A 57,671-nucleotide genomic window follows, 5' to 3' on the forward strand; every position below is an offset into this window, starting at 1 on the left:
AAAGAGGCGGTAGAATTGTTTATGTTGGAATGCCAACTGTAGATAGTATTTCAATGGACATGATGTCTATGGTTGATGCGGAACTAGATATGATGGGGATTTTCCGATATGTAAACACTTATGAAGATGCTATTCAAAGTCTAGGGCATCCATTAGTAGATTTGGAAAAAGTAATTACTGATAAATATCCATTATCAGAAATTAATAAAGCAATTGATATTGCAAGAAATCAAAAAGAAACAAGTATCAAAATTATGATTTATCCGAACCCAGAAGACATCTAAAGATTGATGATAGAACATTGATCGGTTCGGTCAATGTTCTATCACTCTATTTAAATAGTTTAATAATGTTAAAAAATAAGTGTTTTAAGTAAAGCTCTCCAAAAGTAAAGATCAGTTAACTAAATTTTGTATTTGGGAACTTACGGAAGAGGGAATGTAGAAATAAAATTTTGTGCAAAACTTAAATATTTAAATACAAATATTCTTGCTCAAAATATAAATTGAGGTGTCAATTGGAATGAGTATATTTAATCAATTTAGTTTGACTGACCAAGTTTCTATCGTAACGGGGGGAGCGACAGGATTAGGAGAGTCTATGGCGCTTGCTCTTGCCGAAGCAGGTTCAAATATTGTTATTGCGGATAAAGACCTCGAAAAGGCGAAAAAGACTGTTGAAAATATTAAAGAAAAATGTAATGTTCAAGCAATTGCTATAGGTACAGATGTAACAAGTGAAGTGCAGGTAAACCAAATGGTGGACCTAACAATGAATACTTTTGGTAGAATTGATGTTCTTATCAATAATGCCGGGATATCTATTCTAAAAGAAGTAATCCACTTGGAATATGAAGACTGGAGAAGAATCATTGATGTAAACCTAAACAGTATATTTCTTGTATCTAAAGCCGTTGCGAAGGTTATGATTAAACAACAAAAAGGGTCTATTATAAATATTTCATCCATGTCAGGCTTAATTGTAAACATACCTCAATTTCAAACTGCCTATAACACATCTAAGTCAGGTGTGATTATGCTTACGAAAAGCCTTGCAGTCGAATGGGTAGATCATAATATTCGGGTTAACACTATTGCGCCTGGTTATATGAAAACCGAACTTACTGAACCCTATTTTGCAGAAAATGGCGAAATGGTTCGTAAATGGATTGAACTGACTCCTATGAAAAGACCAGGCGACCCTAAAGAATTAGGTCCTGCTGCAGTCTATTTAGCATCAGATGCATCTTCGTTTGTAACTGGATCTGTTTTGAGTATTGATGGAGGTTATACGGCTATTTAGGTTTTATGACCATCAGAAAGTATTAAAAAGTAACTTCAAAAATGCGAAGGATCAAAGTAATTGGATTAAAGTTATTATAATTGGTTAAAAGGTATAATTTTTAATTCGTAGGGAGATAGAAGTATGAGTTTATATTCCACAAAAACTATGTTGAGCCATGCTAAGGACAATAAATATGCAATAGGTCATTTCAACTTAAATAACCTGGAATTTACACAAGCAATTTTAACTGCTGCCCAGAATGAAAACGCTCCCGTGATTTTAGGTGTGACTGAAAAAACAGCCAAAAACATGGGTGGTTACAAACTTATTGTGGAAATGGTAGTAAAGCTTATCGAAGAGTATAGATTAACCATACCTGTAGCATTACACCTTGATCACGGTTCTTCCTTTGAGTCATGTAAACAAGCAATTGATGCTGGCTTTAGTTCCGTAATGATAGACGGTTCTCATTTTGAAATAGAGGGAAATATTGAGATAACAAGGGAAGTTGTTAGATACGCTAAAAAACTTGGTGTATCTGTTGAAGCGGAGTTAGGAAGAATTTCAGGTCAAGAAGATGATTTGGTTGTCAACGATGTTGACTTAATATATGCGATACCAAGTGAATGCGAAATGTTTGTAAGGGAGACCGGCGTTAATTCCTTAGCTCCCTCATTAGGATCAGTCCATGGTATTTATAAGGGAGAGCCTAAACTAAATTTCGAACATATGAAGGAAATTAGCAAAAATACGGGGGTTCCTCTCGTTTTACACGGTGGATCGGGTATACCTGAAGCTGATATTAAAAAAGCTATTTCATGTGGTACATCGAAAATAAATGTAAACACTGAAAATCAAATTGCTTATACTCAAGCAATTAGGGAAACCTTAATGATGGATAAGAGTTTATATGATACACAAATCTATTTTGAAAAAGGTAAAAACGCTATTGTTGAAGTTGTTCAATCAAAGATAAGATTATTTGGTTCTTCCAATGTATTGAATGTTCAATCAAAAATTTGATTTTCATCCAGAGTAATAAATAACCTTATTCAAAATAAAAAGAAAAGGAATGAAAGTGAGGAAGTTCTAAAAGGAGGGACCAAAATGGCTAATACAAAAGTAGTACTAGAACTTATAAATATATCAAAATCCTACCCTGGTGTAAAAGCTCTCAATTCCGTTAATTTGAAATTGAAAGTAGGACAAGTCCATGCGTTAATGGGAGAAAATGGTGCGGGAAAGTCGACTCTAATGAAAGTAATTGCGGGCATTGTCCAACCGGATGAAGGGAAAATCCTTCTGAAAGGAAAAGAAGTTCGCTTTCCTTCTTCGAGGGACTCAATAAACCATGGAATTGCTATGATTCATCAAGAATTAAGCCCTTTGGCAGAAATGACAATTGCGGAAAATATTTTTCTTGGAAGAGAACCTTTAAAGGGTAGAATCATCGATTTTAAAACGATGAACAATCAAACTAAAATAATATTGAAGGATATGAAGTTAGCGTTAAATCCTAAAACTAAAATGGGTGAATTAACGGTTGCCCAAACCCAGATGGTTGAAATTGCTAAAGCTATATCTTATAACTCAGACATTATTATAATGGATGAACCTACTTCTGCAATTACAGATAGAGAAGTAAATGTTTTATTCGGAATGATTGAAGAGTTAAAGAAAAAGGGAAAATCTATTGTGTATATTTCACATAAAATGGATGAAATTTTCAGAATAGCAGACCAGATTACAGTGTTTAGAGATGGAAATTATATTGGGACATCTGAAGCTAGTAAACTTGAATACAATGAATTAATTAAAATGATGGTTGCAAGAGAACTAAATAATATTTTTCCGAAGAAGAAAAATCAAACAAAAGATGTCATTTTAGAAGTAAAAAACTTATCTAGTCTATCTGCTTTCCAAAATATAAATTTTAAATTGCGTGCCGGAGAAATACTTGGTGTCGCAGGCCTAATGGGAGCAGGAAGATCTGAGGTAATGGAAGCGATCTTCGGAATTCGAAGAATTGATTCAGGAGAAATCTTTATTAAAGGTAAAAAGGTAAATATTAAAAAGCCTATTGATGCTATTAATAATGGAATCGTTTTAATACCTGAAGACAGGAAGCTTCAAAGCTTAGTTCTTGAAAGAAATATCCTAGAAAATATGACATTACCTTCCTTAAAAAACTTTGTTAGGAATAAGTTAGCTCTTAATAAGAAAAAAGAAGTAAATGAAGTAAACAAATATATCGAAACTTTAAGAGTAAAAACGCCTAGCTATTCCCAAGTAATTGAAAATCTTAGTGGCGGAAATCAGCAAAAGGTTGTTTTAGCAAAATGGTTGATGCTCAATCCTGAAATTGTCATCTTCGATGAGCCGACAAGAGGGGTTGATATTGGTGCCAAAACTGAAATTTACCAACTTATTGCTGATCTCGCTGAAAAGGGAGTTGCCGTCATTTTAATATCGTCTGAATTACCAGAAATATTAGGTTTAAGTGATCGTGTAATTGTTTTTAAAGAAGGTATTCTTTCGGGTGAAGTAGATGGTGAAACAACAAATTCGGAAAAGATTATGAAATTAGCTACAAGAGAATTAGGTGAAAAGAAGGAGGTAGAACATCTTGAGCAATAATGTTACAGCGAATATGCAAACAGAAGATCTATCGGTTCAAATGAAAATTTCAAAGAAAAATAGAGTGAAAGATTTTTTTGCGGAATTTGGTATTATTATCGCTTTAATTGTTCTTTGTGCAGTATTAACAGTGTTAAATGATAGATTCTTAACAAGTGTAAACATTTTAAATATATTAAGACAGATTTCAATTATTGGAATCTTAGCTATTGGAATGACATTTGTTGTCATAACAGCTGGAATTGATTTATCAGTAGGGTCTGTACTTGCATTTACGGGTGTTGTTGCAGCAAGTTTCGGTACAGGTCAAAATATTCTTTTATCAATAGTTTTAGGTCTAATTGCTGGTGCTATTCTTGGCTTTATTAATGGAACTGCTGTTGCAAGATGGAAAATCGCTCCTTTTATCGTCACATTAGGAATGATGACTGCTGCAAGAGGATTGACCTATATATATTCAGATGGTAAACCTGTTTCGGGACTATCAAGTGAATTTATGGCAATTGGTCAAGGGAGTTTTATAGGAATTCCAATTCCAGTATGGATTTTATTAGGTGTGTTTTTAATTAGCCAATTTATTCTAAACCAGACTCGAATCGGTAGATATATTTATGCAGTTGGAGGAAATCAAAAAGCGGCAACTTTCTCAGGAATCAATGTTGTAAGAGTTAAGGCTTTTGTTTACACATTTAGTGGTTTGCTATGCGGATTAGCTGGAATTGTACTTACAGCTCGTGTTTCGGCAGGTCTTCCGCAAGCTGGAGCAGCTTATGAATTAGATGCAATTGCTGCTGTAGTAATCGGTGGAACGAGCCTTGCTGGTGGTAGAGGTAAATTATGGGGAACTGTAATAGGTGTACTAATCATTGGTGTCCTAAGTAATGGTCTGGACCTAATGGGTGTATCGTCTTATTATCAGCAGATTATTAAAGGAATCATCATTGTTTTAGCGGTTTTACTTGATAAAAAACGTTCTGAATAATAACATTCAGCGTTGTTTATCAATTTTATATAATAAAATTGGGGGGTTTTTAAATGTTTAAGAGTAAAAAGGTATTAAGTTTCATTATGGCACTTGGATTGTTACTTTTGGCTGGATGTGGAAATTCCGGTGAAGTGAAAACAAGTGGCGATGGCGAATCAGGATCCGATTCAGGAAAATACAAAATAGGTGTGACAGTTTACTACATGTCTGAATTTATCACACTTGCTGTTGGAGGATTGGAAGATGCTGCTGAAAAACATAATGTTGATATTAATGTTTTAGAAGCAAAAAATGATGTAGCAACGCAAATTTCACAAATGGAAAACCTTATCGCACAAGGTGTAGACGCAATTATTGTAGCGGCAGTTGATTCTGACTCACTTGATGGAACAATTAAAAAAGCTAGAGATGCTGGTATTGAAGTAGTAGGACTCAACATGATTATTAATAGTGATCACTTAAGTTCATATATAGGTCCAAACGATGTTCAAGCCGGGGAGCTTGAGACACAATATGTGGTAGATCAACTTGGTGGTAAAGGAAACGTTGTTATTTTTGAAGGACCAATTGGTATTTCTGCACAAATTCAACGTAAAGAAGGTATTTATAATGTAATAGATGCCAATGATGGTATGAATGTTCTTGAAATCCAAACAGCTAACTGGTCTCGTGAAGAGGCATTAACAATTATGGAAAACTGGATTCAAAGTCATGGAGATAAAATTGATGCAGTAGTCGCTCAAAATGATGAAATGGCACTAGGAGCTACACAAGCATTAGAAAATGCGGGTATGCGAGACGATGTTTTAGTTGTAGGTGTAGATGCCATCGAAGATGCTGTTAAAGCTATTGAAGCAGGAAGGATGGATGCTTCAGTATTCCAGGATGCAGCTCTAGAAGGTGGTCAAGCAGTAGATTTGGCAGTTGCTCTGTTAAAGGGAGAGGAAGTTGAAAAATATAACGCAATAGAAATGGAATTAGTTACAAAAGAAAATGCTGCAGAGTACCTAAAAATCTATCAATGATATTATATAAAAAGTATAGGCAACTCTGTCTATACTTTTTATTCAATAATTGATTATGAGTCAGTATAAGCAATTGCTAACAACAGCAGATAATTATAAGCGAAATGTCTATCGCTAGATAATCCTTTTTATTATTTAATAATCCTAATATTGGAATATACTAATAAAAGTTATCAATATAGCATATGAAAGTTAAAAATGTAAATTGACAATCCGGAAACAAAAGATTAAAATAGTAAATGAAAGTAAATAAAAACAAATAAAATAATTTTGTAATTTTATATATTTAAATAGGAGGGACATCAAGTGAAAAAGATCATCAACAATCCTAGTAATGTTGTACAAGAAGCAATTGAAGGTTATATGTATGCATATAATGATTCTCTAACTAAAGTTGAAAATGTAAACGGGATCATTCGTAAAGACCTTAAGGACAAGGTTGCAATTGTAACAGGTGGAGGAAGTGGACATGAACCATTATTCATTGGCTTTGTAGGAGAAGGTCTAGCAGATGGTGTCGCAATTGGAAACGTATTCGCAGCACCAACACCGAATACGGTTCAAGATGTTGCAAAAGCAGTCGATCAAGGGAAAGGCGTCTTATTTATATATGGAAACTATGCTGGTGATGTTCTGAACTTCGATATGGCAGCTGAATTATTAGATTTTGAAGATATCCAAACAAGAACAGTCTTAGTAGCAGATGATGTTGCGTCGGCACCAGAGGAGCGCAAAGATGACCGCAGAGGAATTGCCGGAGATGTATTTGTAATTAAAATTGCAGGTGCTGCTTCCGAAAAGGGCTTGTCATTAGAGGAAGTAACACGTGTAACGCAAAAAGCAGCAGATCAAACATTTTCAATTGGTGTAGCCACATCCCCAGGCATCATTCCAGGAGAAACAGAACCACCATTTGTTTTAGGTGATGATGAAATTGAACTAGGGATGGGACTTCATGGTGAACCAGGTATTAAGCGTACAAAATTGATGCCTGCGGACCCGTTAACAGATGAATTAGTAGAGAAATTATTAGAAGAGAGTAAGATCCAAGCGGGAGACGAAGTGGCTATTTATGTAAATGGTTTAGGTTCTACAACATTACTAGAATTATTGATTGTGAATCGCAGACTTGCCCAAATTTTAAAAGAAAAAGGCATTAAGAATTATGACATGGATGTTAACAGCTATTGCACAACACAAGAGATGGGTGGCTTTTCCATTACATTCCTAAAACTAGATGATGAATTAAAAGAATTATATGATGCTCCTGCACATTCACCATACTACAACAAAGCAGAGAAAGTTAAAGGGGGAGTAAGATAATGTCGACAAAAACACTAAATAGTCTTACAGCAAGCCAAGTAAAGGACATGTTTTTATATGTTGGTGAAAAGGTAGTAGAAAGTAAGCCTTTACTAACAAAAATTGATAGCGCTATCGGTGATGGTGACCATGGGATCGGCATGTCAGTTGGTTTTACTAAGGCTGATGAAAATCTAAAAGCAAATGAATTTACAACAGTAAATGAAGTTTTTAAGACCATTGGTATGTCAATGATTTCTTCCATGGGAGGAGCATCAGGTGTTATTTTCGGCACGATGTTTGTTGGCGGGATCAAAGGATTAGAGGCAAAGGAAACCTTAGATCTGTCACTATTAGCTGAGATTTTTGAAAAGGCTTTAGATGCAATCAAAGTACGTGGTAAAGCCGAACTCGGAGACAAAACAATGATTGATGCCTTGCAGCCAGCAGTTGAGGCTTTAAAAGCAGCCCAAAATGATAGCTTTGAAGAAGGTCTTCGTAAAGCAGAAAGTGCAGCTCTTGAAGGTGTGGAAGCTACAAAGGATTATATAGCGAAATTTGGCCGAGCAAAGTCATTAGGGGAACGAGCAGTTGGTCATCAGGATGCAGGTGCTACAACCGTTTCAATTATCTTTAAATCAATGAAGGAATGGGTAGAAGATCAGTGAGTAAGATTTGGATTGGCACAAATTGGAAGATGACGAAAACAATTGCTGAGGGGATTTCTTATACGAAGGAACTTAAGCAACTAGCGAATGAGCTCAATTCCAATATTGAATTGTTCATCATTCCATCCCACACGGCATTAGTTGATATCAAAAAAGAAGTCGTTGACTCAAGAATCAAACTTGGTGCACAAAATATGCATTGGGAAGATACAGGAGCCTATACAGGTGAAATTTCACCAAAAATGCTCAATGAAATTGGTCTAGATTTAATTGAATTGGGTCATTCCGAGCGAAGACAATACTTTAATGAAAATGATGCCGAAATTAACAAAAAAGTATTGGCTGCATTGAGGTATGGAATGAAACCCTTGGTTTGCATCGGTGAAAACATGGAGCAAAAGAATAACGCGATTTCCCGCGAGGTCCTTGCGGCTCAAGTAAAGGTATGTTTAAAAGGGCTTACTGAAGATCAGGCCAAACAGGTTCTCGTAGCATATGAGCCTGTTTGGGCAATCGGGGAGAATGGAATTCCAGCAGATTCTGAATATGTAGGTGAAATACATACCTTTTTGCGTGAAACATTAGTGGAAATGTTCCCAGAAAGTGGCGATGAGATTCCATTATTGTATGGGGGAAGTGTCAACCTAGAAAATTACCTGCAATATATTGATCAAAAGGATGTAAACGGCCTATTTGTAGGTAGAACCGCATGGAATATGAAGACTTTTACAGTTCTACTCCATGAGCTTGAAAAGCATTTATATCGATAATATAAAAAGGATACTCACACGAGTATCCTTTTTTGACTCCAGCCTCTGTCGAGGTTGCTAATGTGTTGAAGCTTTTCTTATTTTATATAATTTTAATGTTTTGCTTCGTTAATTCTTTTTTGAAATCTGGATCTAATTCCTTATCAGAAATAATTGTATCCAGTTGGTTGCAAGTTGCAAAGGTTGCGATGGAGCTTGAACCAATTTTTGAATGGTCTAATAATGCTACAATTTTATCTGACTTAGCGGCCATAGCCTTCTTTAATTCTACCTCATAAACATTAAAATCTGTTAGCCCTTCCTCAATCGAAAATCCTCTTGCAGACGTAAACATCGTGTCAATGTTAATCTTATTTAACACATTTGTTCCAAGTAATCCTTCAAGCGCCATTGATCCCATTCTCGCCATGCCGCCAACTAAAATGACATTAACACCAGGGTTTTCCTTCAATTCAATTGCTGCAGATATCCCATTTGTTACAACCGTAATATTTAAAGTAGATTCTCTTATTAGTCTAGCTAAAGAGAGGGCGGTAGTGCTAGCATCGAGCAAAATACAATCCTTTTGATTAATCAGATCGATTGCCTTTTGGGCAATGATATTTTTGGAATCAGGGTTTTTCTTTTCCCGCTCAGAAAAGCTTACCTTAGGAGAAGATAAATCTTCATTTAACACAGCACCGCCATGAGTTCGGGTCAACAGACCTTCTTCCTCTAACAAATTTAGATCTGTTCGTAATGTCGCCTCGGAAACGTTTACATTCCTTGCTAAGTCCTTAACGGTTACTCGCTTTTTTTCGTCTAATATATTTAATATTAATTGTCTTCTTTCAGTAGCAAATAATTTATTCATGTTTCTCCCTCATTTACCTCACAATTTGAATGAAAATAAAAATAATACAAAAGTAAATAGTAAATATCCTAAGCATTTTTATAGCTCAATTTTAATCAATATCAATATAGAAGGCAAGGGATTTGCGTATTATAAGAATAATAATTTATTTTCAACCTAAACGAAAATAAGTGAAAGTAAACATTGATAAAAGAAAGACAATGCGTTATGATAAAAATATAGATTCGATGATAATAACTTTATGAGGACAAACGAAAGGGGATTCGAAAATGAAAGTTGGTATTGGATGCGATCACATTGCTTTTGATTTAAAAGAATTAGTAAAAACCTTCGTGGAGGAGTTAGGCCATGAAATAGAGGACTATGGCTGTTATTCAAAGGATGCAATTGATTATCCCGATGTTGCATTTAAAGTTGCCGAAGGTGTAAGCAACGGTGAAGTAACACGGGGGATTTTAATATGTGGTACCGGAATTGGCATGTGTATTGCCGCTAATAAATATCCTGGCATCCGTGCTGCCCTCACCCATGATGTATATTCAGCGGAAAGGGCACAATTAAGTAATGACGCTCAAATTATTACAATCGGAGCACAAGTTCTTGGACCAGAGGCAACGAAAAAAGTTGTTTCGGCTTACTTAAATTCTCATTGGGCTGGTGGTTCTCAGCTTAAAGTCGATAAGATTGTTGAAAAAGAAAAAGAATTTTTCACAGAAATTAGTAAAGAAATCGCAATAAATTCCTGCAGTTAATTGAATAGAACTCTTTGGCGTAAAAAGCTAATTAGATTTGAAAAAGGAGTGGTCTCCAATGAATCAATTAATCTATGATTTTTTACGAGTAACAGAATCAGCGGCAATTGCTTCACTGCCCTGGGTTGGAACTGGTAACAAAAGAGAAGCTGATCAAGCAGCGACGAATTCCATGAGAGCGACGCTAAACCAAATTGAAATGGATGGTATCGTCGTCATTGGTGAAGGTGAAATTGATGAAGCACCGATGCTATATATTGGCGAAAGGGTAGGAACAGGGAAAGGGAAACAGGTTGATATAGCTGTTGATCCGATAGATGGAACAACTTCCACCTCCAAAGGTCAAAATGATGCAATTGCTGTTATTGCTGCTGCTCCAAAAGGCACGTTGCTCCACGCACCAGATATGTATATGGAAAAAATCGCAACGGGTCCAAAGGCTGCTGGAAAAATAAATATTCATGCACCTCTTGAAGAAAACCTGTATGCGGTTGCAAAGGCTTCCGGAAAAAAAGTAGATGAATTAACGGTCATTATCCAAGATCGGGAAAGACATCAGAACTGGATCGATACAGTAAGAGCACTAGGGGCAAAAACGTATATATTTGAAGATGGAGATGTGATTCCAGCGATTTCTACTTGTATTGAATCAATGCAGATTGATTTGTTTTTAGGAATTGGAGGCGCTCCTGAAGGTGTATTGGCAGCAGTTGGAATTAAAAGCTTAGGCGGAGAAATGCAGGCGAAACTTCTACCAAGAACGGATGGAGAACTTGAAAGATGTAAAAGCATGGGGATTGAAGATGTAAACAAGGCATTGACCCATGATCAGCTAGTGAAGACGAACGATTGTGCATTTGTTGCGACAGGTATTACAAGTAATATGTTGCTAAATGGAATTAAACGAGAACAAAACAAAATAATTACACATTCGATTATGATCAATGGAAATGACAAACATTTTCGATGTACGGAAACGGTGCATTTGATAAATGAGACATTATTGACGGCGCTCTAATAATCTGGAGAGGAATGGGTATAAATATGAAGTTTTTTCTTGATACAGCAAATATTGAAGAAATCAAAAGAGTAAATGCCCTTGGGTTAGTGGACGGAGTAACGACCAATCCGACAATCATTGCCAAGGAGGGCCGCGATTTTGAAGATGTGATTAAAGAGATTTGTAGCGTAGTAGAAGGTCCAGTTAGTGCGGAGGTAATTGGGTTAACGACTGAAGAAATGGTAGAAGAAGCTCGCGTTATTGCTACATGGGCTTCAAATGTTGTTGTTAAAATTCCTATGACAGAGGCCGGATTAGCTGCAGTTAATATCCTTTCAAAAGAAGGAATTAAAACCAATGTTACGTTAATTTTCACTGTTGCTCAAGGTCTAATGGCGGCTAAGGCAGGTGCTACATTTGTTAGTCCATTCGTCGGAAGACTCGACGATATTGGGATGGAAGGACTTGAACTAATAGCACGCTTAAAGCAAACGTTAGAGAATTATGGATTTGAAACTGAAATTATTACAGCTAGTGTTCGTGGCTTAAAGCATTTAGAAGAAGCCTCACAGTATGGTGCCGACATTGCAACCATTCCAGGATCTCTTTTTCCAAAACTATGGAGCCATCCATTAACTGATAAAGGAATCGAACAATTTTTGGAAGACTGGAAGAAGGTACCGGTTGTGAATAAATAACTTGGTAGATAAGTGGATCGTAAGCATGCTTGTGGTGTGATTTTGAATGGCATAAAACTACCCAAAAGCATTGCGGAAATCACTTTAAGGAGGAAATAAAATGGCAAGTACAGTTTCTATACCTGTTGACCAATTGTCCGTAAACGCCATTCGCACACTATCCATTGATATGATTGAAAAAGCTAACTCTGGTCACCCGGGTCTTCCAATGGGAGCTGCCCCAATGGCCTACGTACTTTGGACAGATTTTATGAAGCATAACCCCAAAAATTCAAACTGGTTTGATCGCGATCGTTTTATTTTGTCAGCAGGTCACGGATCAGCACTTTTATATAGTCTTTTACATCTTTCTGGATACAATGTTACGATTGATGACCTGAAAAACTTCCGACAATTTGGCTCTAAAACACCGGGTCATCCAGAGGTTCAACATACAGATGGTGTTGAAGCAACGACGGGTCCTTTAGGTCAAGGGATTGCCATGTCAGTTGGAATGGCGATGGCGGAGCGCTTTTTAGCAGCAAAATATAACAAGGAAAATCTATCATTAATCGATCATTATACGTACGCACTTGTTGGCGATGGAGATCTCATGGAAGGAATCTCTCATGAGGCTGCATCATTAGCAGGTCATTTAAAACTTGGCAAATTAGTGGTTTTATACGATTCAAATGATATTTCCTTAGATGGTGATTTAAATCGTTCCTATTCTGATAATACAGCAGAACGATTTAAAGCGTATGGCTGGCAAGTTTTACGAGTGGAGGATGGCAATGATTTAGCCGAGATTCGAAAAGCCATTCAGCAAGGGAAAGAAAATACAACCCAACCTACATTAATTGAAGTTAAAACAGTTATTGGGTACGGTTCACCAAACAAAGCAGGATCTTCTGATGCTCATGGTGCCCCATTAGGTAAGGATGAAATTCAGTTAGTGAAACAATTTTATCAATGGGATTACGAGGATTTTCTTGTTCCTGACGAAGTATATGCCGATTTTACTAAGAAAATCCTTGAACCAGGAAAAGTAGCGGAAGTTGGCTGGAATGAATTATTTGGAGCCTACAAAGAACAATTCCCTAAGGAAGCGATTGAGCTGGAAAAAGCGATCAAAGGTGATCTTCCTGATGATTGGGAGCAAAGTCTTCCAGAATTTACACCAGGAGTTGATACAGTTGCAACGCGTGATTCTTCCGGAAAAGTGTTGAATGAGATTGCTAAGGAGGTTCCCTATTTTATCGGTGGAAGCGCAGACTTAGCGGGATCGAATAAAACAACAATCTCTGGTGATGCCGATTTTACCCCATTAAATTTTGCCGGAAGAAATATTTGGTTCGGTGTTCGAGAATTCGCTATGGGAGCAGCGTTAAATGGAATGGCTCTTCATGGTGGAGTGAAAGTGTATGGAGGCACCTTCTTCGTATTTAGTGATTATTTAAAACCAGCCATTCGTTTATCGGCATTAATGAATACACCTGTCACTTATGTATTAACGCATGACTCGATTGCAGTTGGAGAGGATGGTCCAACACATGAACCGATTGAACAGCTTGCGGGGTTACGTTCAATTCCTAATCTTTCAGTCATTCGTCCTGCCGATGGCAATGAAGTACAAGCTGCGTGGCGGTTATCGGTAGAAAGTAAAGATCAACCAACAGCGCTCGTATTAACGAGACAAAGCTTACCTACATTAGAAGGAACAAAAGAAAATGCTTATGAAGGTGTGAAATCTGGTGCCTATATTATAAGTAAAGGTGAAAAAGAAGTACCCGATGCACTGCTTCTTGCAACCGGTTCTGAAGTACAGCTTGCTGTCCGTGCCCAAGCAGTATTAAAGGAAAAAGGCATTGACGTGAATGTCGTCAGCATGCCATCTTGGGATCGCTTTGAAAATCAGGATACTGAATACAAAGCTAATGTTTTACCTGAAAGTGTGGAAGCACGTGTCGCAATTGAAATGGCTTCTTCACTCGGTTGGCATAAATATGTTGGGAATAAAGGAAGCGTCTTATCGATTGATACATTTGGTGCGTCTGGAAATGGCGACACACTCATTGAAGAGTACGGATTTACAGTCGAAAATGTTGTGAAACAAGTGGAAGAATTGGTGAAGGCATAAAAATAACGGAAGTCAGCAGATGATTGCTGGCTTCTTTTAAATAAAAAGACCAATCTCGCGAAAGATTGGTCTTGGTAAATGAAATAATTAAGTGCCACATATGCCGTATTCTTTATAAAAAGTTTTAAACACCACTTCTCAAAGTGGGTGTTTGCAGAAACGTTCCTGTCGTCCTCTACATAGAAGGCCTGACATTCCAGTCTCAATGTAAAACTCCCTATACTAAAGTTAGAGTTAAAACTTAATTGTCATACGTACATCGCAGCTTGTATCTTTATAATAAGACAATCCCGTCGAAAAATCAATGGGAAAAATCACCTAACGAGAAGTTCATACACTTCGCTTAACTCATTTACGCGATCATCGTTTTGCACCTGCTTAGCGTATTCAAGTTCTTTCTTAAGAACAGTATCTAAATAAGTAATCTCATCCTCATTTAAATCCAATACGAACTTTCCCTCGCTGTCATAATTATGATTTTCAAGCTTCTTGTAAATTTGTTTGCATCGTTCGTCCTCTATATAGTTGGCTAATGATTCACGTAAATAGCTTAATGTTTGATCGATTTTGACTCACCTTCTTTATTTGTTTTTTGTATTTTTTTCATTAAAGTTCTTGATTATACGGCATGGGGCGAAGTCACGCAATTAACCCTGAAATTGACGCAATTATGGAGAAATATACGCAATTAACCCCGAAATTAGCGCAATTATGGGGAAATATAAGCAATTAACACTCAAAGTTGTGCAATCCATTCCCAAACGGGTGCAAATTCAATATATATGGAAACCTTAGCCAGATGAAAGGGCCCCTTTTTGGAAGAAATATAAAAAAATAAAGAATCATATGGTATTATTTCTAGTAGAGTTCAGCAAAGGATGTAAAAGTATAAAGAGGTGATTAAGATGAGTTTATCGACTGTTCGTTGGGGAATTATTGGCTGTGGTGATGTGACAGAAGTAAAAAGTGGCCCGGCGTTTAGCAAGATAGCCAATTCTGAGCTAGTAGCGGTTATGCGCAGAAATGGGGAGCTTGCCCGTGATTATGCAGAGCGCCATCATGTACCTAAATGGTACGATGATGCGGACAAGCTGATTCATGATCCAGAGGTAAATGCGATTTACATTGCGACACCGCCTGCTTTTCATAAAGAGTACGCAATCAAGGCGGCAGCTGCGGGAAAGCCTATTTATGTGGAAAAACCGATGGCGTTAAATTATGAAGAGTGTGTTGAAATGATAAAGGCGTGTGCTGATCGTAATGTACCACTTTATGTGGCGTATTATCGCAGGGCTTTGCCAAAGTTTTTAAAAGTGAAAGAAATTATTGAGAGTGGGATATTAGGCGATATTCGATTTGCTATGACGACGCATTATCGTTCTGCTGGCGATAAGGAAGTGGATACGCAAAGCCCCTCATGGAGGGTGCAGCCTGACCTTGCCGGTGGTGGTCTGTTTTTTGATGTAGCAAGTCACACGATTGATATTTTTGATTTTTTGCTTGGTCCGGTCAAGGAAGTGAAAGGGTTTGCTTCAAATCAGCATGGAGCATATCAAGCGGAAGATATTGTGACTGCTACATACATTTTTGAATCAGGTGTACATGGCACAGGTACATGGTGTTTTTCCGCGTCTGAGGAATATGAAATGAATGAAATTATCGGGAGTAATGGAAAAGTGACGTTTTCTACCTTTGGGGAGGAACCTGTTCGATTGATTTCATCCCAAGGCGAGGAGCAATGGTCTTTTGAAAATCCGATTCATATTCAACAACCTTTTATTGAAACGGTCGTTAGCGATTTACTCGGTACGGGGAAATGTTCATGCACTGGAAAAATAGGTGCCCGAACGAATTGGTTCATGGATGAATTGGTGAAGGAGTACTATAAAAAATAGTAAAGGCACGCCGCCTTTCCAATACAAACGTTTTTCTCTAGCGTATATCAATTTTGAAAAATCGACGATAGTATGTGCTAAAAGTCGATTGGTCGCGAATTGTTTAGAGTAATGTTTGTACTAGGTTGGGCGGTGTTTATTTTTATGTACGTTCTTCTAGTTTAGAATAGCCTTCAATTTGTTTGGAATGCGAAATATAATCAGCAAATCCTTTTTCATCCGTAAGTTTGGTCATGCCATGTTTATTTTTTATTGACGATAGGGATTTATTCAGTCTTCCCGAAATTATTACATTTATCTATGCGCTTTTACCCTCAGCTTTATTTCATGAGGAGTGGTAGATTGTTTGATTTGCCTTATTTAATTGCTGTCAGATGAGAGTGAATAATATGAACGATAAAAATATTCTAAAAAGTAGTTGACAACTAGGCGACTTGTCGACTAGTATTAGTATCAATAAAGCTGAATGCGTTTTCAACATCGATAAATGACGTTAGAAAAGGTGAATAAATGATGAAGTTTCCTGAAAAATGGCTCCGAGGGGATTCTTTAGGAGAGCGAATCACTAGTGAATTAAGGCTGGAAATTATTAGTGGGCATATTCCAAGAGATACAGTATTGACGGAAAATCAAATCTCTGCCCAATTTGGAACAAGTCGCTCCCCGGTTAGGGAGGCATTTAAAACATTGGCCACTGAAGGACTTGTTGACCTGCAAAGAATGGGGGCAGTCGTTCTTGGCTTAACAAAACAGGATATCGATGAACTATACGATGTTCGATTTTTACTTGAGAATTTTGCTTTGCAACGAATTGCGGACAACTTTGACGAAAAGAAAGCGTTGAAGTTTTATAGAATTCTAGACATGATGGAATTATTGTCTAATCATGATGATCACTTAGAATTTTCTTATTATGATTTGCTTTTCCATGAAAGCATTATTTTAGAAACAAATCATAAACGAATTTCACATTTTTGGAATAATATTCGCCATATCGTTTTATGTTTACTGATCGTTGCGACTGAAAAGCGTTTTTTAGAAGATAAAATTGAAGTGAAAAACTTAATAGAGGCACATCGTTCCATTATTCAGGCCCTTCTATCAAAGGATAAGGATATGATTCATAACTTGGTGGAGCAGCATTTCGAAGATACGAAACAAACGGTTGGGGAAGCTTATTTACCTCATATTTATAAAGTATAAAAATCCGTGCTTTGAAATAGGTTTCGGAGCACGTCATTCCATTTTTATGTTGTCGACAAGTAGACAACATCTACAATCACTGTAATAAAGGAGGGAATGCTAGTGTTATTAATGAAGGCTGGACAATATCTTGCTGAAAAAAATATTAGTATTAACGAAATACAAAAGCCGACCGTTCAATCGGGTGAAGCATTAATAAAAGTTTTATGTGCTGGTTTATGCGGGACGGATATGATGATTTATTTTGGTAAACATCCGAGAGCGAAGGCGCCGTTAGCGATGGGGCATGAATTTAGCGGAGTCATTGAGGAGATAAGTGGAGACTCTCTCTTTAAAATAGGTGATCGAGTAGTTGTTGAACCGACCATTAGCTGTGGTAATTGTTCGGCATGTATTTCCGGTCAAAATCATGTATGTGAGTCTTTGCAACTAATTGGAATTGATATGGATGGTGGATTTGCGGAATATGTAGTAGTTCCGATCGATCGATTACATAAAACACCAGATCATCTTTCAGACTCCATTGCATCTTTAGCTGAACCAGTAGCCGTAGCGGTTCATACAGTCCGAAAATCCAAGTTAAAGATTGGGCAAGATATCGCGATCTTAGGTGCTGGGCCGATCGGACTCTTAATTGGCTTAATAGCAAAATTAAATGGGGCGAATACCATTTTTATCTCAGATATTAGCCCTTATCGTTTAAAAGTTGCAAAAGAACTCGGCTTCCATGTGCTTGATGCAAATCGAATAAGTATTACGGAAGAAATATTAAATCGAACGAACGAAAGAGGGGTTGATGTAGTTTTCGAAGTAGCTGGCACGCAAACAACGGCAGAGCAAATGATCGATATTATAAAAACACAAGGAGAAATCGTGGTAGTTAGTGTATTCAAGCAGCCTCCTACATTGAATCTAGCGAAGATGCATTATCGGGAAATTTCACTCACTACAACACGTTGTTATAGCAGTGACGACTTTAAAACAGCGATTGATTTATTGGCACAAGGAAATCTACACGTATCGCCGATTATCTCCCATGAACTATCGTTAGATGAAATTAATAAAGGATTTTTACTAATGGAAAATCCAGAAACGTCACTAAAAGTGTTAATCAAACCATAAGTGAGGAGTGGTTTTGTGTTACAGGCATTTTCATTGGAAGGAAAGGTAGCTGCGGTCACTGGTGCGACGAGGGGAATTGGCCGTTCGATCGCAATTGCATTAGCCGAAGCCGGTGCAGACATTGCTTTATTACAAAGGGATCAGGAGCGGCAAAATGTAAAGCAGGAAATCGAGAAACTGGGGAGAAGATGTGAAATCATCTTGTGTGATTTGGAAAATGAAACACAGGTAAAGGAAGCGATTCCTACAGTCGTTGCGAAGTTTGGAACAATCGATATATTAGTCAATAATGCTGGGATTCAGCGACGTTCACCTGCTGTCGACTTTTCAGAGGCAGATTGGGATGAGGTGATAAATGTTAACTTGAAAACAGTCTGGCTTCTCTGTCAGCAGGCAGGAAAATTTATGGTGCCTAATAAAAAAGGAAAAATAATTAATTTAGCTTCTTTGCTTTCATATCAAGGAGGTTTTACTGTTCCGGCTTATGCGGCAGCAAAAGGGGGAGTGGCGCAATTAACAAAAGCACTTTCTAATGAATGGGCGCAGCATAACGTAAACGTAAATGCGATTGTTCCCGGCTATATTGCGACAGATATGAATGAAGCACTGATCAAAGATGAAACGAGAAATCGGCAAATACTTGAAAGGATTCCGGCAGGGAGATGGGGACAGGCAGATGACTTTAAGGGTGCAGTCGTTTACTTGGCATCGGATGCTTCAAATTATGTGAACGGACATTTACTTGCAGTAGATGGAGGGTGGCTAGGTAGATAAGAAATGCAATCTTCATAATAGGGAGGAAGAATTAATGGTGATTAAGTTCGGATGTCACGGGTATACATGGCAAATGTCTTATGAAACGCAATCGGATAATTTGCTGCATATTTTGGACGTAATTCAAAAAGGAGGGTTCAAAGGATTAGACACACAGGTCGTTATGTTGGGATCGTTCTATCATGAGCCACTGAGGTTAAAAGAAGAGTTAGAAAAACGAGGGCTAGAGCTCGCAGCCCTAACATTGTCTCTGCATTGGCGTCATCCGATTGAAACAGAAGCAGAGCGTAATGACGCCGATTATTTCATTAATTATTTGAAACACTTTCCGAATGCTTTAATGAATATCGTTCCGCTGCCTGAAGATAACCGGGATTGTTTAGAGGAACGCCAACAAAATATTTTAAAATGTGTAAATGCTATCGGTCAAAGAGCATACGATCAAGGCGTTGTCGCATCCTTTCATCCGAATTCATCACCAGGCTCAGTGTTTCAAAATGAAGAAGATTATCAAGTAATGTTTGCTGGTCTGGATACACGAGTGATTGGTTATACACCTGATGCGGGGCATATCGCTAAAGGCGGAATGGATGTGTATAAAATATTTGAGGAAAATCGGGCGCTTATTAAACACATTCATTTTAAAGATATGCTTCCTAACAAAGAATGGACAGCAATGGGAAATGGAATGATTGATTTTCCAAAAATTGTTCAGATGCTTCATGAGACAGATTATGATGGCTGGATTATGGTGGAAGAAGAATCGGCCGAGGCGGTGAAGGACCCAGATGGTGCGATGGTTGAAAATAGTAAATATGTAGAAAAACAATTAAAGTCGATTTGCCATAATTCTATTCAATTATGAGGAAAAATATTGTCCATAGGAGGGAGAAGACGATGAAAAAATATAAAGTTGTAATAACTGGGAAAACGTGGCCGAAAGCATATGAAAAATTACTTGAAGAGTGTGAAGTGAAGATTTGGGAAGGGCCGAATGTAATCCCCCGGGAACAATTACTTGAATGGGTTGCTGACGCTGAAGGTCTGCTAAGTATGGGGCATATTCAAGTGGATGAACAATTGTTAGAAGCAGCTCCAAAGCTGCGGGTAATTGCTCAATCTGGAGTAGGATATGACAATGTCGATGTAAAAGCTTGTACAAAAAAAGGCATCCCATTTAGTAACACACCAGGCGTACTTGTGGAAGCGACAGCAGATTTAACGTTTGGCCTTCTTTTAACCGCAACTCGTCGTATCCATGAAGGCTGGGAGTTAGTAAAAACAAATCAATGGAAAGAAGTATATGGAATTGATTTATATGGAAAAACGCTTGGAATTGTTGGTCTCGGAGATATTGGAAGCGCTGTCTCGAGGAGGGCGAAGGCATGCGGGATGAACATTATTTACCATAACCGTTCGCGACGAGAAGGAGATGAACAATTAGGTGCTACATATGTTTCCTTTGATGAATTATTAAAGCAATCCGATTGTATTGTCTGCCTTGTGCCTCTATCTAATCAAAGTAGGGGGATGTTTGGGAAGGAAGAGTTTAAGAAAATGAAATCAACGGCCTACTTCATAAATGCATCGCGTGGACCAAATGTTGATCAAGAGGCACTTTATGAAGCACTAAAAGCAGGTGAAATTGCTTATGCAGCTTTAGATGTAACCGATCCTGAACCGCTCCCAGGAGATCATCCTTTGATAAACTTGCCCAATATTCTGATTACACCGCATATCGGAAGTGCTACCTATGAGACGCGTGAGCGCATGGCCCTATTAGCGGCTGAGAATTTGTTAGCAGGACTTTCTAGGCGAGAACTGCCAACTTGTGTCAACTCTGAGGTTAATTTTCGAAATAGTCAGGATCTAACGGGTGTAAACTAATCGATTTTATTCAAATAACAATTTAAAAGGAGAGAGTAAACATGGAAATGCTTAACATTGATATTAATGTTCCACAAGAAATTAAGGATGGGGTCGTTACATCTTTGCCTCCAATCAATGATATTCAAAATCCAGAACTTCGTGAAAAGGTGATTGAAGCATGGGCATTGGCACTAGCATTAAATGGATATGAGCGCATTGAGCAGATTCCTGGCTCTGGGATGCCTGGAGCACCAATAAAAGGGGATCAAACACGCCATATATTAGGAGTAACTTATATAGCGATGGCAATGAAAGAGGCATTGGAAAAAGTATTTAATGAACCGCTTGGTGTTGATAGTGATATGCTTTTGGCCGCTGCCCTTTGTCATGATGTAGGCAAGCCGTATGAATACAACCCTGAGAATGTTGAAAGATGGAAGAACGATCCAAGAGTAAGTGGCAGTCCAGCTTTAAGGCATCCTACTTATGGTGCATATATCGCTATGGTTGTAGGGCTTCCGGAAGAAATCGTTCATGTTTGCGGCTATCATTCTCCAGAAGGTCGTTTTGTTCGACGCAGCTTAAGTGGCACTATTGTCCATTATGCAGATGATTCCTTTTGGTTTATTTTAGAGAATGCCCTTAATTGGGATGGGCAAATACCTAGGTTGTAAAAAGCAATTAGCCTAAAATGATGTAATTTTTTTATCAAACATTTTCCGGAGGGATAAAAGATGGCCAAAAAAATCATTGTATTGATCATTTCCTCATTACTTATATTCGCACTTGCTGCATGTGGAAGTGGAGGCAAGGAAGCGAACGGAGATAACAAAGGAAATGGTTCGGATGGAAGTCAGGTAGAATTGCGAATGGCTTGGTGGGGTGGGCAAGAACGAAATGATATGATCAATGAATTGCTTGATGCATTTGAGGAAGCTCACCCAAACATAATTGTTGCACGTGAGTTTGGAAACGAAACACAGTTTGTAGAAAAAGTGATCACACAATCGGCGGGTGGGAATACACCTGATGTATTTCAGGCAAGCAGTTTCTATCTAGATGATTTTATTGAAAGAAAAATGTATAAGGAACTAGATGAGTTAGTTGCATCTGGAGATATTAATTTGGATGATTTTGAAGAGGTTGATGTTGAGGCTGGGAAGAAAAAAGGTCATCAATATTTGATCGCGTGGGGACATATTGTTACAGGTGTTTTTTATAACGCGGACTTATTTACAAAAGCAGGTGTAACATTTCCAGAAAACAACTGGTCGTGGGAAGAATATGAAAAAACAGCGTTAGAGATTCAAGAACATCTTGGTGATGACGCATGGGCAACAGAGGATGAAGGTGGCGCATATCGAGGTCTGGAGTTGTTTGCACTTCAAAGAGGAAAAAGCTTATTTACAGAAGATGGGCTTGGGATTGATAAACAAGATTTAATTGATTGGTATACTCTTTGGGATAACTTGCGTAAAGCTGGAGCGATTCCACCAGCCGCAATCCAAACAGAACAAGGTGGGAAATCTCAAGAACAGTCCTTATTGGCACAAGGAAAAGTATCGATGATTAGTACAAGCTCTAACCAATTAAAAACGTATCAAGGAAGCACTGAGAATGAACTAAATATTGTAAGCTATCCATGGATTGAAAATGCTCAAAAAGACGTACCATTAATCATTTCGGGAATTGGAATGTCTGCACATACGAAGCATCCAAAGGAAGCAGCTACTTTAATTAATTGGCTCGTTAATGATCCGGGAGCAGCGGCCATATTTAAAGGAGAGCATGGCCAACCGCCTTCGAAGAAAATGCAAGAGGTTATTAAGGATGAGCTTTCCGAATCCCAACATAAAGAATATGAATATATAGATGAAATGCTGCCAATGCTCACTTCTTACCCGGTATTACCAACAGGTAGCACATCTGTTCAGAAACTTATAATGGCCGAAAACGAAGCGATTGCTTTTGGGCAAAAATCAATTGAAAAAGCTGTTGACGATTTCTTTACTCAAGCAGAACAAATATTAAAAAGATAAAAAGAGATTAAGGGACTTGGACTTAATGTTCAAGTTCCTACTCTAATAGGAGGTTCGATCATATGCGGAAATCCGAAGCATTATATGGTAAGCAAAAAGTGATCGATGTAGGAAAAAGAGAAACGAAAATAAGGCAATCGCTTACGAGTAAATACCCATCTCTTACGGGATATTTATTTCTTGCACCATGGTTTATTGGGATTCTCGTTTTCAGTGCTGTACCAATGATCAGTTCGTTGTACTTGTCGTTTACAAATTATGGATTTATAAATAAGCCCGATTGGGTAGGGTTGAATAATTATATTAATCTTTTTAAAAATGACCATCAATTTTTGCAAACGTTAAAAGTTACCTTTTTCTATGTATTTATGTCTGTGCCACTTCAGTTAACCTTTTCACTCTTCGTCGCGCTGCTCTTAAATAAAGGCATTCGCGGTCTTGGTATTTATCGGTCGGTCTATTATATTCCGTCCCTTATTGGCGGCAGCGTTGCGATTGCGATTTTGTGGCAACAGGTTTTTGGCGATCAAGGAATCGTAAACCAATTTCTTGCCCTTTTCGGCTTCGATTTTCCGAGTTGGGTAGGTAGCCCTGAATATGCTGTTTATACGATTGTCTTTCTGAAAATTTGGCAATTTGGTGCACCTATGGTCATTTTTTTGGCGGGTCTAAAAAGTATTCCACGAGAGCTTTACGAGGCTTGTTCCATCGATGGTGCTGGAAGAGTAAGAAAGTTCTTTACTGTTACATTACCAATGTTATCTCCTATTATATTATTCAATACTGTTATGCAGATCATCGAAAGTTTTCAAGCATTTACTCCTGCTTATATTATTAGTGATGGAACGGGTGGACCAGTCAATTCTTTATTGTTCTACACTTTATATATTTATCAAACGGCATTTGGTAATTTCCAAATGGGTTATGCGTCCGCAATGGCTTGGATTTTATTAGTGATTATTGCTATTTTCACGGGTCTTAGCTTCCTTATATCAAAAAAATGGGTTCATTACGGAGAATAGAGGTGAATCGCACATGTTATCACTAAACAGTAGAAAGTTTCTATTTCATTTTTTCATCATTGCTGGAGCCATTTTAATGTTGTATCCGGTTTTTTGGATGATTAGTAGTTCGTTTAAACCGACAGAGCTTATTTTTAAAGAGGCGGGGCTTTGGCCGAAGGATTTCACACTTGCTCATTATGTGAAAGGCTGGGCTGGTGTAGCTCGAACAACATTTACAACGTTCTATTTAAATACATTTATTATGGTTGGATTAGCAATCATTGGAAATCTAATTTCATGTACATTGGTTGGATATGCGTTTGCTAGATTAGAATTTCGATTTAAGAAAACATTATTTGCATGTATGCTCTTGACGCTGATGATCCCACATCATGTCATTGTTATTCCTCAATATATTATTTTTAACGAACTGGAATGGATTGACACGTTATTACCGATCGTCGTACCTAAGTTTTTTGCAGTTGATGCATTTTTCATCTTTTTGATCGTCCAGTTTATTCGAGCTTTGCCGAGGGATTTGGATGAAGCAGCAAGAGTGGATGGGTGTGGTCCTTTTCAAACATTTTGGCGAATTATTTTACCGCTTACACAACCGGCTCTTGTAACGGTAACATTATTTACTTTTATGTGGACGTGGAATGATTTCTTTAGTCAATTATTGTATTTAAACAGTGCGAAAAATTTCACGGTTACTCTGGCTTTACGAATGTTTATTGATGCTGAAGGAGAATCTGGTCTAGGTTCACTATTTGCAATGTCTACGTTATCTATTATTCCTATTTTCCTTGTGTTTGTCTTTTTCCAAAAGTACTTAGTAGAAGGGATAGCGACTTCAGGATTGAAATAGGTTAGAGGGAGAATAGATAAAAATGGCAGTGGAGCATCCGGGCATAAATCATATAAATGCGGATGATGTGTACTAGATGCAATCCGAAGAAGTGCATATTGGTGAAGCAATATTTTTAGAGGCTGGAGAGCAGCAAGTTAATCTTCTATATGGCAGATAACAATTGAGGTGCACTTGGACAAGGGTTCATCGATTTGGATACGATTTATTATGTCCTTATACGTTGGCTACAATCAAGATGGAAAGTTTGTTACGCCAGAGACATTGGGACCGGGTGGAGATCCATATCCAGCGATGAATGCTTTGCCAGATAGGGAAAAATGATTTAGTTTCCCAAACGGCGGCTTATGTTAGGGAGTGGGAAGAAGTAATTTTAGCATAAACGCCTACACCATTTGCAATATATTAATAGGTAAGGGCTGTTCTAGAAGTCAAAGTTTATTAACTTCTAGAGCAGCCCCTTTTATGCTTAGGTTGTTGACCATTTCCTCTTGGTAGCATATTTACGTCATTATAGTAAATCGAACCTCGTCCGAATGCCCTTCATCGGCAAAAGATCCTCAATAAGGTAAATCGAACCTCGTCCGATTGCCCTTTATCGGATAAAGATCCTCAATAGGGTAAATCGACTCCCGCCCGAATGCCCTTCATCGGCAAAAGATCCTCAATAAGGTAAATCGAACCTCTCCCGATTGCCCTTTATCGGATAAAGATCCTCAATAAGGTAAATCGAACCTCGTCCGAATGCCCTTTATCGGATAAAGATCCTCAATAAGGTAAATCGAACCTCGTCCGAATGCCCTTTATCGGATAAAGATCCTCAATAGGGTAAATCGAAGTCCGTCCGAATGCCCTTCATCGGCAAAAGATCCTTAATAGGGTAAATCGACTCCCGTCCGAATGCCCTTCATCAGCAAAAGATCCTCAATAAGGTAAATCGAACCTCTCCCGAATGCCCTTTATCGGATAAAGATCCTCAATAAGGTAAATCGAACCTCGTCCGAATGCCCTTTATCGGATAAAGATCCTTAATAAGGTAAATCGAACCTCTTCCGAATGCTCTTCATCGGCAAAAAATCCCAACTAAGGTAAATCGGGTGCCGATGTTTACCACAATTCCATTTTTCTTATATAATATTCTCTTTTAGACAGTCTTACGCTAATTTATGTGCACTGAGCACTTGCATATTTCACGACAGCTTCAATTCCATCTGATCCTCAGCAATATAGAAACCTCTAGACTCAATCATATTTCTCACCCGATCATTCTCATGAATTGCTGGGTTTGAGTGATTAATATGAATGAAATAAATCTCTTTCTGTTCTGTTAAGTCTTGTAGTCTATCCATTGTTTCCGTCATATGCGGGTGGGGGATTTCCCGGAAATCTCGACCTATATGTTCAAGCTCTTTCTCGGAATAAAATGTGCCATCGAGCAAGCAAATATCCACTTGAGAGCAAATGTCGTGCAGCTCGTGATCCCACTGATCCCAACGATCAATATCTGGAACGTATAGTAGCTTCTTTTTCGGTCCTTCGATTAAAAAAGCGAAGGTCTCGGAAAATTCATTTCGATGTGGAACTTCAATAAATGTAACTCTCACCTGTGGATCAATTTGAACGGAATCTCCGTCTATCCTCTCTTGCACATCAATATTACGAAGTGCTGTTAATTGGCTCCATGGTGCTTGTTCCTCTAATAGCCGCTTCATTTTTTCACCTGCCAAAACAGGTACATCACTCGCTCCGACTGCTTCCCGACCTAAAAATAATAAGCCAGGATAATGGCCTAGATGCGCATGGGTTAAAAAGATGCTTTCCATTAATTTTGAATGCATTTCATATTTCATTTGTACTCTTGCCATCTGTTCTTTTAAATCAGGCGTTGCATCAATCAAATGCCATGCTTTCTTTTCGGGCAGAATGATAGCTAGTGAGGCGGCTAAGCGCCGAAAACGAGAATCATTCAATGCCCGTGTACAATTTTCACAAAAACAATTAGGGTGCGGCACTCCGGCATCTTGTGCGGTTCCTAACACATTGATTATTACCTCACTCATGCTGCGATATCTCCTTTATCATATTTCTTTTTTGTGATGGTCCAACCAGTGAAACCAAAAATAATGTTGATAAGTGGAACGAGAAATACAAAGAAGCTATATGGAATGAATTCACCTGGACTTACACCGAGAATCCCAACTGCAAAGACAACAGGAACACTCCAAGGAACAAGGTTAATTCCGACTGTACCGGCAGCCTCTACACTTCGCGATAAGTTCTTTGTATCGATTCCCATATCTTTATATTTTTTCGTAAAGGTTCGAGCTGGTAAAATAATCGCTAAAAATTGCGCACCGCTCGCAAAAGCAACAACGAATGTGGATAGGATCGTTGAGCTAATAAGCATCCCAGTAGAGCGCACTTTCTCCATTATTTTTCCAGTCAACACATTAAAGGCTCCAGTTTCTTCTAAAATTCCTCCGAACGCTGTGGCGATGATCAACAACGCAACGGTTCCTAGCATCGACATAAGGCCACCCTGATTAAGTAAGGAATCGACGGCTTCGATTTCGGTCGTAACTGAAAAACCATTCGTCATCACTTTCACAATTTCTGTCACAGATATTCCTTGAAAAATAACTGCAAGCAAGCCGCCAAGTAAGCTGACTCCGATTAAGGCTGGAATGGCAGGGGCGCGTTTAATCATCAAATAAATAGTAAGAAGCGGCATAAGCAATAATAGCGGATGAATAGTAAATGCGCCTTGTAAGGCATGAGTAATAATATCTATATTTTCCGTACTTACCGTGCTGTTCGTTGCTCCAAAAAGTCCGGCCACCCAATACATAAGGATAGCGATCGCAAATGCGGGGATAGTGTCCCAGAGCATATGCTTAATATGACTAAATAAATCTGTATCGGCCATCACAGGTGCGATATTCGTTGTATCGGACACTGGCGAAAGCTTATCGCCAAAATAGGCGCCTGAAATGACTGCCCCAGCAACGAGCCCTGGGGAAAAGCCAAGTCCTTCTCCAATCACCATAAAGGCAAGCCCGATTGTGGCAATCGATATAAAGGAACTTCCTAGGGTAATAGAAACAATTCCTGTTACAAGGGCAACGAGTGGAACGAACAAAGATGGTTTCATGATCGATAGTCCATAATAAATGATGGTAGGGATCACCCCACTTGCGATCCATGTACCTACGATGATGCCAATAATAAGGAGAATAAACACGGCTGGTAATGCCCTTGCAACTCCATTCACCATCATTTTTTCTACTTCATGCCAACTCCAACCGCGTGCAATGGCAACAATGGCTCCTGCCAAAACGCCGATCAGTAATGGGATATGCATGCCTGCTTTCCATATAAATATCGAAGCGGTCGCGGAACCGATTAAAGCAAGCATCGGTATGAGCGCTAGCCAGATTGAAAGTTCCTTTTTCATGAATCATCTACTCTCCTCACTTGGTGTGAAAAATTAAATAGTATTATCCCGAAAAGAGAGGGATTAATCGTTTCATATTTAACTTTTTGTCGCATTGGTGCTTTAACGCTCAAACGCATTTATGTGGAATAGTATAGCATAAATTCTAGTACTAGCACAGACGGAATTTAGAATGGTAATTTTGTAATATCGTGTATTTGAAAGTAAAAAAATTCCATAAGGAATCGCTATTTTAATAGCAGTTACTTCTTTTTTTCTATTGGATAACAACTGTCCCAATCTACTGTTTTACTCCAATCCGGAAATGGCAAACAAATAATTATTATTCAAGGATAAATTTATTCTTGTAATTATAAAAATGTTATGTTATATTAAAAACATGGAATCGGTTACACATAGAATCCATAATGTGGAATCGGTTACACAAAAACACCAAAAGAAGGTATGTCTAATGGTTACCATGAGAGATGCAGCAAACTTGGGTAAAGTGTCAGTAATAAATGTTTCAATTTATATCAACAATGTGGAATCGGTTACATAAAAAGTGTCAAAAGAGGTCTGTCTATGGTTACAATGAAAGATGTGGCAAACATGGCTAATGTATCTGTTGCAACTGTTTCAAGATATATTAATAATAGCGGATATGTTAGTGAGGATGCTCGAATAAAAGTTCAAAAAGCAATTGAGAAATTGAAATATTCACCAAATGAGGTTGCTCGTTCATTATATCAGAAGCAATCCAAATTTATTGGGTTACTTCTACCTGATATTACGAATCCCTTTTTCACCTTATTGGCTAAAGGAGCCGAAGATAGATTAAATGAATCGGATTATGCGTTAATATTATGTAATGTTCAAGATGATTTTCAAAAAGCTAAGGAGTACACAAATATATTCCAGAGAAATAATGTAGCTGGTATTATTTCTGCTATTGAGTTTCACGATGAATTAATTATAAATATCCCTTTTGTTGCAATAGATAGAATAACAGGGAAAGAGGAATATGTTGTTTATTCTGATGATTATCAAGGTGGAGTTTTAGCAGCTGAAGCAATTACTAAAAGAAATGCTAAAGAAATATTAATTTTATCTGGACCGAGTCATTTAATTAAATCCAAAGAGCGCCTTCAAGGAATGTTAAGCGTTTTAAATGAATGCAATGTCAAGTATCACCTTTACGAAGTGCCATCTTATCGTTTAAAGGATGTCGATTCTTTTTTAAATAGTATTTTTATTGAATATCCAAATATTGATTCGATCATTGCTTCTAACGACTTGCATGCATTAGCTACATTAAAGAAAGCAGCGGAATCTGGAATACGTATCCCAGAAGAAGTTCAAATTATTGGTTATGATGATATTGAGTTTTCAGAACTCTCATTCCCTGGTTTGTCTACTATCTCACAACCAATATATGAAATGGGTAAGGTAGGAGCCGATTTGTTATTAAAGTTAGTTAATAATAAAAGAATAGAAAAAAAGAAAATTAAATTACCAGTTAAGTTTATTGAAAGAGACACGCTAAGAAAGGAGGGGGGAAATGAATAAAGTTACAGTTGTCGGAAGTATTTCAACTGATTTTGTTGTAACTACTCTTTTTAGACCAAAAGTTGGTGAAACTGTTGCTGGAGAACAGTTTAATACAAGTTTTGGAGGAAAAGGTGCAAATCAGGCGGTAGCTGCTGCACGATTAGGTGCACAAGTTAACATGATTGGAGCAGTAGGTACCGATGTTTTTGGTGATAAATTAATAGAGAACTTAATAAAAAATAATATTAATGTTGGCAATGTGGAACGGGTTACAGGTATTGAATCTGGCTCTGCACATATAACAATAAGCAACAATGATAATTCCATTGTATATATTGCAGGTGCCAATGATGAGCTAAGTAGTGATGCAATAGAAAAGGCAATGGATGTGATTAGAAACTCGGATATTATTCTCGTACAGAATGAAACTTCTAAAGAAATTGTGGAAAAAGTTATTAATATAGCTTATGAATTGAAAATACCACTCATTTATAACCCAGCACCTGCAAGGGCTGTGGATCAGGAGATGCTTGAAAAAGTAACTTATATTACACCTAATGAAAGTGAATTTAAGATGTTATTTCCTGGTTTGACTTTAGAAGAAGGGGTCAAAAAATATTCAAATAAATTAATTATTACTCTTGGTTCAAGAGGAGTAGTATTTAATAATTCCAATGAAACCGTTCACGTACCTGCTTGTCAGGTTAAACCAATTGATACAACAGGTGCGGGAGATACGTTTAATGGTGCACTTGCTTACGCTTTAGCAAATAAAATGTCTCTAGAGGACAGTTTGAAATTTAGTAATCTAGCAGCTGCTCTTTCTATACAAAAATTTGGTGCGCAAGGTGGTATGCCAACATTGGAAGAGATGAAGGGAAATCATAATTATGAAGTTAAATGGAATATTGAATAGTGATATATCCAAAGTATTATCAGATTTGGGTCATACGGATTGGATTGTTATAGGGGATGCAGGCTTACCTGTGCCAGAAGATGTTAAAAAAATTGATTTATCATTAAAAATAGGTATCCCTTCTTTTGTAGAGGTTTTGCAAGAAATAGTATTGGACATGGAAGTAGAATCAGTAATTGTTGCCGAAGAAATAAAAAAGGAAAATACTGAACAACTAAAAAACATAGAAAAAATTATTGGAAATAAACCTATTCATTTTGTTTCTCATGCAGAATTTAAAATTAAAACTAGATTTGCTAAAACGATTATTAGAACCGGTGAAGCAACACCGTTTTCTAATATCATCTTACAAGCTGGTGTGATTTTTTAAAAGTAGTTGTGGAAAATATTGAATATGAAAGGAGTACGCACGTGAGAATATCGATGCTTGATATCGAAAAATCATTTGGGAACAATAAAGTATTAGATAAAGCTAGGATAGATATTGTTCCTGGTGAAGTCCATGCATTTATGGGAGAAAATGGCGCTGGAAAGTCTACATTGATGAATATTTTAACGGGTGTTCATAAAAAAGATGCTGGTAAAATTCTTATCAACGATGTTGAAACCGAATTCAGCAATCCGAAGGAAGCAGAAAAAAACGGGATATCTTTCATATATCAAGAACTTAATGTTTTGCCAGATATGACGATCGAAGAAAATTTATTTTTGAATAAAGAAATTACAAAGAAATTCGGCTTTGTTGATAAGAAAGCAATGCGAGAAAAGTCAAAAGAAGTTTTAAAATCTCTAGGTGTTAATATTGATCCAAACACGGTAATGTCGAATTTATCAGTTGGAGAACAGCAGATGGTTGAGATATGTAAAGCGCTCATGACTAACGCAAAAGTGATTATTATGGATGAGCCTACATCAGCACTAACTGATGCAGAGACAAGACGTTTGTTTGAAGTTATAAGTAATCTTCGTGCTAACAAAGTTTCGATTATATATATTTCTCATAGAATGGAAGAAATCTTTGAGATTTCAAATAGAATTACTGTTCAGAGAGATGGTCAATATATTGGAACAAAAAACACGACAGATACTACTGAAGATGAATTAGTTAAGATGATGATTGGACGAGAGTTGAAAGAAAGATACCCTTTAAGAAACAATGAAATTGGTGAAGTATTATTTGAAGTTAGTAATCTATCAGTTGAAAATGTTATTAATAATATTTCCTTTACAGTTCGAGCAGGAGAGATTTTAGGGTTTAGTGGCCTGATGGGATCTGGAAGATCAGAAATAATGTACGCTTTATTTGGTGATGTAGCGAAGTCGAGTGGAGTTATAAAAATTAATGGTAAAGAAGTAAATATTAAATCACCTAAAGATGCAATGGATCATGGTATAGGCTTTATCACAGAAGATAGAAAAAACGAAGGCTTACTGTTAAATAAAAGTATAAAAGAGAATATTACTTTGTCCAACTTTAATAGCTTATCTAGTAATGGATTTATAAAATCTGAAATGGAAAAACAGGCAGCCGAAAACTCTAATAAAATGTTTAATGTTAAAACTCAGAGTATTAATACTGAAACTGGAAATTTAAGTGGTGGGAATCAGCAAAAAGTTGTTATTGCAAAATGGGTCTTAACCGATCCTAAAGTATTAATTTTAGATGAACCAACACGAGGAGTGGATGTCGGAGCTAAAAAGGAAATCTATAATATCATTAATGATCTTTCTAAAAAAGGTATCGCAATTATTATTGTTTCATCAGATTTACCAGAAGTAATCGGGATGAGTGATAGAATTGCGGTAATGCACGAAGGTAAATTACAAGGAATATTGGATAAAGAAGACGCTACTCAGGAGAATATAATGACATTAGCAACAGGCGGTGATATTTATGGAAATGATAAAAAAGACATCAAGTAATCTGCAAAAATATGGTGTAGTAATAGCGTTTATAGTTTTAATTGTATTTTTATCTACTGCAAGTTCACAATTCTTTACTACAGATAATATGTGGACTTTATTGCGACAAGCGTCAGTTAATGGGTTAATAGCCTTTGGTATGACTTTAGTAATTTTAACAGCTGGAATTGATCTATCAGTGGGATCGACATTAGCACTTAGTGGAGCATTATTTGCTGGCATGGTAGTTAATCTACATGTTCCTATTCCAATTGCTATAGTTATAGCTTTAATTTTTGGATTAGTATTAGGGTTAGTCTCAGGCTTTTTAGTAGGTAAGGCAAAATTGCAGCCGTTCATTGCAACTTTAGTAACGCTAACTGTTTATCGTGGAATCACCTTAATTTATACCGAAGGAAGACCAATATCTAATATTACAAGTGATGAGTACGCTATGTCTGGTGTATTAGAATTCATCGGTAGAGGCAGTATTCTAGGTATTCCAGTTCCAGTTATTATTTTGTTTATTGCTTTTGTAATATTTTATATTTTGCTAAATAAGACCGTTATGGGAAGAAGAATCTATGCTGTTGGTTCAAATGAAAAGACTGCTCGATTATCGGGTATAAATACTGTCAAAGTAAAAATCTTTGTTTATGCGGTTTCAGGTGTTATGTCAGCATTAGCTGCTTTGATTTTAGTTTCAAGGTTAAATTCGGCACAACCGACATTAGGGATTGGATATGAATTAGATGCTATTGCTGCCGTGGCTATTGGTGGTACTAGTATGGAAGGAGGAAGAGGAACAATTACAGGGACACTGTTAGGTGTATTAATAATAGCAGTGTTAAGTAATGGTATGAATATATTAGGTATCTCATCGTATTTCCAAGATGTGGTGAAAGGTATTGTAATTTTAGTAGCAGTATTATCTGACAGAAAAGCATCTAAATAAGGGAGAGAAAAATTATGAAAAAATTATTTAAATTATTATTTGTAATTTCATTAATCGCATCAGTATTAGTTGGGTGTTCTACTGGATCTGAAGGAAACAAAAATGAATCTTCAGGTGGAGATAGTAAGACAACAGGAAAAATTGGATTTTCAATTTCTACATTAAATAATCCATTCTTTGTATCAATGGCTGACGGAGCAAAAGCAAAAGCTAAGGAATTAGGAATTGAATTAAAAATTGTTGATGCAGGAAACGATACAGCTAAACAAAGTACGGATATTGAAGACTTAATTACTTCAGGTGTTGATGTTTTAATCGTAAATCCAGAAGATTCAGCAGCAGTTGGCCCTGCAATTCAAAGTGCTATTGATAAAGGTATTAAGGTAATTGCGGTGGATAGAACTGTTGAGGGTGCAACAGTTGATACGTATATTGGAACAGATAATGTAAAAGCAGGAGAAGCGGTTGGCGAGGAACTTTTAACGATACTTGAAGAAGGAACTGATATCGCTATATTAGAAGGTGTTCCCGGAGCATCAAGCGCTATTGATAGACATCAAGGATTTTTAAATTCATTAAAGGGCAATGTAAATATTGTAGCATCACAAACAGCTAACTATGATAGAGCTGAAGGTATGACAGTAACAGAGAATATTCTTCAAGCAAACCCAAATATTAAAGCTATTGTTGCTGCTAATGATGAAATGGCACTAGGTGCGATTGAAGCGATCATTTCATCAAATAAAAAGCCTGGTGAAGATATCATCGTAACAGGTTTCGATGCAGGGGAAGACGCAATTAACTCAGTTAAGAAAGGTACAATGTTATTTACTGTGGAACAACAAACAGTAAAAATGGGCGAATTAGCTGTTGAAAATGCTTTAAAAATGATTAATGGCGAAGAATATGAAAGTGAAGTTCCAATTGATGTAACCCTATTGGATATCAAAGCACTTGAAAATCAATAAGAATACAATTCGAGGCGATAACAATGTTAAAGAAGATTTCTAATATCATTCCTCCAGATTTGATGAAATATATGATGGAAATGGGACATTCAGATAGACTGGTAATTTCCGATGCAAACTTTCCCGCTCAGTCAAATTCAAAAAGATACATTGAAGTTTGCGGTGTTAAGACAGATGAGTTATTAGAAGCGATCTTGGAATTTTTCCCATTAGATAATTTCATAGATTACCCCGTAATCTTAATGAAAAACCGTGAATCTGAGCCGGTTCCAGAAGTGTGGGAGAACTACCGATCAATTATTAAAGAAAATGATACAGAAGAATCATTTACTGAATTCTATTTTGAAGAGCGACTTGATTTTTATGAAGCGGCAAAAACAGCATATTGTGTTGTTCAAACTACTGATACTAGGAGATATGCTAATATCATCATCCAAAAAGGAGTTTGCTGATTTTCTCAAAGTATAAGGGAGCGTATGGAATGAAAAAACTATTTATTGAAGCACAAAATGCTTTAACTCAACAATTAGAAGAAGCATCCAAGAATGATAATTTAGTAGTAAAAAATGTAATACATGATGAAGCAACTATTAAAGAAGTTTTTGAAAAAGGCGAGGGCATTTTCAGATTACTCCCTTCATTTGTTCCGAGGAGATTCGGTAAAGCTGGACGTAGATTGAAGTTACATCCGGATGATTACTTTGCATATGGTATGAAACGCGGTTCAATTACTGAACGTTGGCTTTCTTCCACAATCGCTGCACAAAATGGTGAAGATGCCAAAGCTGATGAAGGACTAAGTTATGTAAGCGTTGATTATTCTACTGATGATAAATTTTCTTTAAAAGAAGCAATCGAAGTTCTTGGAGAGGATATAGTCGGTAAGGAATTGATGGATAAATATAATGGATGGCCAATGTATTCGAAATTCTTCGATAATATGAACCCGCTGTTCCACCATTTGCATTTATCTTTTAAGGATGCTGCGAAAGTAGGTAAATTAGGTAAACCTGAGGCATATTATTTTCCAAAGCAAATGAATAATCATACAGGTGAAGCAAATTATACCTATTTTGGATTTGATCCAGATGTTGATCTAAATGAAATAAAACAAAGATTGTCGAATTTTAAAGATGATGATACAAGGATTACTGAGCTATCTCGCGCATATCGAGTGGAGCTTGGTACAGGATGGTATACTCCCGAAGGAGTAATACATGCACCTGCATCAGTATTGACTTATGAACCACAGTGGAACTCAGATGTAAACTCTGTTTTTGAAAATATTGTCTCAGGAGAAGTATATCCACCTGAAATGTTAGACGAAGAGTTGCCTCCTGAAGAACAGGGAAATGTTGATGCAGTTCTAAATTTATTAGACTGGGAAAAGAACGTAGACCCACACTATAAAAAACGCTACTTTAGAAAACCGATTATAGAGGTAGATAACAGTAAATATTGCCAAAAATGGATTACGTATGGCAATGACTTCTTTGCTGCTAAAGAATTGACTGTTAATCCTAGTGAATCAATTACTATTAAAGACAACGCAGCTTATGGATGCATTATTATACAAGGACACGGTAAGTTTGGTGTTTATGATGCTGAATCACCAACGTTGCTTCGTTTTGGACAACAGAGTTCCGATGAATTTTACGTATCTGAAAAGGCAGCAACAGAAGGAGTAACTATTACAAATAATAGTAAAGTAGAACCTTTAGTTATATTAAAACATTTTGGTCCAAATTGTCCAAATGTCCCTTCAGTTGAACAATAAATTTTATTCTGAATAATAGAAGTATTTATAGCTAATAGGTAAGTAAAATTATCTATTAGCTATAATTAAATAGTGGGAAGTACATTGCCGGAAGTTGCGGATAAAAGTTTAGTGTAATAGTGGGGTGATAGTATGCAAGAGTTATTTATAGTAATTGATAATGGTGGAACTAATATTAAGACGGTTTTAATTGATCTTGCGGGAAATCAAATTGAAAAAGTATCATTTTCAACTCCGAGAATTGAAAATGAATTTGATTTTAGAGAAGTAGATATGAACGTGATTTGGGATAATATAGCATTATCCATTAAAGAATTAATAACGAAGGCTAATGTATTAAAGGAGCATATTGTCGGTGTAGCAACAGTGGGACATGGAAAAGGATTATATTTACTGGATAAAAACGGAGATCCCGTTAGAAACGGAATATTATCCACAGATAATAGGGCAAGTTCCTTAGTAATGCATTTAAAACAGAAAACAAATGAAATAAATATGCAACCAATATTAAGTTCACAAGCACCAGTTTTACTGCGGTGGTTAAAGGAAAATGAAAAAGATAATTATTTAAAAACAGAACATATATTATCTGCAAAAGATTATGTTCGTTATAAATTAACAGATAAAGTATATACAGATTATTCAGATGCATCTAGTAATAATCTAATGGATATTAACAAAAAAGAATATGACCAAGAGATCTTTAAATTTTTTGAAATTACTGAGTTATACAGCAAAGTGCCGGAAATTGTTAATTCAACCGATATATGTGGGCATATCACAGAAAAAGCAGCTAATGAAACAGGACTACCAGTTGGGATTCCTGTTATCGGGGGTATGTTTGATATTGATGCAAGTGCCTTATCAACAAATGTATTAAGTACCGATTATATTAGTGTAACTGCTGGGACATGGAGTATTAACGAGTATCTTGCAGTAGAACCTGTTGAAAGTAATAATAATATATTAAATTCTATTTTTGTAGATAATAATTATTATTTAATTGAAAGCTCGAGTCCTACATCAGCGGGGAATTTAGATATTATAATTGATTGTTTTGTAAATAAAGAATTTACAAAGATGCCAATCTCTCGTAGTGAAATTTATCAATTAATTGCTAAGAACTTGAAGGATACGGATTCTGAAACAACAAATACAATATTTTTGCCGTTTTTATATGGAAGTAATGATCATCCTGATGCTAAAGGATGTTTTATTGGATTAGATAGTACATTAAATTTCACCCAAATGGTTAGAGCAGTTTATGAAGGTGTTGCATTTTCCCATAGATATCATTTGGAAAAGTTATTAGAACAAAAAAGAACACCGACAAAAGGGATTCGCTTAGCAGGCGGCATAGTGAATTCCGATATATGGGTACAAATATTAGCAGATGTTTTAAAATATCCTATTGAAATTGTGGAATCCAAAGAATTAGGTGCTTTAGGTGGGGCAATAGCATTATCAGTTGGTCTTAACTATTTTGATTCTTTTTCTGAAGCGGCAGCTAGTATGACGAAAATTAAAAAGGTTTTTTATCCCAATAGTAAAGAATCCAATAAGTATGATGAAAAATATGCTAAATATAGCAAAATTATTAGTAGCTTAAATAATATTTGGTAGAGGCGACTGGAACCAAAATAATTTTGTGAAATAGAGGTGTCAAATGTGACGGTAATGGGGATTTACGAAAAGGCTCTTCCGAAAGATATTGATTGGAAGCAAAGACTACAATTTGCCAAAGATCTTGGATTTCAATTTGTAGAAATGTCAATTGATGAATCTGATGAACGTCTAGCGAGACTTGATTGGAATAAAGACCAAATCAAAGAAGTAAGAAACGCTATTGATGAAACAGGAGTATATATTTTTTCTATTTGCTTAAGTGGCCATAGAAGATTTCCTTTTGGATCAAAGGATTCGAAAAAAAGGGAAATTGCTATGGAAATGATGAGAAAGTGTGTGAACTTAGCTGTTGATTTAGGGGTCCGGAACATTCAATTGGCGGGTTACGATGTATATTATGAAGATAAGACAGATTTGAGTCGCGAGTATTTTATTGAAAACTTACGAGAAGCGGTTACAATCGCTAGTGAAAAGCAAGTCATGTTATCGATTGAAATCATGGATGATCCTTTTATTAATTCGATTACTAAATTTAAGCAAATTAAAAAACAAATTCCTTCACCATGGTTACAAGTATATCCAGACATTGGTAATTTATCTGCATGGCCAGAAAACAATGTCGGTTATGAACTAGAATTAGGTATTGATAACATTGTAGCAGTTCATATAAAGGATACGATAAAAGTATCTGATAATTTTCCGGGGAAATTCAAAGATGTGCCTTGGGGAGAAGGAGATGTAGACTTTTTAGGAACTCTCAAAACACTCAAACGATTAAACTATAATGGAACATTTTTAATAGAAATGTGGAGCGAAAAAGAAGACGATCCTGTGAAAGCTATTCAGAGTGCACAAGAATATTTATACCCAATACTAGAGGAGGCAGGTTATGAGCCTAAAAGAACAAATCATTGATGAAATGAAAGAGCGTGTATTTAAGGCCAATCTTCAATTGCCTAAATGGGGTTTAGTTAAATTAACTTGGGGAAATGTTAGTGAAATTAATAGAGATCATGAAATTATTGTCATTAAACCTAGTGGAGTAGATTACTCAACAATGAAGAAAGAAGATATGGTTGTCACTGATTTAGATGGAAACATTATTGGTGAAAATAGCTTAAGACCATCTTCAGATCTTGCGACACATGTTGAGTTATATAAAAACTTCAAGGGAATTGTTTCTGTGGTGCATACACATAGTGCAAATGCTGTTTCTTGGGCTCAATCTGGAAGAGATTTACCTGTATATGGAACTACCCATGCAGATGCATTTTATGGGACGGTGCCTAATACTCGGCAATTAACCCAAAAAGAGGTTGAAGAAGCTTATGAATTAAATACTGGTAAGGTAATAGTTGAAACATTTAATGAGAGATCAATTGATGCAATGGCTGTACCAGGTGTACTAGTTAATGGACATGGCCCATTCACATGGGGTTCATCAGTAACAAAAGCAATCGAACATAGTCTTATTCTTGATGAAGTGTGTTCAATGGCGCAAGCAACAGAAAATATAATGATTAATAGTAATGAACTTCCACAATATATATTAGACAAGCATTACTATAGAAAGCATGGTGCAAATGCTTATTATGGTCAATCGAAGTCATTTTCAAAATAAGTAATATAATCTACCATACAAATTTCTATTTTTCAAAGGAAAATTCATTTGAAAATTTTTATAATAGGTATAAGTATGGTGTCATTTTATGGATTTTTGGAGCATATATTGAGCACTTGATTCGTCAAGTGGCTCTTTTTTTATTTTTTTTCTAACTAGTATAATTGCACAATTGATAGTATTTTATTAACCATGTCTTGAAAAATTCAGGATTTTTTAAAGTGTCTGTTTTATTTTTCGTAAGGGCTTTTAATATGATAAAATAAAGGGAAATATATATTTCTTAGGAGTGAAGAAATGAATCTCTATCGAAGCGACCGTATTTCTGTTAAGGATTATTTCGAAATAAGGGAGAAGAGCGAAGAACTACTTGAGTATATCGATGGATTTGTTTATATGTCACCTTCACTCTCGATTATGCATCAAAGAATTTCGGGAAATCTATATATCAAGTTCAGGACCTTTCTTGAAGGGAAACAATGTGAGGTATTCCATGCCCCAGTTGATATTGAATTAAAAAGTGAAATAATGGATGGGACAAAAATTGTGATTCCCGACCTGAGTATCATATGTGATAAAAGCGGGTTAACTGATTCAAAATATATCGGAGTTCCCGGACTCATCGTAGAAATCCTAAGCCCATCTAATCAAACCCATGATTTAATCACAAAATTAAATCTATATATGGCTTATGGTGTTCAAGAATATTGGATTGTGAATCCAATGTTGAGTTCGGTATCGATCTATTCTTTAAATGAGGAAAAGTTGTATATACAACACGATCTGAGAACGGAAGAAGGAAACGTCACATCGCAGTTTTTGAAAGGCTTTCAAGTTGACTTAAAAGAAATTTTTCAAGGTAATCATTAATAAACAGATATGGTGCGAGCGCTCCACAAAAGGATTGCTCGAATTTCTATTTGGGACTACCCAGCGGGCGTTAAATTTCACTGATTTCTTCGGCACACGAGCAAGAAGTAGTATTGCAGATGATTTTTAAAGAAGGGGCTGTCCTAGAAGTAAGAATAGCCCCTTTTTATGCACAGGTAGTTATCCAATTCCTCCTAATAGCCTATTTACGTCATTTTAGTCATTCGAACTGCATCCGAACTGCATCCGATTGCCCTTCTCCCATAGAAAGTCTTCAATACGGGCATTCGAGACACGTTCGAATTCCCCTTTTCGTCAATAAGCCCACGATACGGGCATTCGAGACACGTTCGAATTCCCCTTTTCGTCAATAAGCCCACGATACGGGCATTCGAGACACGTTCGAATTCCCCTTTTCGTCAATAAGCCCACGATACGGGCATTCGAGACACGTTCGAATTCCCCTTTTCGTCAATAAATCCACGATACGGGCATTCGAGACACGTTCGAATTCCCCTTATCAGCAATAAATCATCAATAGGGGCAATCGAGCGCACGATGTTTACCAAAAGACCAATTAGTATTACCTTTTAGACAGCCCCTATTAAAGTGTTTTTATCGTCTCGCCTTCCACAAACACTGGTTGATAATAGGTTTCGTTTGGAAGATCTTTCTTTCCTTGTAATTTTTTAATGATCCAATCCGCAGCGTCACGCCCCATTTGTTCTTGTGGGTGTGTTAATGTCGTTAGTTTTGGATTAACATTTTGGACAATATAAGAGTTATCTTGGCCAATAATGGATAATTCCTCTGGAACAGAAATATTGAGTTGGCTGCAAACATTTGCTACTTCCAACCCTACCTCATCGTTATAGCAAACAATTGCTGTCAATGTATCCCTATTTTCCTTTAAAAACCCCTTTAAGTTTGTGTACAAATCTAGCTTTGTCTCTGTATCAAACGTAAGCACATGCTCTGGTTGAAATGGTAGTTTTGCTTCTCCAAGCGCTTTTATATACCCCTTCATTCGATACTTACCTTGTAAATCATCCATTTTTGCAATGAGTCCAATTTGTGTATGTCCTTTCGATATAAATTCTTTTGTTGCAAGATAACTGGACTGGACATCATCGAGGCAAAAGAAAGGAACATCTAATTCTTCATAATGAGCATTGATCATGATGAAAGGAACATCCTGTTCCTTGAACGATAGGTAGTATGCAATATTTGGATTGAATAGATTACTTTTCGTTGGTTCTACAATCAAACCATCTACGCCAAATGACAACATCATTTCCAGTGCCTTTTTTTCTTGTTGGACATCATTATTTGTACTAGCTAATAGTAGCGAAAAGTTATCCTCATTCAATCTTCCCTCAATTCCTCGAATGATGGAAGGGAAAATATAATCAGAAATATACGTGGTGATTACACCGATTGTCTTATTGGTGGATTGTCCGCTTGATTTTGATTGATATTGGTCACTGACATACGTACCGGAACCTTTTTCGCTTTTTAGGAAACCTTCGTTTGATAGTTCCAAAATAGCCTTTCGAACTGTGTGACGGCTAAATTTATACATTTTCTGTAAGGCGTATTCAGTAGGGATTTTTTCACCTATGCTGTATTCTCCAGAGAGAATTTTACTTTTTATATCATCAATGATGACCTGATATTTTGGTTTCATACAAATCACTTCTCTCAACGTTGTTCAATAATAAGTTGTACGCACATAATGTTTATATGGTGATATTTTACCATGATTTAGAGGTGATTAAAAGATTTTGCATTATAAACGAACAACTCACAAAAAAATGAATGCCTTTTTGTTGTAAACCTTGGCATTACTAAATTGGAGGAAATCGAGAGATTTATAAAGTTTTATACGCATAGGTTTTTTATCATTGACAAATTGTACGTACAAAAATATACTAAAGGTGTAGATAATCGATAAAGGAGTTAGCTCTTTCGATTATAGATATTAAAAATCGTTATTGGAAGGGTGGGTAATTAGGGAATGAACGATGAAAATATTAAACAAGCGATTACCAACGGCGAAACTTCGCTTGGGATTGAATTAGGATCGACACGAATCAAGGCTGTGTTAATTAATAATCGTTTTGAAACAATCGCATCTGGAAGTTACGAATGGGAAAATCGTTTAGAAAATGGTTTTTGGACGTATAACTTAGTAGATATTATCACTGGACTACAAACGGCTTATAGTGAACTGAAACAAGAGGTCGAGAGGATGTATGGAATCACCATTCGAACGATTGGTTCCATTGGTATTTCAGCAATGATGCACGGGTATATGGCTTTTGACAACACTGGTGAGCTACTTGTTCCGTTTCGGACATGGCGAAACTCAACAACCGGTGTTGCAGCAAAGAAATTAACGAATGAATTTCAATTTAATATTCCTGAGCGATGGAGCATTGCCCACCTTTATCAAGCGATATTAAATGAAGAAAAGCATTTGCCGCGCATTGATTATATGACAACTTTAAGTGGGTACATACACTGGTTACTGACTGGTAAAAAAGCAATTGGTATTGGGGATGCATCAGGCATGTTCCCAATCGATGAATCAAAGCAAGATTACAATGAATCAATGATTAAGCAGTTTGATGATTTAACAGCAGACAAAGCTTTTTCTTGGAAGTTAAAAGATATTCTTCCGAAAGTCTGCATATCGGGTGAACAAGCAGGTGCATTAACCGAAATTGGGGCTAAAATTTTAGACCGATCAAAAAATTTACAATCGGGCATTCCTATTTGTCCGCCAGAAGGCGATGCTGGCACGGGAATGGTTGCTACTAACAGTGTAAGGAAACGGACTGGAAACGTCTCCGTAGGAACTTCCGTTTTTGCCATGATTGTTTTAGAGAAAGAACTTTCAAAAGTTTATCCAGAAATTGATTTAGTAACAACTCCAAATGGCAGTCCAGTTGGAATGGTTCACGCGAATAATTGTTCAAGTGACCTAAATGCTTGGTTGGGATTGTTCCGTGAATTTTATGAGGCAATGGGGCAAAAGATTAATACAAATCAATTATTTGAAGTGATGTTAAATAAATCTTTGGAAGCGGACCCAGATGGTGGTGGTTTGCTGAGTTATGGATATTTATCTGGTGAATATATTACTGGATTAGATGAAGGACGACCATTATTCGTTCGCTCACCTGAGAGTCGTTTCAATTTGGCAAACTTTATGCGAACTCATCTATATACTGCATTTGGTGCTTTGAAAATCGGTATGGATATTTTAACGAGGGAAGAAAATATTGAGATCGATCGTATTTTGGCTCACGGTGGATTATTTAAAACACCTGTTGTTGGGCAAAAAGTTGTCGCCGCAGCCATGAATACTCCGGTTTCAGTTATGTCCACAGCCGGAGAAGGCGGGGCGTGGGGAATGGCGATTCTTGCCGGCTATATGTTGAATAAAGATCAAAATGAAAGTTTAGAAGATTTTCTAGACAAAAGGGTCTTTGAAGGCGTTGATGGACAAGAAATGTATCCTGATGATTTTGATGTTAAAGGCTTTGAGAAGTTTATCGATCGTTATAAAAAAGGATTGATGATTGAAAAGGCTGCTGTGGATCATTTGAATTTAAATGAAAATCCGGAGGGATAAATGTGTTAGAACAACTAAAGGAAGAAGTGTTTCAAGCAAATTTAGAATTACCTAAACAAGGACTCGTGAAATATACATGGGGAAATGCTAGTGCCGTTGATCGTGAAAGTGGTTTATTCGTAATCAAACCAAGTGGGGTTGATTACGAAACGATGAAAGCGAGCGATATGGTCGTTGTTGATTTAGATGGCAATGTTGTTGAAGGAGGGTTAAGACCTTCATCAGATACAGCGACTCACGCAGTCCTTTATAAGCATTACCCAGAAATTGGCGGCATCGTGCATACTCACTCCACTTGGGCGACAATTTGGGCTCAGGCAGGCCTTGATCTGCCCGCAATGGGGACGACTCACGCAGACACATTTTATGGTTCCGTTCCTTGTGCCCGCTTCTTGACACAAGAGGAAATTGATCGCGGTTATGAAGCAGAAACGGGAAATGTAATTATCGAAACATTTGAAGAACGCGGGTTAGATATATTAGCAGTTCCTGGTGTTTTACTGCATGGTCATGCCCCATTTACATGGGGAAAAGATGTAAAATCTGCGGTAATGAATAGTGTCGTACTTGAAGAAGTTTCAAAAATGAATATATTTACACGAGAATTAAATCGTTATGCACAGGAATTGCCGCAAAATATTCTAGATAAACATTATTTACGAAAACACGGAAAAAATGCTTATTATGGTCAAAAATAATCACAACTCTAGCAAACTATCTTACTGTTAAATAAAGAAAAGAGGGCTAATATGTTAACAACAGAAAAAAAGGAATTTTGGTTTGTCGTCGGATCACAGCATTTATATGGGGAAGAAGCACTAGCGGAAGTTAAAGCACACGCGCAAACGATGACAGATGCATTAAATGAAAGCGGAGTTTTGCCTTATCCACTTGTATTGCAAGATTTAGCAGTTAGTGCAGATAAAATTACAAGCATCATGAAAGAAGTTAACTATCGTGATGAAGTCGCAGGTGTTATCACTTGGATGCATACGTTCTCACCCGCAAAAATGTGGATTCGCGGAACAAAATTATTGCAAAAACCATTACTGCATTTAGCAACACAATTCAATGAGAGTATTCCTTGGTCAACAATTGATATGGATTTTATGAATCTAAACCAAGCTGCACACGGTGATCGCGAATATGGGTTTATCAATGCTCGTTTGAATAAACAAAATAAAGTTGTAGTCGGTTACTGGGAGCGTCCTGGAGTGCAACAAAAGATTGCACAATGGATGGACGTAGCGGTTGCTTATAACGAAAGCTTCAACATCAAGGTCGCTCGATTTGGGGACAACATGCGTAATGTTGGCGTGACCGAAGGCGATAAAATTGAAGCACAAATTCAATTTGGATGGACAGTTGATTACTTTGGAATTGGCGATCTTGTCCAATATGTGAATGAAGTGACAGAACAAGAAGTTGAAGATTTAATAGCAGAATATGCAGATCTTTATGAATTTGATTATGGTACTTACAGCAAGGAAGATTGGGAAGCTAGTGTAAAAGTACAAGCAAGTTATGAAATCGCTATTAAACGTTTCCTTGATGCTGGCGGCTACAATGCCTTCACAACGAACTTCGAAGATTTATATGGAATGAAACAGCTTCCTGGTCTTGCAGTCCAACGCTTGATGGCACAAGGGTACGGTTTTGCAGGTGAGGGAGATTGGAAAACGGCGGCACTCGATCGTTTACTTAAGGTGATGAGCCATAACCAATCAACTGGTTTTATGGAAGATTACACATATGAATTAGCTGAAGGACAAGAGGCCATACTTCAATCCCATATGCTTGAAGTGGATCCTACCTTGGCAAGCAACAAACCGAAAATAATCGTATCTCCATTAGGTATTGGTGACCGTGAGGATCCGGCACGTTTAGTATTTGACGGAAAAGCGGGAGATGGTATCGTTGTTTCAATGGCTGACTTTGGGACAAATTACAAACTATTAATCAACGAGGTTTCTGCATTTGAGCCAACTGCTCCAGCTCCAAAGCTTCCCGTCGCCCGTGTTCTTTGGGAAGTAAAGCCAAACTTTCAGGATGGGGTTAAAGCTTGGATTGAGAATGGCGGCGGTCACCATACCGTTGTTTCATTGAATTTAACAACAGACCAAATTATTACTTATGCAAAACTTGTTGGTTTGGAATACGTAGTAATTAAGTAATCTCTTTTTCCTCCAAGGAGACTCTGTTTCCTAGGAGGAGATTCCAAAAAAATAGAATCATGATCCTTTTATACATAAAATAAGCGTGATCATCGTTTTTGAACGAAGATAAATGTTTTTTTATGGAAAATAAAGCCATAGAATTCATCCGATTTGGTACAAATAATCTGCATATTGAAATCGTTTTAATTTTTGCTGGAAATATAAAACATCAAGGTGGGAACTTTAATGAGAAATGAAAAGAAAATCCCAAGTGGATTCATTTATTTTTTTGGAGCGTTTGGAGGCATTCTCTTCGGTTATGATATCGGCGTTATGACGGGTGCTTTGCCTTTTTTACAAGTTGATTGGAATCTTCAGGATAACCCTACTGCGATTGGCTGGATAACTTCTTCGTTGATGTTAGGAGCTATTTTTGGAGGGGCCTTAGCTGGACAACTTTCTGACCGTTTAGGACGTCGCAAAATGATTTTAATATCCGCTATCATTTTTGCAGTTGGGTCTGTTATGGCAGGAGTATCCCCTCATAATGGAATCCTATTTATGATTGTTTCACGGGTTTTATTAGGATTGGCTGTTGGTGCTGCTTCTGCGCTGGTCCCAGCGTATATGTCAGAAATGGCGCCTGCCCGTTTACGCGGACGTCTGTCAGGAATTAACCAAACGATGATTGTTTCTGGAATGTTGCTTTCGTACATTGTTGCTTATTTATTAAAAGACTTGCCGGGAACAATTGCATGGCGGTTGATGCTTAGTTTAGCTGCCCTACCAGCTTTTATCCTATTTATTGGTGTGTTAAAGTTACCTGAATCACCACGCTTTTTAATTAAGAACAATAAAATCGATGAGGCTCGTAGAGTTTTGGGCTATCTTCGCCCTAATAAAGAACAAATTGATGCTGAAATCAAACAAATTCAAGATGCTGCCAAAGATGAGGCAAAGGCAAATCAAAAAGCCTCATGGGGTACACTCTTAAGTGGTAAATATCGTTATTTAGTCATTGCGGGTGTGGGTGTTGCTGCTTTTCAACAATTCCAAGGTGCAAATGCCATTTTTTATTACATTCCTTTAATTGTGCAAAAAGCAACAGGAAATGAAGCTAGCTCAGTATTGATGTGGCCAATTATTCAAGGGGTTATTCTCGTACTAGGTTCATTATTATTCTTAATGATTGCTGATAAATTTAATCGCCGTACATTATTAACCGTAGGCGGAACGATTATGGGGCTATCCTTTATTTTGCCGGCAATATTGAATTTACTAATTCCTAATGCAAGTCCGATGATGATCGTTGTTTTTTTAAGTATTTATGTAGCCCTTTATTCATTTACGTGGGCTCCTTTAACTTGGGTTATCGTTGGAGAAATTTTCCCGCTTATCATTCGCGGGCGTGCTTCAGGATTAGCTTCATCATTTAACTGGATTGGTTCTTTCTTGGTTGGATTGCTATTTCCAATTATGACTGCCACGATGGCTCAAGAAGCTGTTTTCGCCATCTTCGGTGCCATCTGCTTACTAGGTGTATTATTTATTAGGACATGCGTGCCTGAAACTCGAGGCCGTACTTTAGAGGAAATTGAAAAGATTGGAGAAAGTAGACAAACTAAGGAAAAATGTGCGTAAATCGACCTATGAAGTTTTGAATTGAAATATTAATTGGTACGGACATATCTAAGATTGAGCAAATAAAAACAAACATGATTTTGTACTCCCCCCTAATGAAAATGGGGGGATTTTTTTGTTATCTGATCCCTTCTTAATATCGTAATTATATAGAAGAGATTGAATCAAGCAAAACTGGTTTTTCTATTTTCTGAGCGTTAATCAAAGAGATAGGAACGTAAGCAAAGCCATCCATGATTCTTCTAGCCGTTCTTCCGATTGCGGCCCGCGATACATTCCAATTTTCATCACTTTTCGTTACTGTTGCTTCCGTATAGATGACCCCAGAAGGATGGCCAATTCTAATTCCGCGGATAGAGGATACTGCAAGTTGATTTGGTATTGTCCCACTAATTTGAGCAGCGGTTGCTAGAGCGATCGCCCCGCTTACCGCAAAAGCTCGATGTAAATTTCCCATTGAAATATAGCGAGAAGTAATATCAATGCTTTCTGCGAGGATTTTTTTGTTATTTATATTTACATAATCTTGCGGTTTTGCAACCAATGCAATTTTTGGCAGGGCATGACTTGTTGGCGTTACAGCTTCGTAATTTGTTATAATCCCCGATAAAATACCTGCTTTCACCCGAATTGCTTCTAATGTATTTAATAAAAGTTCATTATTATTTATCTCATCCGGCAATTCGATTCCTTGCACTCCAACATCTTCCGCGCGTACAAAAACAAGAGGATTAACGGAGTCTATGATTGACACTTCGAAATGCTGGCCATCAGGTAAATGAATGATATCGATTGGTCTCGATGTCGGTAATGTTTTTCCTGTATATGTGCCGCCTGAATCCAAAAAGTTTAACATGATTTTAGGTGAAAAACCAGGTACCCCATCAATTTTAAAATCACCGTCATATTGGATTTGTCCATTCTTTACCGGGATTTCCACAATGATCATTTTCCTTGTATTTGTATTATAAACTTGAACATTTGTGACTGGATCAAAGGGTGATAAATATCCTTCTTCAAGTGCATAGAGACCAACGGCCGTAGCCATATTCCCGCATGTTGCTTGATAGTCGACCATATTGCGATCAATGCTTACTTGTCCAAAGGTGTAATCAATATGGGCGCCAGGTCGGGAAGGAGGGCTCACTAATCCTAACTTACTTGTTAGCGATGTTCCGCCGCCAAGCCCATCAATTTGGCTTGAATCTGGACTACCGTATATACGTAAAATGATTTGATCACGAAGTTTTGGATCGATAGGTAGATCAATTGAACGTAAAATTAATCCTTTACTTGTTCCTCCGCGCATAATCGTTGTGGGAATTCGGCATTGCTGTAAATATCGATTCAACACACTCACCCTCCTACTTATTCTGTTAATAGTGTGAAGTTAGTGTAAATGAGCAAAAGGAATAAATAAAATAGATCAATTTTATGCCCTTCGATAAATAAAATTTATGAATATGGTGTGATCCCAGTCTTTAAAAGGATTTATTGATCGTGGGGATCTGATAAATCCGATTATTCAAATTATTTATGGCCATTATAAATTTTTTTGATTTTAAAAAGCCTTTTTCATATGTTAACTTAATGATACTTCAATCATTGAGAACGCATACACACTTAATATAAGTTGAATTTAAGATTATTATCTAAATGTTTTTTAAACAGATGCATACCTAGTTGATTGGAATGAAAGGCGTATTTTAAGGAACGCAATCAATGGTGTTACTTTCTGCCTGTATACGTTATTTAATTTAACTTATATAGAATGAAGAGTAGAAAGGTCTTATGTGACTTCCTAATTAATGGATAATAAGATATAGTATCTATTAATCTATTTTTGCTAATCTGAAAATTTTAAAAGCGATTTGCACAAGATCTTCTAAAATACGACAGAAAGAAGGGAAGAAGATGAGATTTATCCAATTTGCTAATGTATCAAAACAATTTGAAAGAAATGATGAGACATTTTGGGCTACGCGCAATATTAATTTGGAAGTTGAAAAAGGAGAATTTCTAACTGTTATCGGTCCAAGTGGTTGTGGAAAATCAACCCTTTTGAATATGTGTGCCGGCATTATGGAGGCAACGGAGGGAACCATTATTTACGATGGGAAACAAGTAGAAAAAGTCAATACGAAAGTCGGTTATATGACACAAAAAGATAATTTGCTCCCATGGCGCTCAGTGACGAAAAATGTAGAGTTAGGTCTAGAAATACAAGGGGTTAGCCGTAAAGAGCGAGAAAAAACAGTCAGGCGCTATATTGAAATGGTCGGTTTAGATGGATTTGAAAACCATTATCCACAGGAGCTCTCAGGTGGAATGAGGAAGCGGGTTAGTTTGGCGCAATTATTAGCATATAATCCAGAGACATTATTACTTGATGAACCCTTCGGTGCTCTAGATGCCCAGCTACGGTTAATTATGCAAGATAAATTATTAGACATTTGGAAGGAAACAAAGAAGACAATTATTTTTGTTACTCACGATTTAGATGAGGCTGTAACATTAGGGGATCGTGTAGCTGTTTTTAGTAAACGACCAGGTACAATTAAGTTGATGGAGAAAATTAATATACCTAGACCAAGAGATGTGTATAACTTGCGACTAACGAACGAATTTATGAAGGCTCATGCAACACTTTGGAATGCCTTGAAAGATGAATTTGAATTGGAGGTAAGCAAATGAGCACAGAAAATGTTTCAACACAAACAGTCGTTTTTGAAGGAAAAAGGAAGGCTATTAGCAATAAAAAGAAAAGGTTACGCGCTGAATTTTATAAATTAACGATGATCCGCTTATGTATATTAGTTTCTACATTACTCATTTGGGAATTTGTATCAGGAAGATTCGTTGATAAGTTTTGGATAAGCTCTCCAACCGATATAATGAAAGCGCTTTATGGGTGGGCGGTAAGTGGAGAATTGCTTTTCCATCTTTCAATCACCGTCCAAGAAACGATTTTTGGATTCATCCTAGGTGCATTGCTTGGAGGAATTGTTGGCTTTGTATTAGGTAGATGGACATATGGTGCAAAAATATTTGAACCGTTTATTATGTCTTTGTATAGCTTGCCAAAGATTGCGTTAGCTCCATTATTTATTCTTTGGTTCGGTATTGGGATTGAAATGAAAATACTATTAGCAGCGATCACTGTATTTTTCTTAGTTTTTATTAATACATTCGCTGGTGTAAGAAATGTGGAAAAGGAGTTATTAGAAAATATTCGTATTATGGGTGCGTCAGAAAGACAAATTACCTTCAAAGTGGTCCTGCCGTCTGCTTTAACTTGGATTTTAATTGGTCTTAGAACATCAGTACCATATGCCCTTATAGGAGCGGTAGTTGGGGAAATCACCGCCTCTAACCGAGGAGTCGGGTACTTGATTCAGTTCTCTGCCGGTCAATATGATACGGGAGGTACATTTGCCGCTTTAATTGTTCTTATGCTTTTTGCTATCTGCTTAAATTTTACGATTACCTCCATTATCGAGAAGCGTTTTCTCCGTTGGAAAACACAAAATTCTAACTAATTAGCTGAATGAGGAGAGATGAAATGAGAAAATTACCAGTACTTATGATGTTGATATTAGCGAGTCTACTTTTATTATCTGCTTGTAATTCTAAAAATTCTTCATCTGCCAATGCGGAGGGAAAACAAAAAGTAACGATTACTCAATCGACTTCAAGCTTATTATTTACACCTATTTACATTGCACAAGGGAAAGGTTTTTTCGAGGAGGAAGGCCTTGATGTAGAAGTGTCGATCGCTGGTGGTTCCACAAATGTTCTTTCGGCCGTCGTCGGTGGTGGAGCTGAGATTGGTGCAACAGGCTTATCCGTCGTAATGGATGTAAATAAAAAAGGACAAGAGGTTCAGGCTTTTGCTTCGTTAATTAATCAATATGCATCGAATGTCGTTATACATAAGGATATTGCCAATAAGCTAGGAATTACTGAAAACTCACCGATTGAAGATAAAATTAATGCATTAAAAGGGCTAAGCATTGGGGTAACGGCGCCTGGTGGCGGAAGCGATCGATTAGTTCGCTATTTACTAAAAAGTCAAAATCTCAATCCAGATAAAGATGCGACGATTGTTCCCCTCGGAAAATCAGAAGCGGTTTTGCCTGCGTTCATGAACAACCAAATTCAAGCATTTGCCTTTTCTTCACCGACATCTGAACAGGCAGCTGCTACGGATAATGGGATGCTATTAATTAACTTATCTAAAGGTGAGGTTAATGATTTGGATGGTTTTGCACATAGTACACTATTAGCGAAGAAAGATTATATTGATAAAAATCCTGAAATCATCCAAAAGGTGACAAATGCGATTGCCAAAGCAGAGAAATATATTATGGAAAACAAAGAAGAGGCGAAAGAAGAATTAAGGAAATCATTTGATAAGCTTGAGCCAGAAATATTTGAGGCCTCGTTTGAAAATAATTTCGACGCATTTGCCAAAACACCGATCATTACAAAAAGCGGTTTTGATATGAATGTCGAGTTTGAGGGAATTGATGTTTCATATGAAAAGGTTGTAAACAATCAATTTGCGGAAGAAGCAAGTAAATAATCATTTAGATAGCCTTCCCCTTATAGGGGTGGGCTATACGAATGTCAAAATGGAAGAAGGGTAACGTGGGTGCAAAGTAAAAAACTCACTCAAATTATATTTTTTTTACTAAGCGGGTTATCAGGATACCTCTTTTCTTTAACGGGAATCTCAATAGGATGGATGGTTGGTTCTTTATTTGCGGCAGGAATATTATCGGTTTGGAGGCCAAGTTGGCTCATAAAAGATGTAAATGCAGCTATCATTCCGAAACAGTGGATGTTTTTCGGGCAATGGATTTTAGGCGTTGAATTAGGTCAGAAAATTAATACGAATGTTTTAAATATCTTTATGGAAAATTGGCTTTTTGTATGCATTATTTTACTTGTCTCTGTACTATTTTCTTTGTTGTCTGGCATGATCTTATGGCGATTCAGCCAAACCGATATGCTTACAAGCTTAATAGGAACAGCACCAGGAGGTATTTCTTATTTGCCAGTTTTTGCGGAAGAAGTCGGAGCAAATATTGCAACGGTCAGTATTATTCAAATTGTCCGTGTTTTACTCGTTATTGGCACGATGCCTTTTTTAGTATTCTATTGGACTTCCAATCATTATATCGGTGCGATGAATGAGCAGACAGCGATTGTTTCTTTCGCACTCCCAGAAGCTAGCTTGATCATATGGACTGTAATCATCGTACTAGTAGCCGCGGGTGGCTCTTTTTTAGCGAGATTTTTAAAATTGCCAACTCCGTGGTTATTAGGGAGTATGGTAATCATCGCTTTATTGCAAACGGTTAGCTTTGGGCCTGCTGGAGGTGAAATATGGTGGCCATCCTCAATCCTTATATTATCGCAAATAATGATCGGAACGAGTATCGGGTCTCGACTGAATAAACAATTATTCGTCGGGCTAAAGCGAATATTGTTAGTCAGCTCGCTTAGTTCGATCGTTTTAATCATTGTGATGGTCCTATGTGCTACGCTCGTTTCAAAATTAACGGAGATTAGTTGGATTACGGCGATTTTAGCATTTGCTCCAGGAGGAATTGCGGAAATGGCTGTTACCGCTGTGACCCTGAATGCGGATTCTACCTTTGTTGTCGCGGTTCAAGTTTTGCGAATTGCCGTTGTTATTATGCTGCTGCCACCTCTATTCCAATTAGTAGAACGTAAGCTATCGAAAAGCAAGCAAACAATTGTTTAAAAGGAGGGGGCTGTCCAGAAAGTAGGTGAAAACTGACTTTCTGCGATAGCGCCTTTTTTTATGTATGGAGATATAAAGAATGATTACATCAATGAAAAATTCGAACGATGTCACCGATCTGTTACTTTACGTTCCGGCGCACGCATTCCGCGGACATGGCTTGAGCCTCCTCAGTCGCTGTGCGCCTTGCGGGTCTCAAGGCTCATGTCATTCCCGCAGGAGTCAGCGCCTGCACTGCAAGCAACAACTAGCAAGCGGCTAGAATGCTGGAACATTAATCAATGAAAATAGAGGAGACGACCAAATCGTTCATTTTACGCAACAGATGATCTCTTGGAACAACTAAATCATCATATAGGGACTGAAAATCATTGATTGTAGTTTTTGAATCATCGTATCTACCGATTTTAAATGCATACGGTAATCATCCCTTTTTTAATCCTGTCTCCATTAGCATGAATAGATCCTGAATTAGGAGGACTTATTGGACAGCCCCTTCTAATCGGTGTTCACAATAATATGTGAAAATGGTTCTTCTTATACAAGTATCCCTTTGTTTTGCAATGTCCTTTCCTCCATAAATTCTACGAATGCCTTTACAATTGATAATTCTAACGAGGATTCACGGAAAATAAGCCATGTCTTTCTCGTAAAATCTTCATCTGAAGAAATTTCATATGTATGTACATCATGCAAACCTTTTAAAGAAATGCTCGGTAAGATGGCGTAGCCAAGCCCGTTGATGACCATTTCCCTGCACGTTTCCAACCGATCTAGCTCCATTGTTATATTTGGAGGTGAATCATATCTTTTTTCCCACCAACGATCAATTAATGTTTTAAGCGAACGATCTGTCTTATAATTAATTCTTCGTAAGGAAGGCAACTCGTCTAAATTAATTTTATTTTTGGACACGATACATACCTTCTCCTCGTCAAGTAAATACTTTTTTCCTTGCCAATTGTAATTCCCGCGTATAATCCCCACATGTGCATCTTCCTTTTGCAGCATTTGGTTAATTTCAAAGCTCCATCCTGTTTTCAAAACAATTTCAATATCGGGGTATTTTTCCAAAAAGCTGCTTAAAATTTCAGGAAGCTCATAACGAGCAAATACACTAGCAACACCTAATCTCAATGTCCCTCTCATCTGATTGTCCAAGTTTTCGAGATGTTCTTTTGTTTTCCTTAGTTCCGCTTGCATCTTTGCCGCGTATTGAACAAGATATTCTCCTTCAGCGGTAAATTCAACCCCTTTTTTTCCTCTAAGAAGAATATTTACACCAAATTCTTCCTCCAATTGTTTAATGCGATATGTTAATGCTGGTTGAGAAATATAAAGTTGCTCAGATGCTTTTGTAATATTATGTTCTTTATAAATCGTTTGTAAGATAATCCAATCTTTCTCATCCATCTCAACACCCCACTCTGAAAATTGATTCTATTCTGTTTAATTAGTATATCATTTAGAGAGAGCGCATTCATCACTAACTATAAAATTTCTTTATGCTTGCATATAAAATATTGATATTTTATTTATTGATCCACACGTCTTAAAATAGATTTATAACGAGCCGATGAAAAGAGGGGGAGTATAAATGACAACACCAATAACCGATCATTATGATGTAATAGTAGTTGGAGCAGGAAACGCAGCGCTTTGCGCAGCCATTTCAGCGACAGAGCAAGGAGCCAATGTTCTCGTACTTGAAAAAGCCCCACGACATAAGCGCGGCGGAAATTCATTTTTCACCGACGGAGCGATTCGCTTTGCTTATAAAGGGATTGATGAGATGAGAAAGGTAATTCCAACTATTACAGATGAAGAAGCTAAGAAGATCGATCTGCCTGAATATAATGAAAGCGATTACTATGATGATTTAATGAGAGTGACAAATGGAAAAAGTGATTCAAAACTAGCTAATCTACTCGTTTCTAAATCTTACGAAACAATTGCTTGGATGCAAAATCACGGCATTGAGTTTGAGCTTAATTATGAGAACCAAGCATTTGAAAAGGAGGGGAAATACATATTTTGGGGAGGTCTACCTGTAAAGACGAATAATAAAGGAGTAGGGCTTGTAAAAAAACTAAATGAACGTGCGCAGGAGCTGGGAATTAAAGTTTGGTACGAATCGCAAGCGGTCAAACTAAACACGGACCAAAACAACATTACTTCCGTTGTTGTTCAACGAGGTGAGGAAACGGTGATCGTCAATACCGATAGTGTAATCTTGGCATGTGGTGGCTTCGAGGCGAACAAAAGAATGCGCAGTAAGCAAATGGGAGCTGAATGGGAATCGGCAATCGTCCGCGGAACGGAATATAACACTGGGGATGGATTATCGATGGCATTGGCCATTGGGGCACAAAAATATGGAGAATGGTCGGGAGGGCATTCGATTGGCACCGACTACAATGCGCCAAAGGTCGGTAATTTTAACAAGCCTGGCGATATTTATAAAAAGTCCTCTTTTCCATTAGGTTTATTAGTGAATAAAGATGGAGTTCGCTTTGTTGATGAAGGGGCGGATTTCCGCAACTATACGTATGCGAAATATGGAAGAGAAGTATTGAAGCAGCCTAACAATATGGCCTACCAGTTGTTCGATGCTCAAGTGCGCCCGATGCTGCGCAAAGAATATAATCTTGAAGAAGCAACGGTATATGAGGCAAATAGTTTAGAGGAATTGGCGGAGAAGATTGACATCAATAAGGAAGAATTTTTAAAAACAATACAGGAATATAATGAAGCTGTCCAAGATGGAACGTATAATCCAACGATTAAAGACCAGAAAGAAACACGGGGAATTACTCCACCAAAGAGCAACTGGGCATTACGCATAGATCAAGCGCCATATTATGCCTATCCGGTCACATGTGGCATTACATTTACTTTCGGTGGGTTAAAGATCGGTTCATCCGGAGAAGTACTTGATCAAAATGATGCGGCAATCGCTGGACTATATGCAGCTGGAGAAATGGTTGGCGGGCTTTTCTATGAAAACTATCCGGGTGGCTCGGGATTAATGTCAGGTGCAGTATTTGGAAAACTAGCCGGATCTTCTGCCGCTAAGTATTCTTTGGAAAAAAGAGGGGCAGTAACGATATAGCTTCATTATATATGAAAAGGAAGAGGTGAAAATTTTATTTTCACCTCTTCCTTGTTCTAGCTCGATCTCATATTTTTTCTTCTATTGTAGTAATACATACCAAAAGCAATGCTTATAAAGAAGATTCCAATCAGCATATAATTAAATAAATTTGTTGCTGTATTTGGAAGTTTGTTACCATTGTGCTTATTCGCTTGTTCGTTACCCGGCTTTATTGACGGAATGTTCGGTGTTGTATCGTCCTTTGGCCCTTGAGTGTCCTCACTGTTTTTCGGGGGATCGCCGTCATTTTTGTTGCCGTCTTTATCGTCATCCCCGTTGCCATCATCTCCATTTTTTCCGTCATCGTCACCATCGTCATTGTCCTCATCATCGCTGTCCTCACTTTTATTTGACCAATGGATTGTATATTGTAATGTGGATTTTTCGTCTGTTGCTGTTACATTAATGACAGTTCGTTTATTCGCGCTATCCAATGGCAAGATTTCAACTTGAGCACCCGATTGACTTGCTTCGACCGTTAGATTATTTGTTGGGTCGTCTGAGATTCGATAATTAGTGACTCCCGGTGAAAATTGTGAGAGTGGTTGCCCATTAATTGTAATATTTTTTAATGTTGCATCCGTTTCAGGCACGGCAATTTGATAGAGCTCATTGCCAAGTGCGTAATAAATACTACCGTCAACCCCAATGGTCATATTGTTCATAAAATCATCGACGATTATTTTATGTGCTAATGTGTCAGGATCAATCGCAATAAGGCTTCGCGACAACGTTGTGTATAGCATTCCATCTGGTGCCCACTGGAGTCTATATGGAAACCATTTACTACTATTATATAAGCTTGGACGGATTAATTTGCT

Annotated in this window: 52 protein-coding genes and 1 other RNA gene (2 of these 53 cut by a window edge); 44 read left to right on the forward strand and 9 right to left on the reverse strand. The window is 37.2% G+C overall.

Annotation, left to right across the window (positions count from 1 at the left end; translation table 11 throughout):
- From KHA95_RS08625 to KHA95_RS08665, 9 genes are all read left to right on the forward strand, one after another.
- On the forward strand, window positions 1–284 hold the end of the coding sequence (locus KHA95_RS08625) for an NAD(P)-dependent alcohol dehydrogenase (RefSeq protein WP_213137100.1). The gene continues 775 nt to the left of window position 1, outside the view; 284 of the gene's 1,059 nt are visible here — the last part of the coding sequence; its start codon lies beyond the left edge, outside the window; the stop codon is at window positions 282–284.
- 238 nt (window positions 285–522) lie between these two features.
- Window positions 523–1,302 carry an SDR family NAD(P)-dependent oxidoreductase gene (locus tag KHA95_RS08630; RefSeq protein WP_213137101.1) on the forward strand — a complete coding sequence of 260 codons (780 nt, stop codon included), beginning with the start codon at window positions 523–525 and terminating at the stop codon, window positions 1,300–1,302.
- 123 nt (window positions 1,303–1,425) lie between these two features.
- Window positions 1,426–2,307: a class II fructose-1,6-bisphosphate aldolase gene (fba, locus tag KHA95_RS08635; protein ID WP_213137102.1), complete on the forward strand. Its 882-nt coding sequence runs from the start codon at window positions 1,426–1,428 to the stop codon at window positions 2,305–2,307.
- Between the two features lie 84 nt (window positions 2,308–2,391).
- A complete protein-coding gene (locus KHA95_RS08640) occupies window positions 2,392–3,921 on the forward strand; it encodes a sugar ABC transporter ATP-binding protein (RefSeq protein WP_213137103.1) in 1,530 nt (509 codons plus the stop codon).
- A 13-nt stretch (window positions 3,922–3,934) separates the two neighbouring features.
- Window positions 3,935–4,903 carry an ABC transporter permease subunit gene (locus KHA95_RS08645; protein ID WP_213137515.1) on the forward strand — a complete coding sequence of 323 codons (969 nt, stop codon included), beginning with the start codon at window positions 3,935–3,937 and terminating at the stop codon, window positions 4,901–4,903.
- 53 nt (window positions 4,904–4,956) lie between these two features.
- Window positions 4,957–5,931, forward strand: coding sequence for a substrate-binding domain-containing protein (locus KHA95_RS08650; RefSeq protein ID WP_213137104.1), 975 nt, complete (start codon window positions 4,957–4,959; stop codon window positions 5,929–5,931).
- A gap of 306 nt (window positions 5,932–6,237) precedes the next feature.
- Entirely contained in the window at window positions 6,238–7,254 is a 1,017-nt protein-coding gene (locus tag KHA95_RS08655; RefSeq protein WP_213137105.1) for a dihydroxyacetone kinase subunit DhaK, read from the forward strand.
- Window positions 7,254–7,901, forward strand: a complete 648-nt coding sequence (dhaL, locus tag KHA95_RS08660; RefSeq protein ID WP_213137106.1) for a dihydroxyacetone kinase subunit DhaL — start codon at window positions 7,254–7,256, stop codon at window positions 7,899–7,901. The genes KHA95_RS08655 and dhaL overlap by 1 nt, the downstream gene beginning before the upstream one ends.
- Window positions 7,898–8,671 (forward strand): triose-phosphate isomerase, encoded by a 774-nt coding sequence (locus KHA95_RS08665; RefSeq protein WP_213137107.1) that lies wholly within the window; start codon window positions 7,898–7,900, stop codon window positions 8,669–8,671. Before dhaL ends, KHA95_RS08665 begins: the two co-directional genes overlap by 4 nt.
- Before the next feature lie 82 nt (window positions 8,672–8,753).
- Here KHA95_RS08665 and KHA95_RS08670 read toward each other — a convergent pair whose 3' ends face one another.
- Entirely contained in the window at window positions 8,754–9,524 is a 771-nt protein-coding gene (locus KHA95_RS08670) for a DeoR/GlpR family DNA-binding transcription regulator (RefSeq protein WP_213137108.1), read from the reverse strand.
- Between the two features lie 269 nt (window positions 9,525–9,793).
- Between KHA95_RS08670 and rpiB the strand changes: the two genes are divergently transcribed.
- The 4 genes from rpiB to tkt all read left to right on the forward strand — a co-directional run bounded on the left by rpiB (window position 9,794) and on the right by tkt (window position 14,093).
- Window positions 9,794–10,276 carry a ribose 5-phosphate isomerase B gene (rpiB, locus tag KHA95_RS08675; protein ID WP_213137109.1) on the forward strand — a complete coding sequence of 161 codons (483 nt, stop codon included), beginning with the start codon at window positions 9,794–9,796 and terminating at the stop codon, window positions 10,274–10,276.
- 58 nt (window positions 10,277–10,334) lie between these two features.
- Entirely contained in the window at window positions 10,335–11,294 is a 960-nt protein-coding gene (gene glpX / locus KHA95_RS08680) for a class II fructose-bisphosphatase (protein WP_213137110.1), read from the forward strand.
- A gap of 26 nt (window positions 11,295–11,320) precedes the next feature.
- Window positions 11,321–11,974, forward strand: a complete 654-nt coding sequence (gene fsa / locus KHA95_RS08685) for a fructose-6-phosphate aldolase (RefSeq protein WP_213137111.1) — start codon at window positions 11,321–11,323, stop codon at window positions 11,972–11,974.
- Between the two features lie 100 nt (window positions 11,975–12,074).
- Window positions 12,075–14,093: a transketolase gene (tkt, locus tag KHA95_RS08690; RefSeq protein WP_213137112.1), complete on the forward strand. Its 2,019-nt coding sequence runs from the start codon at window positions 12,075–12,077 to the stop codon at window positions 14,091–14,093.
- 87 nt (window positions 14,094–14,180) lie between these two features.
- On the opposite strand, the gene ssrS is transcribed toward tkt, so the two are convergent.
- Both ssrS and KHA95_RS08700 read right to left on the reverse strand, forming a co-directional pair.
- Window positions 14,181–14,364: non-coding RNA, 6S RNA (gene ssrS / locus KHA95_RS08695), on the reverse strand.
- Window positions 14,365–14,407: 43 nt separating this feature from the next.
- A complete protein-coding gene (locus KHA95_RS08700) occupies window positions 14,408–14,659 on the reverse strand; it encodes a sporulation protein (protein WP_213137516.1) in 252 nt (83 codons plus the stop codon).
- A 339-nt stretch (window positions 14,660–14,998) separates the two neighbouring features.
- Between KHA95_RS08700 and KHA95_RS08705 the strand changes: the two genes are divergently transcribed.
- The 10 genes from KHA95_RS08705 (at window position 14,999) to KHA95_RS08750 (ending at window position 24,867) form a co-directional block, all read left to right on the forward strand.
- Entirely contained in the window at window positions 14,999–15,988 is a 990-nt protein-coding gene (locus tag KHA95_RS08705; RefSeq protein ID WP_213137113.1) for a Gfo/Idh/MocA family protein, read from the forward strand.
- A 513-nt stretch (window positions 15,989–16,501) separates the two neighbouring features.
- Entirely contained in the window at window positions 16,502–17,191 is a 690-nt protein-coding gene (locus tag KHA95_RS08710) for a GntR family transcriptional regulator (RefSeq protein WP_213137114.1), read from the forward strand.
- 111 nt (window positions 17,192–17,302) lie between these two features.
- Entirely contained in the window at window positions 17,303–18,313 is a 1,011-nt protein-coding gene (locus KHA95_RS08715) for a zinc-dependent alcohol dehydrogenase (RefSeq protein WP_213137517.1), read from the forward strand.
- Between the two features lie 15 nt (window positions 18,314–18,328).
- Window positions 18,329–19,087, forward strand: a complete 759-nt coding sequence (locus KHA95_RS08720) for an SDR family oxidoreductase (RefSeq protein ID WP_213137115.1) — start codon at window positions 18,329–18,331, stop codon at window positions 19,085–19,087.
- A gap of 34 nt (window positions 19,088–19,121) precedes the next feature.
- Complete coding sequence (locus KHA95_RS08725; RefSeq protein ID WP_213137116.1) at window positions 19,122–19,952, forward strand: sugar phosphate isomerase/epimerase family protein; 831 nt, start codon at window positions 19,122–19,124, stop codon at window positions 19,950–19,952.
- 32 nt (window positions 19,953–19,984) lie between these two features.
- A complete protein-coding gene (locus tag KHA95_RS08730; protein WP_213137117.1) occupies window positions 19,985–20,974 on the forward strand; it encodes a 2-hydroxyacid dehydrogenase in 990 nt (329 codons plus the stop codon).
- A 41-nt stretch (window positions 20,975–21,015) separates the two neighbouring features.
- Window positions 21,016–21,630, forward strand: a complete 615-nt coding sequence (locus tag KHA95_RS08735; protein ID WP_213137118.1) for an HD domain-containing protein — start codon at window positions 21,016–21,018, stop codon at window positions 21,628–21,630.
- A gap of 60 nt (window positions 21,631–21,690) precedes the next feature.
- On the forward strand, window positions 21,691–22,995 hold the full coding sequence (locus KHA95_RS08740) for an ABC transporter substrate-binding protein (RefSeq protein WP_213137119.1): 1,305 nt from the start codon (window positions 21,691–21,693) through the stop codon (window positions 22,993–22,995).
- A gap of 62 nt (window positions 22,996–23,057) precedes the next feature.
- Window positions 23,058–24,017, forward strand: a complete 960-nt coding sequence (locus KHA95_RS08745; protein ID WP_213137120.1) for a carbohydrate ABC transporter permease — start codon at window positions 23,058–23,060, stop codon at window positions 24,015–24,017.
- A 13-nt stretch (window positions 24,018–24,030) separates the two neighbouring features.
- Window positions 24,031–24,867, forward strand: a complete 837-nt coding sequence (locus tag KHA95_RS08750) for a carbohydrate ABC transporter permease (protein WP_213137121.1) — start codon at window positions 24,031–24,033, stop codon at window positions 24,865–24,867.
- Window positions 24,868–26,057: 1,190 nt separating this feature from the next.
- Here the strand turns inward: KHA95_RS08750 and KHA95_RS08755 are convergent.
- Window positions 26,058–26,927 carry an MBL fold metallo-hydrolase gene (locus tag KHA95_RS08755; protein WP_213137122.1) on the reverse strand — a complete coding sequence of 290 codons (870 nt, stop codon included), beginning with the start codon at window positions 26,925–26,927 and terminating at the stop codon, window positions 26,058–26,060.
- Entirely contained in the window at window positions 26,924–28,321 is a 1,398-nt protein-coding gene (gene nhaC / locus KHA95_RS08760; protein ID WP_213137123.1) for a Na+/H+ antiporter NhaC, read from the reverse strand. The genes KHA95_RS08755 and nhaC overlap by 4 nt, the downstream gene beginning before the upstream one ends.
- Before the next feature lie 564 nt (window positions 28,322–28,885).
- Here nhaC and KHA95_RS08765 point away from each other — a divergent pair.
- The 12 genes from KHA95_RS08765 to KHA95_RS08820 all read left to right on the forward strand — a co-directional run bounded on the left by KHA95_RS08765 (window position 28,886) and on the right by KHA95_RS08820 (window position 40,486).
- Window positions 28,886–29,869, forward strand: coding sequence for a LacI family DNA-binding transcriptional regulator (locus KHA95_RS08765; RefSeq protein ID WP_213137124.1), 984 nt, complete (start codon window positions 28,886–28,888; stop codon window positions 29,867–29,869).
- Window positions 29,862–30,767 carry a ribokinase gene (gene rbsK / locus KHA95_RS08770; RefSeq protein ID WP_213137125.1) on the forward strand — a complete coding sequence of 302 codons (906 nt, stop codon included), beginning with the start codon at window positions 29,862–29,864 and terminating at the stop codon, window positions 30,765–30,767. Before KHA95_RS08765 ends, rbsK begins: the two co-directional genes overlap by 8 nt.
- Window positions 30,742–31,137 carry a D-ribose pyranase gene (rbsD, locus tag KHA95_RS08775; protein ID WP_213137126.1) on the forward strand — a complete coding sequence of 132 codons (396 nt, stop codon included), beginning with the start codon at window positions 30,742–30,744 and terminating at the stop codon, window positions 31,135–31,137. Before rbsK ends, rbsD begins: the two co-directional genes overlap by 26 nt.
- A gap of 41 nt (window positions 31,138–31,178) precedes the next feature.
- A complete protein-coding gene (locus KHA95_RS08780; RefSeq protein ID WP_213137127.1) occupies window positions 31,179–32,690 on the forward strand; it encodes a sugar ABC transporter ATP-binding protein in 1,512 nt (503 codons plus the stop codon).
- A complete protein-coding gene (locus KHA95_RS08785; RefSeq protein WP_481748423.1) occupies window positions 32,662–33,624 on the forward strand; it encodes an ABC transporter permease in 963 nt (320 codons plus the stop codon). The genes KHA95_RS08780 and KHA95_RS08785 overlap by 29 nt, the downstream gene beginning before the upstream one ends.
- Before the next feature lie 14 nt (window positions 33,625–33,638).
- Window positions 33,639–34,592 carry a substrate-binding domain-containing protein gene (locus KHA95_RS08790; protein WP_213137128.1) on the forward strand — a complete coding sequence of 318 codons (954 nt, stop codon included), beginning with the start codon at window positions 33,639–33,641 and terminating at the stop codon, window positions 34,590–34,592.
- 23 nt (window positions 34,593–34,615) lie between these two features.
- On the forward strand, window positions 34,616–35,044 hold the full coding sequence (locus tag KHA95_RS08795; protein ID WP_213137129.1) for an RbsD/FucU family protein: 429 nt from the start codon (window positions 34,616–34,618) through the stop codon (window positions 35,042–35,044).
- Window positions 35,045–35,073: 29 nt separating this feature from the next.
- Window positions 35,074–36,369, forward strand: coding sequence for a cupin domain-containing protein (locus KHA95_RS08800; protein ID WP_213137130.1), 1,296 nt, complete (start codon window positions 35,074–35,076; stop codon window positions 36,367–36,369).
- Between the two features lie 132 nt (window positions 36,370–36,501).
- The gene (locus KHA95_RS08805) at window positions 36,502–37,992 is read left to right on the forward strand and encodes an FGGY-family carbohydrate kinase (RefSeq protein WP_213137131.1); all 1,491 of its coding nucleotides are present in this window, start codon (window positions 36,502–36,504) and stop codon (window positions 37,990–37,992) included.
- A 54-nt stretch (window positions 37,993–38,046) separates the two neighbouring features.
- Complete coding sequence (locus tag KHA95_RS08810; RefSeq protein WP_213137519.1) at window positions 38,047–38,910, forward strand: L-ribulose-5-phosphate 3-epimerase; 864 nt, start codon at window positions 38,047–38,049, stop codon at window positions 38,908–38,910.
- A complete protein-coding gene (gene araD, locus KHA95_RS08815; protein ID WP_213137520.1) occupies window positions 38,903–39,616 on the forward strand; it encodes an L-ribulose-5-phosphate 4-epimerase AraD in 714 nt (237 codons plus the stop codon). The genes KHA95_RS08810 and araD overlap by 8 nt, the downstream gene beginning before the upstream one ends.
- A gap of 297 nt (window positions 39,617–39,913) precedes the next feature.
- A complete protein-coding gene (locus KHA95_RS08820; RefSeq protein WP_213137132.1) occupies window positions 39,914–40,486 on the forward strand; it encodes a Uma2 family endonuclease in 573 nt (190 codons plus the stop codon).
- 604 nt (window positions 40,487–41,090) lie between these two features.
- Here the strand turns inward: KHA95_RS08820 and KHA95_RS08825 are convergent.
- Window positions 41,091–42,173, reverse strand: coding sequence for a GntR family transcriptional regulator (locus tag KHA95_RS08825; RefSeq protein WP_213137133.1), 1,083 nt, complete (start codon window positions 42,171–42,173; stop codon window positions 41,091–41,093).
- 330 nt (window positions 42,174–42,503) lie between these two features.
- Between KHA95_RS08825 and KHA95_RS08830 the strand changes: the two genes are divergently transcribed.
- From KHA95_RS08830 to KHA95_RS08845, 4 genes are all read left to right on the forward strand, one after another.
- The gene (locus KHA95_RS08830; protein ID WP_213137134.1) at window positions 42,504–44,126 is read left to right on the forward strand and encodes a xylulokinase; all 1,623 of its coding nucleotides are present in this window, start codon (window positions 42,504–42,506) and stop codon (window positions 44,124–44,126) included.
- Between the two features lie 2 nt (window positions 44,127–44,128).
- Window positions 44,129–44,824, forward strand: a complete 696-nt coding sequence (locus KHA95_RS08835) for an L-ribulose-5-phosphate 4-epimerase (RefSeq protein ID WP_213137135.1) — start codon at window positions 44,129–44,131, stop codon at window positions 44,822–44,824.
- Window positions 44,825–44,875: 51 nt separating this feature from the next.
- Window positions 44,876–46,300, forward strand: coding sequence for an L-arabinose isomerase (araA, locus tag KHA95_RS08840; protein ID WP_213137136.1), 1,425 nt, complete (start codon window positions 44,876–44,878; stop codon window positions 46,298–46,300).
- A gap of 228 nt (window positions 46,301–46,528) precedes the next feature.
- Window positions 46,529–47,923 (forward strand): sugar porter family MFS transporter, encoded by a 1,395-nt coding sequence (locus KHA95_RS08845; protein ID WP_213137137.1) that lies wholly within the window; start codon window positions 46,529–46,531, stop codon window positions 47,921–47,923.
- A 145-nt stretch (window positions 47,924–48,068) separates the two neighbouring features.
- Here the strand turns inward: KHA95_RS08845 and KHA95_RS08850 are convergent, their stop codons facing one another.
- Window positions 48,069–49,274: a 2-methylaconitate cis-trans isomerase PrpF family protein gene (locus KHA95_RS08850; RefSeq protein ID WP_213137138.1), complete on the reverse strand. Its 1,206-nt coding sequence runs from the start codon at window positions 49,272–49,274 to the stop codon at window positions 48,069–48,071.
- Between the two features lie 563 nt (window positions 49,275–49,837).
- Between KHA95_RS08850 and KHA95_RS08855 the strand changes: the two genes are divergently transcribed.
- The 4 genes from KHA95_RS08855 (at window position 49,838) to KHA95_RS08870 (ending at window position 53,696) form a co-directional block, all read left to right on the forward strand.
- The gene (locus tag KHA95_RS08855) at window positions 49,838–50,617 is read left to right on the forward strand and encodes an ABC transporter ATP-binding protein (protein WP_213137139.1); all 780 of its coding nucleotides are present in this window, start codon (window positions 49,838–49,840) and stop codon (window positions 50,615–50,617) included.
- Window positions 50,614–51,462, forward strand: a complete 849-nt coding sequence (locus KHA95_RS08860) for an ABC transporter permease (protein ID WP_213137140.1) — start codon at window positions 50,614–50,616, stop codon at window positions 51,460–51,462. Before KHA95_RS08855 ends, KHA95_RS08860 begins: the two co-directional genes overlap by 4 nt.
- Window positions 51,463–51,485: 23 nt before the next feature.
- Window positions 51,486–52,508, forward strand: coding sequence for an ABC transporter substrate-binding protein (locus tag KHA95_RS08865; protein ID WP_213137141.1), 1,023 nt, complete (start codon window positions 51,486–51,488; stop codon window positions 52,506–52,508).
- Window positions 52,509–52,577: 69 nt separating this feature from the next.
- Window positions 52,578–53,696, forward strand: coding sequence for an AbrB family transcriptional regulator (locus KHA95_RS08870; protein ID WP_213137142.1), 1,119 nt, complete (start codon window positions 52,578–52,580; stop codon window positions 53,694–53,696).
- 537 nt (window positions 53,697–54,233) lie between these two features.
- Here the strand turns inward: KHA95_RS08870 and KHA95_RS08875 are convergent.
- Window positions 54,234–55,109, reverse strand: coding sequence for a LysR family transcriptional regulator (locus KHA95_RS08875; protein ID WP_213137143.1), 876 nt, complete (start codon window positions 55,107–55,109; stop codon window positions 54,234–54,236).
- A 184-nt stretch (window positions 55,110–55,293) separates the two neighbouring features.
- On the opposite strand from KHA95_RS08875, the gene tcuA reads away from it, so the two are divergent.
- Window positions 55,294–56,808 carry an FAD-dependent tricarballylate dehydrogenase TcuA gene (gene tcuA / locus KHA95_RS08880; RefSeq protein WP_213137144.1) on the forward strand — a complete coding sequence of 505 codons (1,515 nt, stop codon included), beginning with the start codon at window positions 55,294–55,296 and terminating at the stop codon, window positions 56,806–56,808.
- Between the two features lie 56 nt (window positions 56,809–56,864).
- On the opposite strand, the gene KHA95_RS08885 is transcribed toward tcuA, so the two are convergent.
- Window positions 56,865–57,671, reverse strand: the 3' portion of a protein-coding gene (locus KHA95_RS08885; protein ID WP_213137145.1) for a hypothetical protein. The gene runs 3,180 nt beyond the window's last position; the window shows 807 of its 3,987 coding nt (coding positions 3,181–3,987); the start codon falls outside the window, past its right edge; it ends in the stop codon at window positions 56,865–56,867.

This window comes from Bacillus sp. FJAT-50079 (assembly GCF_018343515.1).
Classification (GTDB): Bacteria; Bacillota; Bacilli; order Bacillales; family Bacillaceae_C; genus Lederbergia.

Bases quoted from the DNA above. Each gene is read 5' to 3' on its own strand.
- KHA95_RS08630 (WP_213137101.1), top strand. From the start codon at position 523: ATGAGTATATTTAATCAATTTAGTTTGACTGACCAAGTTTCTATCGTA.
- fba (WP_213137102.1), top strand. From the start codon at position 1,426: ATGAGTTTATATTCCACAAAAACTATGTTGAGCCATGCTAAGGACAAT.
- KHA95_RS08640 (WP_213137103.1), top strand. From the start codon at position 2,392: ATGGCTAATACAAAAGTAGTACTAGAACTTATAAATATATCAAAATCC.
- KHA95_RS08645 (WP_213137515.1), top strand. From the start codon at position 3,935: ATGCAAACAGAAGATCTATCGGTTCAAATGAAAATTTCAAAGAAAAAT.
- KHA95_RS08650 (WP_213137104.1), top strand. From the start codon at position 4,957: ATGTTTAAGAGTAAAAAGGTATTAAGTTTCATTATGGCACTTGGATTG.
- dhaL (WP_213137106.1), top strand. From the start codon at position 7,254: ATGTCGACAAAAACACTAAATAGTCTTACAGCAAGCCAAGTAAAGGAC.
- KHA95_RS08670 (WP_213137108.1), bottom strand. From the start codon at position 9,524: ATGAATAAATTATTTGCTACTGAAAGAAGACAATTAATATTAAATATA.
- rpiB (WP_213137109.1), top strand. From the start codon at position 9,794: ATGAAAGTTGGTATTGGATGCGATCACATTGCTTTTGATTTAAAAGAA.
- glpX (WP_213137110.1), top strand. From the start codon at position 10,335: ATGAATCAATTAATCTATGATTTTTTACGAGTAACAGAATCAGCGGCA.
- fsa (WP_213137111.1), top strand. From the start codon at position 11,321: ATGAAGTTTTTTCTTGATACAGCAAATATTGAAGAAATCAAAAGAGTA.
- tkt (WP_213137112.1), top strand. From the start codon at position 12,075: ATGGCAAGTACAGTTTCTATACCTGTTGACCAATTGTCCGTAAACGCC.
- KHA95_RS08705 (WP_213137113.1), top strand. From the start codon at position 14,999: ATGAGTTTATCGACTGTTCGTTGGGGAATTATTGGCTGTGGTGATGTG.
- KHA95_RS08710 (WP_213137114.1), top strand. From the start codon at position 16,502: ATGAAGTTTCCTGAAAAATGGCTCCGAGGGGATTCTTTAGGAGAGCGA.
- KHA95_RS08715 (WP_213137517.1), top strand. From the start codon at position 17,303: ATGAAGGCTGGACAATATCTTGCTGAAAAAAATATTAGTATTAACGAA.
- KHA95_RS08725 (WP_213137116.1), top strand. From the start codon at position 19,122: ATGGTGATTAAGTTCGGATGTCACGGGTATACATGGCAAATGTCTTAT.
- KHA95_RS08730 (WP_213137117.1), top strand. From the start codon at position 19,985: ATGAAAAAATATAAAGTTGTAATAACTGGGAAAACGTGGCCGAAAGCA.
- KHA95_RS08735 (WP_213137118.1), top strand. From the start codon at position 21,016: ATGGAAATGCTTAACATTGATATTAATGTTCCACAAGAAATTAAGGAT.
- KHA95_RS08740 (WP_213137119.1), top strand. From the start codon at position 21,691: ATGGCCAAAAAAATCATTGTATTGATCATTTCCTCATTACTTATATTC.
- KHA95_RS08745 (WP_213137120.1), top strand. From the start codon at position 23,058: ATGCGGAAATCCGAAGCATTATATGGTAAGCAAAAAGTGATCGATGTA.
- KHA95_RS08750 (WP_213137121.1), top strand. From the start codon at position 24,031: ATGTTATCACTAAACAGTAGAAAGTTTCTATTTCATTTTTTCATCATT.
- KHA95_RS08755 (WP_213137122.1), bottom strand. From the start codon at position 26,927: ATGAGTGAGGTAATAATCAATGTGTTAGGAACCGCACAAGATGCCGGA.
- nhaC (WP_213137123.1), bottom strand. From the start codon at position 28,321: ATGAAAAAGGAACTTTCAATCTGGCTAGCGCTCATACCGATGCTTGCT.
- KHA95_RS08765 (WP_213137124.1), top strand. From the start codon at position 28,886: ATGGTTACAATGAAAGATGTGGCAAACATGGCTAATGTATCTGTTGCA.
- rbsK (WP_213137125.1), top strand. From the start codon at position 29,862: ATGAATAAAGTTACAGTTGTCGGAAGTATTTCAACTGATTTTGTTGTA.
- rbsD (WP_213137126.1), top strand. From the start codon at position 30,742: ATGAAGTTAAATGGAATATTGAATAGTGATATATCCAAAGTATTATCA.
- KHA95_RS08785 (WP_481748423.1), top strand. From the start codon at position 32,662: ATGGAAATGATAAAAAAGACATCAAGTAATCTGCAAAAATATGGTGTA.
- KHA95_RS08790 (WP_213137128.1), top strand. From the start codon at position 33,639: ATGAAAAAATTATTTAAATTATTATTTGTAATTTCATTAATCGCATCA.
- KHA95_RS08795 (WP_213137129.1), top strand. From the start codon at position 34,616: ATGTTAAAGAAGATTTCTAATATCATTCCTCCAGATTTGATGAAATAT.
- KHA95_RS08800 (WP_213137130.1), top strand. From the start codon at position 35,074: ATGAAAAAACTATTTATTGAAGCACAAAATGCTTTAACTCAACAATTA.
- KHA95_RS08805 (WP_213137131.1), top strand. From the start codon at position 36,502: ATGCAAGAGTTATTTATAGTAATTGATAATGGTGGAACTAATATTAAG.
- KHA95_RS08810 (WP_213137519.1), top strand. From the start codon at position 38,047: ATGGGGATTTACGAAAAGGCTCTTCCGAAAGATATTGATTGGAAGCAA.
- KHA95_RS08820 (WP_213137132.1), top strand. From the start codon at position 39,914: ATGAATCTCTATCGAAGCGACCGTATTTCTGTTAAGGATTATTTCGAA.
- KHA95_RS08825 (WP_213137133.1), bottom strand. From the start codon at position 42,173: ATGAAACCAAAATATCAGGTCATCATTGATGATATAAAAAGTAAAATT.
- KHA95_RS08830 (WP_213137134.1), top strand. From the start codon at position 42,504: ATGAACGATGAAAATATTAAACAAGCGATTACCAACGGCGAAACTTCG.
- araA (WP_213137136.1), top strand. From the start codon at position 44,876: ATGTTAACAACAGAAAAAAAGGAATTTTGGTTTGTCGTCGGATCACAG.
- KHA95_RS08845 (WP_213137137.1), top strand. From the start codon at position 46,529: ATGAGAAATGAAAAGAAAATCCCAAGTGGATTCATTTATTTTTTTGGA.
- KHA95_RS08855 (WP_213137139.1), top strand. From the start codon at position 49,838: ATGAGATTTATCCAATTTGCTAATGTATCAAAACAATTTGAAAGAAAT.
- KHA95_RS08860 (WP_213137140.1), top strand. From the start codon at position 50,614: ATGAGCACAGAAAATGTTTCAACACAAACAGTCGTTTTTGAAGGAAAA.
- KHA95_RS08865 (WP_213137141.1), top strand. From the start codon at position 51,486: ATGAGAAAATTACCAGTACTTATGATGTTGATATTAGCGAGTCTACTT.
- KHA95_RS08875 (WP_213137143.1), bottom strand. From the start codon at position 55,109: ATGGATGAGAAAGATTGGATTATCTTACAAACGATTTATAAAGAACAT.
- tcuA (WP_213137144.1), top strand. From the start codon at position 55,294: ATGACAACACCAATAACCGATCATTATGATGTAATAGTAGTTGGAGCA.